This window comes from Streptomyces sp. NPDC013187, from assembly GCF_042899705.1.
GTDB lineage: Bacteria > Actinomycetota > Actinomycetes > Streptomycetales > Streptomycetaceae > Streptomyces > Streptomyces hawaiiensis_A.
On record NZ_JBIBAF010000005.1, the window covers coordinates 42,187 to 98,771 of the forward strand.

Below are 56,585 nucleotides of genomic sequence, written 5' to 3' on the forward strand. Positions count from 1 at the left end.
CGCGGGACCCGACCAACCACACCGGCGCCCTGTCGCGGGACCCGACCAACCACACCGGCGCCCTGTCGCGGGACCCGACCAACCACACCGGCGCCCTGTCGCGGGACCCGACCAACCACACCGGCGCCGTGTCGCGGGACCCGACCCACACACACCGGCCGTCTGTCCGGGATCCGACCGGCCGTTCCGAGACACCTCCCCGATCCGCACACCAGCCTCCTATGACCACTTGATGCCCACAAGGCGTCCGAATGCGACCGCCGTGCGACCGTGCCCTGCCGATGCGCGACTCCCGCTGACCGATCACGGTCCTACCCTCGACCAGAACTCGCGTATCCCTGCGGCCTGTTGAGGGCATGACGTCTCCAGCGCCCGCGCAACCTCGAGGAGGGGCACGTGTTTGAGCCCGCGTACCAGGCGGACGTGGTCGTCGTGGGGGCCGGGGTCGCCGGACTCTCGGCCGCGCACCGGCTGACCAGCGCAGGAGTGACGACCATGGTCCTGGAGGCCGCCCACGGGGTCGGCGGCCGCATGGCGACGGAGAAGGTCGACGGCTTCCGGCTCGACAGGATCGGCCAGTTGCTGTCCACGGCGTATCCGGAACTACGACTGACACCCGGTCTCGACGGGCTGGTGCTGCGGCCCTTCGCGCCCGGTGTCCTGTTGCACGGCGACGGACGCCACCACCGTGCCGGCGTACAGCCGGGCGCAGGGGGCGCAAGGGGCGCACTGCACGCGGTTCGCGCGCTGGCGAGTGCCCCCCGCTCGCCGTCCGCGCCCAGGCAGACCCGGAGGCCGGTGGCCGTGCCCGGCCGGCAGGTCTCGGTCCCCCGCAGCCGGCCCGGTGCTCCGCTGGGCACGGCCGTCGACCAGGCCCGGCTCGGCGCCGCCCTGACCCGGCTCGCGGGCACACCGGCCGAACGGCTGCTGGCCCGCCCGGAGTTGCCCGCCGGGGAGGCCCTGGCGGCGCGTGGCCTGCCCGCCCGTACGATCGACGGCTTTCTGCGTCCGCTGCTCGCCGCCCTGCTGTGCGACCCGGGTCTGACGACGTCCAGCCGGTGTGCGGACCTCGCGCTGCGCGCCTTCGCGCGGGGCCGGTTGTGCCTGCCGGAGGGCGGTGCGGAGGCCTTGCCGGAGCAGCTGGCACGCACGCTGCCGCCGGGCACGGTGCACACCGGCGTGCGTGTCACCTCCGTGTCGACGACCTCGGTGACCACGGCGGAGCACGGTGAGATCCGGTGCCGGGCGGTTCTGGTGGCGACGGGCGCGCGAGCCGCCGCCGAGCTGCTGCCCGGTCTGCGGGTGCCGGAGTTCCATCCGGTGACGGTGGTGCACCACACGACGGACGAACCTCCGGCGACGGGGGCGTCGTTGCTGCTCGACGCGGATCTCGGCGGTCCGGTCGCGCACACGGCGGTGGTCAGTGACATCGATCCGTCCCGGGCGCCGGCCGGGCGGGCGTTGGTCTCCTCCACGGTGCTGGGGCGGCCGCCGGGTGATGTCGACACGGCGGTGCGGATGCATCTGGCGCGGTTGTACGGGGTGTCGACGGCCCGGTGGGAGACGCTGGCCGTGCACCGGACGGCGGAGGCGGTGCCGGCGATGCGGCCGCCGCATGATCTGCGGCGGCCGGTGCGGCTGCTTGCGGGCCTGTACGTGTGTGGGGATCACCGGGACACCAGTACCGTTCAGGGCGCTTTGCACTCTGGGCATCGGGTGTCCGCGGCGATCTTGGCGGACTTGGGGGCGGGGCGGTCGATGCACGTGGCCGATCCTGTGCCGACCGTGCCACGGGCTGCCTAGGTGGTTCGTCGGGTGCGGGCCTGCGGAGGCTGGTCGCGCCCGCGCGGCGGAGCCGCACATCGATTCAGCCCCGCGCCCCCGGGAACCTCACCCAAGGGCCGCTACTTTGTCACGGTACGTCCGCACCGGAGCCGCGTCCTTGTAAGGCTCCAAACGGCGCTCGAAGTCCCTGACATACTCCACCGCCCGCACCGAACGCATCTCCGCCGCCTGGCCCGCCGCCTCCGCGGCGAGCTGGCAGGCCTGGTCGAGTTCGCCGAGGCCCAGGCGGGCGGTGGCGAGGACCACCCGGCAGAAGAGGCGGCTGCGGGCGAAGGAGGGGGCCCGCAGCTGGAGTGAACGCTCGGCGTGCTGGGCGGCGGCACGGAACTGCTGCAGGTCGCGGTGGCAGTGGCCGAACTCGTCGGCGAGCTGGGCCTCGTCGAAGAACTTCGCCCAGTGCGGCACGTCGTCGCCGGGCCTGGCCGTCTCCAGCGCGCGTTCGGCCCTGACCAGCGCTGCGGTGCAGGCCCGGACCTCGCCGAGCACCCCGTGCCCGCGCGCCTCGGAGGCGTGCAGCAGGGCCTGGACGACGGGCGGTCCGGAGGTGCCGACGCCCTGCTGGGCCACGCGGGCGAGCTGGACGGCCTCCCGCCCGTGCCCGAGGTAGACGGCCTGGCGGCTCATGGTGACCAGCACGTAGGCCCCGTACGTGCGGTCCCCGGCCGCCTGGGCGAGCCGCAGCGCCTGCACGAAGTAGCGCTGGGCGAGTCCGTGCGCGGCGATGTCGTACGAGGTCCAGCCGGCGAGCCGGGTCAGGTCGGCGGCGGCGGCGAAGAGGCGGCGTCCGGTCTGCTCGCCGTAGGTGCCGCGCAGCATGGGCTCGCACTCGTGCTCCAGGTAGCGCACGAGGGCCTGACGGGCGTGGCCGCCGCCGTAGGCGTCGTCGAGGGTGCGGAACAGCTCGCCGACCGAGCGCAGGGCGGCGATGTCGCCGGCGGTGACCTTCTGGCCGGGCCCCCGTTCGGCCTGGCCGCGCTGGCGGGGCAGGGACGGGGCGCCCTGCTCGGTCATGGCCGTGGGGCGGAGCGTGGGGCGGCCCTGCGCCGGGACGCGGGACACGGGCGTCTCGCCCCGGGCGACCTTCTCGTCGGCCCGGCCGATCAGCCAGTCCCGGCTGGGCACGACGAGCCCCGCCGGGGTGAAGGCGATCTTGCGGAGCTCGGCGTGGCTGCCGGAGTCCTTGCGCCACAGCCCGCTGACGATGTCGACGGCCTCCTCGGGGGTGGCGGCGAACTCCAGCCCGGCGTAGACGGGGGCGCAGGCGTCCAGGCCGAGGTCCTGGGCGGTGAGGCGTCGGCCCAGGCGCCGGGTGAAGACCTCGGCGATCAGGGCCGGGGTGGTGCCCCTGGGCTGCTGGCCGCGCAGCCACCGGGTGACGGATGTCTTGTCGTATCTCAGATCAAGCCCGTGTTCGAGACCGAGCTGGTCCACGCGACGGGCGAGTCCCGCGTTGGAGAACCCCGCTTCTGCGATGAGCGCGGCGAGCTGTCGGTTGGGGGTGCGCTGCGCGGGTCGTTCCGTCATGGTGCGGTGCGGTCTCCTGCCTTCCGGTGTTGGTGATGTGCCGGATTGCCTGTGAGCAGGCCTTTTGGCTTGCTGGACGGCGCGAATGTAGCGGAGAGTAAGCACCCCATCACACATTTTCACGGACATTCATCCGATCGTGTGAGGATTGCCCCCGGGACTGACGTGTCCGGGCCGGACGTACAGTGGCTTGGGCGCGTTACGTGCCTGACACACCCGTTCGAGGGAGGCGCTTGCCGTGAGTGAGTTGCGGTTCGTCCGCATGGGGTTCGGTGACCAGGCCGTCGAGTACCAGGAGGCGTGGGACGAGCAGCGCCGGGTGCACGCGGCGCGCTTCGCCGACGAGATCCCCGACACCGTACTGCTCCTGGAGCACCCCCCGGTCTACACGGCAGGGCGGCGTACGGCGGACAACGAGCGGCCCCTCGACGGCACACCCGTCATCGACGTGGACCGCGGCGGCAAGATCACCTGGCACGGCCCGGGCCAGCTGGTGGGCTACCCCATTCAGAAGCTTCCGCGCCCGGTGGACGTCGTGGCGCACGTGCGCCGCCTGGAAGAGGCCCTGATCCGCGTCTGCGCGGACTTCGGCCTGGAGACGAGCCGCGTCGAGGGCCGCAGCGGCGTGTGGATCCTGGGCGACCCGGTCGAGCAGCGCCCCGCGCCCGGCGGGCTGTCGCTGGACTTCGACCCCCGGCTGCACGACGAGGAGTTCGACCCACGCATGAACGGCCCGGAGTACGCGCCCTCCAACGCGGGCCAGCGCCGGGAGGACCGCAAGATCGCCGCGATCGGCATCCGCGTGGCCAAGGGCGTCACCATGCACGGTTTCGCGCTCAACGTGAACCCCGACAACAAGTGGTTCGACCGGATCATCCCGTGCGGCATCCGTGACGCGGGCGTCGCCTCGCTGGCCGGCGAGCTCGGCAGGGACGTGACGATCGAGGAGGTCCTGCCGGTCGTCGAGCGCCGTCTGCGGGAGGTCCTGGAGAACGCGGAGCTGAAGCCGCGGGAGATCGAGAAGACGCCGGCGGCATAAATCGGCCCGTGGCGGAGCTAGAGGGGTAGCGCCCACACAGGCATTCAAATCAACGGGCGTACCCTTGAGGACGCCGAAGAATCAATCGCTAGGGAGCCGGTCGTGTCCGCAGTCGCACCCGACGGACGCAAGATGCTGCGCCTGGAGGTCCGCAACAGCCAGACCCCCATCGAGCGCAAGCCCGAGTGGATCAAGACCCGGGCGAAAATGGGTCCCGAGTACACCGCGATGCAGAAGCTCGTGAAGAGCGAGGGCCTGCACACGGTCTGCCAGGAAGCCGGCTGCCCGAACATCTACGAGTGCTGGGAGGACCGGGAGGCCACCTTCCTCATCGGCGGCGACCAGTGCACCCGGCGCTGCGACTTCTGCCAGATCGACACCGGCAAGCCCGAGGCGCTCGACCGTGACGAGCCCCGCCGCGTCGGCGAGTCCGTGGTCACGATGGACCTGAACTACGCCACGATCACCGGCGTCGCCCGCGACGACCTGGAGGACGGCGGCGCCTGGCTGTACGCCGAGACCGTGCGCCAGATCCACCAGCAGACCGAAGGGCGCGAGGCCGGACGTACGAAGGTCGAGCTGCTGGCTCCCGACTTCAACGCGGTCCCCGAGCAGCTGGCGGAGGTCTTCTCCTCCCGGCCCGAGGTCTTCGCCCACAACGTCGAGACGGTCCCGCGGATCTTCAAGCGCATCCGCCCCGGCTTCCGCTACGAGCGCTCCCTGAAGGTCATCACCGAGGCGCGCGACTACGGCCTGGTCACCAAGTCGAACCTCATCCTCGGCATGGGCGAGACCCGCGAGGAGGTCAGCGACGCGCTGAAGCAGCTGCACGAGGCGGGCTGCGAGCTGGTCACCATCACGCAGTACCTGCGGCCCTCGGTGCGCCACCACCCCGTCGAGCGCTGGGTGAAGCCGCACGAGTTCGTGGAGCTGAAGGAGGAGGCCGAGCAGATCGGCTTCTCCGGCGTGATGTCCGGGCCGCTGGTGCGTTCCTCGTACCGCGCCGGGCGGCTCTACCAGATGGCCATGGAGCAGCGTCATTCGGCCGCTCCGCGGCAGGGGGACGGGCACATCGCGGCGCAGGCCGTCTGACGAACCGTCACCGACCCTGCCCACCGCGGGGCGGGACAAGCGTGTGAATTCGCGCACAAGAGACTACTCGGCAGTAGCGTCCGATTCGACGCGGTCCTGACCGTCCTCGCAGATGAGGGCACATGTCAGGACCGCGTCGGCGTTCCACCGCTCCCCGCCGGCCCTTCATGGGTGTTTGACCGGCCGGTCACGCGCTGGTAACACCAATCAGTAACGCTGGACTCACAGCACGTACACCCGTACCCGAGGGGGGACCTCACCCATGCAGGCCGCGCCGCCCGTCCGCGCCACCGCGATCCCGTCCTTCACGACCGCCCTGCGTGCCGTCGAGTCGCTGCTGATGAGCAGCGGTCAGCGCACGGCCCGCCGCAACGCCTGGACCTCCGTGCTGGAGGACCGCCGTCGCGCCAAGGACCGGGTCGAGACGCAGCGCGTCATCGAGCAGTCCCTGTCCGTCCGCTCCGTTCGCCCCTGACCCCGGGCCCTCCCCCAGGGGCACCCGCGGGCACTGCCGTCGGCGGGGCTTGTGGGGCCACGTAGACTTCGTTGCATGGCGAGGAAGGAACCTGCAGCGGACGCTGCTAATGCCGGGCGACTGAAGCAGATCGCCCTGACCTACAAGATGACCCGCAAGGCCGACAAGAAGATCGGTCTTGTACTCGCGGCAGTCGGAATCGTCACCTTCGGTGTCTTCCTCGCGATCGGTTTCTTGATCGGTCACCCCATCTATCTCGGCATCCTGGGCCTCCTGCTCGCCTTCCTCGCGTCGGCGATCGTGTTCGGGCGCCGGGCCGAGCGGGCCGCCTTCGGGCAGATGGAGGGACAGCCCGGTGCCGCGGCGGCGGTGCTCGACAACATCGGCCGGGGCTGGACGACGACCCCCGCGGTGGCGATGAACCGCAACCAGGACGTGGTGCACCGCGCGGTCGGCAAGGCCGGCATCGTCCTGGTCGCCGAGGGCAACCCGAACCGGGTGAAGACCCTGCTGGCCGCCGAGAAGCGGAAGATGAACCGCATCGTCGCGGACGTCCCGGTGCACGACCTGGTCGTGGGCACGGGCGAGGGCCAGATCGAGCTGAAGAAGCTGCGGACGACCATGCTGAAGCTCCCGCGCGTGCTGACCGGCCCGCAGGTCACGGCCACCAACGACCGGCTGCGCGCGCTCGGTGACCTGATGAGCAACATGCCGTTGCCGAAGGGTCCGATGCCGAAGGGGATGCGCCTGCCGAAGGGCGGGCCGAAGACTCGCTGACACCCGCACACGACATGCACGAGGGGCGCCCGGATCACACCGGGCGCCCCTCGTTCATGTCGGACGGTCGTTCACGTCGGACGGTCGTTCACGTCGGTCGGTCGTTCATGTCGGTCGGTCGTTCATGTCGGTCGGTCGTTCACGTCGGACGGTCGTTCATGTCGGTCGGTTCGCGCTGCGGGTCAGATGCGGACCTCGACCGTGCCGGCCAGCCGGTCGTGCAGGCCCCGGCCGTCGCGGTCCCAGATCAGCGCGGGGATCGCCAGGAAGAGCAGGACCGTGCGCAGGGCGGCGCGCCACGGGCTGACCCGGCCGGTGTCCAGGGCGAGCACCCGCAGGCCGAGGAGACGCTTGCCGGGGGTGAAGCCGACCGTGCCGACCGTGAGAACCATGAGCGCGAACATGATGAGCGGCGCCCAGATCTGGGCCGCCTCGTTGTAGCTCTGCGTGATGAGACCGTATGCGATCAGCAGACACAGGCCCCAGTCGACCGCGAGGGCGACCAGCCGGCGGCCCGGGCGGGCGATCGAACCGGGTCCCTCCTCGGGCAGACCGAGCTGCTCGCCCCGGTATCCGAAGTCGACACCGGCCTCTTCCGCGGCCGCGCGGGGCCCGGAAAGCCACGATCCGAGTGCTTGCCTGTTGTCCACCCGTCCACGGTACTGCGCCCGTAAATGACCAGGGCACGGCGGGGTGTGTCCGGGCTACCGTGGAGGGTGAGCCGGTTAACTTGTGCGAAACAAATGAGTCACGCCCGAGAAACCACCCGTCCCTAGGGTCGAGGTCAGCGTGTGCCACCCGCACTGGCAGCACGAACGAACTACCACCCCGGCGGGACGGTCGGGAGTAGGAGGAGCTGGATGTTCCAGAACGCCGACGAGGCCAAGAAGTTCATCGCGGACGAGGACGTCAAGTTCATCGACGTCCGCTTCTGCGACCTGCCGGGCGTGATGCAGCACTTCACGATCCCCGCATCGGCCTTCGACCCGGCCGAGGAGCTGGCCTTCGACGGCTCCTCGATCCGCGGCTTCCAGGCCATCCACGAGTCCGACATGGCGCTGCGCGCGGACCTGTCGACCGCCCGGGTCGACCCGTTCCGCCGCGACAAGACGGTCAACATCAACTTCTTCATCCACGACCCGATCACGGGTGAGCAGTACTCCCGTGACCCGCGCAACGTGGCGAAGAAGGCCGAGGCCTACCTCGCGTCGACCGGCATCGCCGACACGGCGTACTTCGGTCCCGAGGCCGAGTTCTACGTCTTCGACTCCGTCCGCTTCGCGACCAGCGCGAACGAGTCCTTCTACCACATCGACTCCGAGGCCGGCGCCTGGAACACCGGCGCCCTCGAGAACAACCGTGGTTACAAGGTCCGCTACAAGGGTGGCTACTTCCCGGTCCCGCCGGTCGACCACTTCGCCGACCTGCGTGCCCAGATCTCCCTGGAGCTGGACCGTGCCGGTCTGCAGGTGGAGCGCCAGCACCACGAGGTGGGCACCGCCGGCCAGGCCGAGATCAACTACAAGTTCAACACGCTGCTCGCCGCGGCCGACGACCTTCAGCTCTTCAAGTACATCGTGAAGAACGTGGCGTGGCAGAACGGCAAGACCGCGACCTTCATGCCGAAGCCGATCTTCGGTGACAACGGCTCGGGCATGCACGTCCACCAGTCGCTGTGGACCGGCGGCCAGCCGCTGTTCTACGACGAGGCCGGTTACGCGGGCCTGTCGGACACCGCCCGCTACTACATCGGCGGCATCCTCAAGCACGCCCCGTCGCTGCTGGCCTTCACCAACCCGACGGTGAACTCGTACCACCGCCTGGTGCCGGGCTTCGAGGCGCCGGTGAACCTGGTGTACTCGCAGCGCAACCGCTCCGCGGCGATGCGTATCCCGATCACGGGCTCGAACCCGAAGGCCAAGCGCGTCGAGTTCCGCGCGCCCGACTCCTCCGGCAACCCGTACCTGGCCTTCTCGGCGCTGCTGCTGGCCGGCCTGGACGGCATCAAGAACAAGATCGAGCCGGCCGAGCCGATCGACAAGGACCTCTACGAGCTGGCCCCCGAGGAGCACGCGGGCGTCCCGCAGGTCCCGACCTCGCTCCCGGCCGTCCTCGACTCCCTCGAGGCCGACCACGAGTTCCTCCTCCAGGGCGACGTGTTCACGCCGGACCTGATCGAGACGTGGATCGACTACAAGCGCACGAACGAGATCGCGCCGCTGCAGCTGCGTCCGCACCCGCACGAGTTCGAGCTGTACTTCGACGTGTGATCGACGCCTGATCGAGGCATGAACGCCCGCGCCCCCGCTGTCCTTCCGACGGCGGGGGCGCGGGCGTGTGTTCTATTCTTGGGGGCAGGACCACACGGGGGGTGGATGGGAATGCCCGAGCACGAACAGGACGACCAGGAGCGCGAGTTCGACCTCAGATGGGCGGACCGGGCCGAGCACAAGGAGCCGTCGGCGCGGGCCCGGATGCTCGCCGCGCGCTGGAAGCACGACCCGCCCGGGCCGGTGCCGTTCCGTCCCGACCCGGAGCACGTCGGCTCCCGCCGCCGCTCCTCCTGGGTCTCGACCGCCGTGGTGCTGGGCTGCGTGGCGGCGGTGATCGTGCTGCTGGGGTACATCAACTTCCGGGCGCCGTACTAGGTCAAGACCGCCGGGACGAGCTCGCGTCACGGCGTAGGTCCCTGACCTCGGGGAGGGGCTCGAAGCCGGCCGCCCTGTAGGTGGCGACGGCGGCGACGTTGGAGCTCGGGGTGCACACGAGCGCGCTCGACGAGCCCAGCTCACGCAGGGCGGCAGCCGCGGCGACGGTGATCGCCTTGCCGTGGCCCTGCCCGCGATGGTCCCGGTGCACGCCCATCGGCTCGAGCACCCCGGGCTTCCCCGGACCCGCCGACCACACCGTCACCGTCGCCACCGCGTCGCCCCGGCCGTCGTACGCGACCAGACACCGGGCGTCGGCGTACGGCACTCCGGCCGCCATCGCGTGCCAGTGGTCCTCCGTGAACGTGGACCTGTCGAACGATGCCCGCTGTACGGCGGCCCGCACGTACGCCTGCTCAGGCCCGATCACCTCGATCCGCACGGCTGGCTCCTCCACCGGCTCGGTCAGGTCGCGGCTCAGCGGCGTCCAGGGTGCGTCGATGCTCCAGCCCTCCTGGCACAGCAGCTCGTGGACCGGCGAGCCGACGGGCGCCTCCACGTACGCCTCGCCCTCCTTCAGCACGCCGCGCTCCGGCTCGGTCAGGTCCGCCACCAGATGTCGCGCCAGCTCCTCGTCCCGGCGGACGTCCGGTGCCATCGTCAGCCGCAGCAGTTCGGGGCCGTCCAGCAGCCCGACGGCGAGTATCCGTCCGGCACGGCTCCAAGTCCGTACCGCCGCGGCCGTCGCCCCCGCGCCGAACCGCCAGAACCAGCCCACGTCTCCCGGATGCAGCTGCATCGGTGCGTCGTCGTCCTGCCACTCCCGCAGCACGCCCACAGCTTTGCCCAACCCGCCGGTCCCGGGTCTGCCCACCTCGATCGCCATGGCCCCGATGACACACCATCGCTCCGGCGGTACGCACTCGGATTCGGCGGCTGTTAGCGTCCGGCCCCGTGGACGATCGTGTGTACGTGGGCAACGCCGGTGCGGACGCCGCGCTGGACCGGGGGTGGATCCTCGGGCACTTCAAGGACGTCGGGGATCCGCGGCACAGTGAGGACGTGGAGATCAAGTGGGGTGTGCATCCGCCGGGGGACGAGCGGGCGCAGTGGGTGCGGGGTGAGGCGCGTACCGCGCTGCTCGTGCTGATCAGCGGGCGGTTCCGGGTGAAGCTGCCGGGGCGCAGTGTGCTGCTGGAGCGGCAGGGGGACTACGTCGTGTGGGGGCGCGGCGTCGATCACGCGTGGGTGGCCGAGGAGGAGTCGGTCGTGCTGACGGTGCGGTGGCCGTCCGTGCCCGGCTACGCGGTGAGCGCCGGCGGCTGACGGCTTTGCCGGTCCTGGGGGTGATCACGACCCCTTCATGGCAGGGCCCGGGTGCAGACTGGCGGTGGGACGAGTGCTTGAATCCTCCCCTCCCTGAAGGGAGGGGATTCCTGGCTCAGGCTGCCTCCGGGAGCAGCGCTCCCGGGGGTCTTCCGCCATCGGCACCAGCCGGGTTGAGACCAGCCCGGACGAGCATCACGCGTGCGGAGTTCTTGTCCCGTGGGGACACGGCACCGCACGCGGCGCAGGTGTAGGTGCGCTCACCCAGTGGCAGTGCATGCTTGGCTCTCGTCATGCAGCTGGCACAGTCCATCGTGGTGTGCGCGGGGTGGACCAGGCGGACATCCCGCCCGTGCTTGCGGCCCATCTCCAGCAGAGCGACCTTGGTAGCGCCGACGGCGGCGTCCCCGGCCTTGCGGGCCATGGTGGTCCTGGCGAGGAATTTCGGGCGGAAGTCCTCCACCGCTATGGCGTCGTGGTCACGGACCACCTTCTTGGCCCACTTACGGCCGGTGTCCTGGCGCTGTCGGGCGGTCTTCTTGTACGCCTTGGCCCGCAGCTTCTTCGCCTCGCAGTAGCCCTTTGACGCGGGCCGGCCCTTCTTCGGCCTGCGGCGGGCCATCATCCGGTCATAGCGGGTCAGCTTCGTGCTTGCCTTCCAGCCGTGTTCGGGGTGCGGCAGGTCGTGGGCGTCGGATGTGGTGGTCGCGGTCTGTTTCACGCCCCAGTCGACACCGAGCACCCGGCCGGTAGGCGGTAGCGGCTGGACCTCGGCGGGCACGACGAAGGAGCCGTACCAGTGGCCCAGGCTGTCCCGGTACACACGCACCGAGGACGGCTCCGCCGCAAGCTCCCGCGACCACACCACCCCCACCACGACCCCGCCCGCCAGATGCAACCGGCCGTCCTTCAGGCTGAATCCACGCTTGGTGTAGTTCAGGGTCGGCAGAGCCTCACGCTTCTTCTTGTGCGTGGGCATCCCCGCCCGGCGCGCCATGGGCAGGCGCTCTTTGATGTCCTTTTGGGCTCTTGCGCGGGACCGGCCGAAGTCGCGGATGGCCTGCTGCTGGACAACCGAGGAGCCCTCCCGCAGCCACGCCGTCGTTCGCCGGGCCTCGGTCAGCATCCGATCGAGCTGCGCCGGGCCACACGTCTGCTTCTCCCCCGTCGCCCGGTTGTGCGCATGCACGGCCCTGGACTTGGCGACACACTCATTCCACAGCCACCGGCACCGGTCCCACTCCGCCACCAACATCAGGCGAGCGGCGGACGACACACGCAGTCGGTAGGTGTAGCGGGCATGCCCGGCCGCCTCCGCAGCCGCCCCCACGTGCACCATCCCGCCCCCTTCCCGCAACGACAAGACATACCGAACCCTGCCAAGGACCATACGTACGATCACCGCACACGCGTCCCCGATCCCGCAGCCACCACCCCGACCAGCGACAACCGGCACACAAGTTCGCATCACCACCGAAGAACCGGTCAGCGATCCAGGCGCTCCGCGCCCTGAACCGGATACGGCTACGCCCCGCGTCACAGCACCCGGATGCGACTCCTCCCCGGCGTGAACGCCCTTCATCGGCCGGGGCCGCGTGAGTGAATGGCCACATGAGTGAGCTGATCCCTTTCCACCACGTCGTCGGCGGCGAACGGCTCAGCGGGCTGGCCACCGGCGGTGGCCGGCCGGCCCGGGCGACGGTCGTGCTGCTGCACGGCGCGGGCAACGGCAGCAAGGAGCGGCTGGTGCCGTGGCTGGCGGAGTTCGCCGCACACGGCTGTCACGCCCTGGCCTTCGACTTCTCGGGGCACGGGGAGAGCACGGGCCTGTTGCGGGAGCTGAGCCTGCGCCGCCGTTTCGAGCAGGCCGTGTCCGTCATCGACACCCGCGCGCGGGCGGGTGCGCCGCTGGTGCTGGTCGGGTTCAGCATGAGCGGCCAGACGGTGGCGGACCTGGTGGGGCACTACGGGGACCGGGTGGCGGCCCTGGGGCTGTGCGCACCGGCGGTGTACGGGGCCGAGGCGTGGGACGTGCCGTTCGGCGGCGGTGACGGGCGGTTCAGCGAGATCATCCGCAGGCCCGGGAGCTGGCGCGCGGCCCCGGCGCTCGACGTCCTGCGGGCGTTCGAGGGACGGGCGGTGCTCGTGGTGCCGGGCACGGACGAGGTGATCCCGTCCGCCGTGACGGAGGCGTTCTCCGAGGCGCTGGCCCGGCGGGCCCAGTTCACCCACTGGGAACTCCCGGACGCCGAGCACCGGTTGGGACTGTGGTTCCGCGACCACCCCGACGACCGGCGGGAGTTCGTCACCGCCGTCCTGTCCGGGCTGGGCGAGCAGGGCTGGACGGCGACCCGCGCATGGGTGGCCAAGCAGCTCCCGCAGGGTCGCACCGTCGACACGTCGTCCTTCCTGACCGGTGGCTGGAGCGCCCAGATGCGGCGGCTGACCCTCGACGACGGCACCGAACTGGCGCTGCGGACCTTCGTGAAACCCTTCTTCCGGCGGCACGCGCCCGGGTTGCTGGCCCGCGAGGCGGAGATCCTCACGCTGCTGGCGGAGCAGGAGGGCGTACCGGCCGCCGAGCTGATCGGCGTCGACGCGACGGGCGAGCACTGCGACCATCCGTCCCTGCTGATGTCCGTCCTGCCGGGACGCGTCCGGGTCGACGAGCGGGACCTCGACGCCCGGGTGGAGCTGCTCGCCGCCCAGCTGGCACGGATCCACCGGATCGTCCCCCGGGAACGTCCGCGGGCGTACCAGGCCTGGACGTCGCCGGCGGCGGTGCCACCGGGGTGGGAACGGGCCGTGGAGGTCATCCGCCGCACTCCCCCGCCCTACGACGGCTGCTTCCTGCACCGGGACTTCCACCCCGGGAACGTGCTGTTCACGGGTTCGGGGGACGGTCTGCGGATCAGTGGTGTCGTCGACTGGGTGGAGACCTCGTGGGGCCCGGCCGACCTCGACGTCGCTCACTGCTCGACGGCACTCGCGCTGCTGCACGGGCCGGAGCGCGGCCTCGGGTTCCGGGAGCGCTACGAGGCACAGGGCGGGCGGCGCCTGGCCGAGGGCCCGGACCATCTGTACTGGCGGCTGCTCGACGCGCTGGCCTACGTACCCGACGCGGCGAAGCTCGCGGGGCCGTGGCGGGAGCTGGGGCGGTCCGATCTGACGCCGGAGGTGCTGGGCGGGCGGCTGGAGGCGTATATGGAGGGACTGCTGAGGCGGTACGCCTGAGGTGTGCGACGGGGTGATGTCGGTGCCGTCCGCGATGATGCCGCCGGGTGGAAGGACGCGACGAGTGGAGGACGGCATGGGCGCGCAGCGGTACATCGGCGTGGCGGAGCGGCGGGCCAGGCTCGCGCTGCGGCAGCGGCTGGCCGGGCAGGCACGGGCGGGGACGCCCGAGGAGGTCGCCGATGCGCTGGTCGCGCTGCACGGCACCGACCCGGCGACGGTGTACCTGGCCGTGGGAGCGCGGCTCGCCGACCCCGCGAGGACGGTGGAGGAGACCGAGCGGGCCCTGTACGAGGACCGTCGTCTGGTGCGGATGCACGGCATGCGGCACACGGTGTTCGTGTTTCCCGCCGACCTGACCGCCGTCGTGCACGCCTCGACGGGACTGGCCGTCGCCGCCCGGGAGAGGGCCTCGCTGCTCAAGCACATGGCGGCGGCCGGTGCGCCGGACGCGGCCTGGCTGAAGGAGGTCGAGGAGTCGACGCTGGCGGCGCTCGCCCGGCGCGGGCAGGCGACGGCCGCCGAACTCACCGAGGACGAGCCGCGGCTGCGGGAGCAGTTCGTGTATGCGGCCGGGAAGAGCTACGAGGGGCTGCACACGGTCTCGACCCGGCTGCTGAGGGTGCTGGGCGTGGAGGGGAAGGTCGTCCGCGGCCGACCGCTCGGCTCCTGGACGTCGAGCCGGTTCCGCTGGGCCGTGGCACCCGAGCATCCCGAGCTGGACACGGCCGGGGCGCAGGCCGAGCTGCTGCGGCGGTGGCTCGCCGCGTGCGGCCCGGCGACGGAGGCCGATCTGAAGTGGTGGACCGGGTGGCGTGTGACGGAGGTCCGCAGGGCATTGGCCGCGGTCGGGGCGGAGGCGGTGTCGCTGGACGAGGGCACGGGGTACGTGACCGAGGGCGACACCGACCCGGTTGCCGGGCCCGAGGAGCCCTGGGCCGCGCTGCTGCCCGGCCTCGATCCGACGGCGATGGGGTGGCAGCAGCGCGACTGGTACCTGGCGCCGCAGCTGCGGCCCCGGCTGTTCGACGGCAGCGGCAACGTCGGACCGACGGTGTGGTGGAACGGGCGAGTGGTCGGCGGCTGGGCCCAGCGGCCGGACGGGGAGATCGTCTGGCGCGTCCTCGATGAGGAGGGCGTCGGCCGGGACGCCCTCGCGGCGATCGAGTCGGAGGCGGAGCGGCTGAGCGGGTGGCTGGACACGGCGAGGATCACGCCACGCTTCCGCACGCCGTTGGAGAAGGAGCTGACGGCGGGTTGAGACAGGCAGCCCGGGCGGCCCGCCCGGAGGGCACCCAGGGCTGCCTGCCTCCGTTCGGTAGGTGCACCCGGCGCCCGTCCGAACCCGCCGGTGTCCACGGCACCCGGCCGGGCGGCATGAACGAGCGCCGGGCGCCCCGTCGTTCGGGGTGTCCGGCGCTCGGATCGGAGCGGGTCAGCGGGCGTACCGCATGAAGGCCCGCACCATGTGGCACGTCGTGTCCGACGGCGGGTGGACGCCGATCAGCTCCGCCGTGTCGCGGATCGTCTCGTTGCGGGCCTGGTTCGGCATGTGGACGCCCGAGTCGAGCAGGGCGATGGCCAGGCGCATCGCCTTGAGACGGCGGTTGTGCGTCACGTACCACTGGCGGGGGCGGCCCGGCGGCAGCGGCCGCTTCTCCACGGGCGCGTACGGCAGGTCGAGCGGAACGGGACGCTTCGCGGTGGACTGGGTGGGCAGCGGCTTCGACTTCAGGGCGGCAGCGGGCACAGGCATCCTCCTGTCGCGGTCGGGCGGCTCACCGAAGACGTCGTCATCCCCGGCGCCACCCTCGAACACTGCTTACAGTTTACCGCCCGGCACTGACAACAGGGAGTCCGCAGAACCCGTCAAAAGCCCTGGTGAACACGGGAATTGGCACCGCGTCACAGCAGGGCCGCGAGGTACGCGAGGGGCACCAGGAATTCGAACAAGATGGGCGGATCTCGCTGCGCGCCACGATCGCCGAGCGGCGCGCCGAGCGGCGCGTACCGTGTGCGCATGGAGATCTGGATCAATCCCGCGTGTTCGAAGTGCCGCAGCGCCCTGACGCTGCTCGACGCCGAGGGCGCCGACTACACCGTCCGCCGCTACCTGGAGGACGTGCCGAGCGAGGACGAGATCCGGGGCGTGCTCGAACGCCTCGGTCTCGAACCCTGGGACATCACCCGCACCCAGGAGGCCGACGCCAAGGAGCTCGGACTCAAGGAGTGGCCGCGGGACGCCGCCTCGCGCGGCCGCTGGATCACGGCTCTCGCGCAGCACCCGAAGCTGATCCAGCGCCCCATCATCACCGCGGACGACGGAACGGCGGTGGTCGGCCGCACCGACGAGGCCGTGCGGGACGCCCTGTCGCGCTGACCAGCCACGTCCTCCCGTGTGGCGCAGGTCACTTGAGTGACTCCTGTAAACCGCTGAGTAACCTCGTTCGGTATCTCGTACATAGCGGCGTACGCTCCCCTACCTCTTCAGGAGGCGCGCATGTCGCGCAGGAGAACTCTCGGCACGAAGAAGAAGATCGCGCTACTGGTGAGCGCGGCGACGGTGGCGGGAGGCGGGGCCTTCGTCATGGCGAGCACGTCGAACGCCGCTCCGACTCCCAAGTCGGCGTCGGAGTCGACGGTCTGCCTGGGTCTCGCCACCGCCCTCGGCAACAACCAGAAGTTCATCGCGGACCAGCGGGCCAACCCGGACGCGCAGTCCGAGGCGCGGATCGCCAACCGCGAGGCGGTCGTCGCGGAGATCGAGCGGAAGCAGGAGGCGTCGGGGTGCGCCGTCGGGGAGTCGGCTCAGGACTCCCAGACCGCGCAGCCGTCGCAGCCCGCCCAGCCGACCCAGCCGCCCGTGGCTTCGGCCCAGCCGTCGCAGCCCGCCGAGCCGTCGCAGCCCGCCGAGTCCGCCCCCGCGGGAGACGTCGGGGACGGTGCCGCTGCCTCCGGGCAGCAGGTGTGCAACGGCTCCACGGTCACCCTCTCCGGCGAGGGCGGTGCGCCCGCCGCGTCCAGCAACCAGTTCCCGGCCGGCACGAAGCTGAAGGTCACCAACCTGGACAACGACAAGTCCACGACGGTGGAGGTCACTTCGGTCTCCGGCAGCTGTGCGCTCCTCAACAACGCGGCCTTCGAACAGGTCCGTGAGCCCGGCAAGTTCCTGATCCGCCGGGCCCTGATCGAGAAGGTGGGGTGAGGCCCTACGGCCGAGTGAATCGATGAGGCGGCGGCCACCCCCTCGGCCCCGCCCCTCGTACGTGTCACCGGTCCTGCTGCCCCCGGCCGGGGGCAGCAGGACCGGCGCGTGCGGGCCGTGCGGCGCCGGTCACCGGCTTGACGGAGGGGAGCCGGTGACCGTCGCCGCAGCCGCGAAACACCCTCACGGCGTGAAGCGCGGCACAGTGCCACCAGGTAACACGGGGTTCACATTCGAGCAATGGCCGGGAAATCGCCTGTTGCCAGGCTGCCGGGCAGCAGACGCGGCGCACCGGTGCCGCTGCGCCGCAAGCACCCGCGATATGCGCCCAGACACACCCGAGGATGTGGCCCGTGACCTTCAAGGCTGAGTACATCTGGATCGACGGCACCGAGCCGACGGCCAAACTGCGTTCCAAGACCAAGATCATCACGGGTTCTCCCGCCGGTCTCGACGCGCTGCCGATCTGGGGCTTCGACGGGTCTTCGACCAACCAGGCCGAGGGCCACTCCTCGGACTGTGTCCTCAAGCCGGTCTTCAGCTGCCCCGACCCGATCCGCGGCGGCGACGACATCCTGGTGCTGTGCGAGGTCCTGAACATCGACCTCACACCGCACCCCAGCAACACCCGCGCGGCGCTGGCCGAGGTCGCGGAGAAGTTCGCGGCGCAGGAGCCGATCTTCGGCATCGAGCAGGAGTACACGTTCTTCAAGGACGGCTACCCGCTCGGCTTCCCCAAGGGCGGCTTCCCGGCCCCGCAGGGCGGCTACTACTGCGGTGTCGGCGCGGACGAGATCTTCGGCCGTGAGGTCGTCGAGGCGCACCTGGACAACTGCCTGAAGGCCGGTCTCGCCATCTCCGGCATCAACGCCGAGGTCATGCCCGGCCAGTGGGAGTTCCAGGTCGGTCCGGTCTCCCCGCTGGAGGTCTCCGACCACCTGTGGGTGGCCCGCTGGCTGCTCTACCGCACCGCCGAGGACTTCGACATCGCCGCCACCCTCGACCCCAAGCCGGTCAAGGGCGACTGGAACGGCGCCGGTGCGCACACCAACTTCTCCACCAAGGCGATGCGCGAGGGCTACGACGCGATCATCACCGCGGCCGAGTCGCTCGGCGAGGGCTCCAAGCCGCTCGACCACGTCAAGAACTACGGCGCCGGCATCGACGACCGCCTCACCGGCCTGCACGAGACCGCCCCGTGGAACGAGTACTCCTACGGCGTCTCCAACCGCGGCGCCTCGGTCCGTATCCCCTGGCAGGTCGAGAAGGACGGCAAGGGCTACATCGAGGACCGCCGTCCGAACGCCAACGTCGACCCGTACGTGGTGACGCGCCTGCTCGTCGACACCTGCTGCTCGGCGCTGGAGAAGGCCGGCCAGGTCTGACCCGACCCGTGCATGTCGCGCAGGGGCGCCCACCGTTCGCGGTGGGCGCCCCCGTTCGTCTGCCGCGCCGTCGTGGCTCTTCGCGCAGTTCCCCGCCCCCCTGACGGGGCACGGTTGGCCATTCGTCTGCCGCGCCGTCGTGGCTTGTCGCGCAGTTCCCCGCGCCCCTGAGGGGGGGCGCTCGTGTCCAAGCAGTGAGAGGAGGGTCCCGGTGGCGGATCAGCTCTGCTTCAATGGGGTCATGACCGGCTACCAGAAGTGCACCGCGACGGGTCGTCATGACCTCGAGCCCTTCTGGCCGTCCCGCCAGGACCACGACTTCGACCGGGTGTGTTGCCGCGCGATGAACGCGCCGGCCCTCTAAAGCCGTACACCCCGGCCTTCGGCCAGCGCGCACCGCGTACGTCCCTCGGCGAGCCCGACCACGAATCGCGGCCGTCGACCTCCCCGACGAACTCCTCGCGCGAAAGAGCTGACCTCTCATGGCGACCACTCGTTCCCTGTCCACCGCCGCCCCCCTCGCCACCCCCGCGCCGCACGGCCCCCGGCATCGGCTGCGTGCCGTCGACCGGGACGAGGTGGTCACGGTCGCGGACCTGCTGCCGCCGGGTGCCACCTGGCTGCCGGCACCGCAGCACACCCTGCCCACGCTGCCGGGGCAGCCGCCCATGATCGGCTACCTGGTGCTCGTCCCGGCCGACCAGCAGCCGCCGTTCCCGGTGGCGGTCCCCGACCTGCCGCAGGCCGCCCGCCCGGAGCCCGTCGCCGAGCCGGGCGCCGAGCCGGTGATCCGGGTCGACACCGTGCAGCGCACCGCCCGGGTGGCCGGGCGGTCGCTCGACCTCACCTACCTGGAATTCGAGCTGCTGGCACACCTGGTGGCGCACCCGGGCCGGGTCCACACCCGCGACCAGCTGGTCGGCACGGTGTGGGGCTACGGGCACGTCGGTGACGGCCGCACGGTCGATGTCCACATCGCCCGCCTGCGCCGCAAGCTGGGCGTGGAGCACCGCGACACGATCCGCACGGTGCGCCGCGTGGGCTACAAGTACGTGCCCCCGACGGGACACTGACGCCCGCGGAGAGCCAGGGCGCTCCGTCTCCGCTGACGGCAGATCCCCGTTCCGTCCCCGCCGACGGGACACTGACGCCCGCGGACGGCCAGGGGTGCTCCGTCTCTGCTGACGGCAGATCCCCGTTCCGTCCCCTCGCCCGACCGGGCAGAGTCACCGGAATGAGGCTTCTGATGCTGGGTGGTACGGAGTTCGTGGGACGGGCCGTCGTGGAGGCGGCGCTGGGGCGGGGCTGGGAGGTGACCGTTTTCCACCGGGGGCGGCACGAGGCCCCGCCGGGCGTCCGGTCGCTGCTCGGCGACCGCACGGCACCCGGCGGTCTGGGCGCGCTTGCCGACGACCCGGGTGAGTGGGACGTCGTCGTGGACACCTGGTCGGCGGCGCCCCGCGCGGTGCTGGACACGGCGCGGCTGCTGCGGGGCCGCGCCGGCCGGTACGTGTACGTGTCGAGCTGCTCGGTGTACGCGTGGGCCCCGCCCGCCGGGTACGCAGAGGACGCGCCCCTGGTGGAGGGGGCGTCGGCCGACGCGGAGCAGACCGACTACGCCCGGGACAAGAGGGGCGGCGAGCTGGCCGCCGTCGAGTCCTTCGGCACGGACCGCTCGCTGCTCGTCCGGGCCGGGCTGCTCCTCGGTCCGTACGAGAACGTCGGCCGTCTCCCGTGGTGGCTGACCCGGACGGCCCGCGGCGGCCCGGTTCTGGCGCCGGGGCCGCGGGACCTCCCCCTGCAGTACGTCGACGTCCGAGACCTGTCGGAGTGGATCCTCGGCGCGGTGGAGCAGGGGCTGAGCGGGCCGTACAACCTGATGAGTCGGCAGGGGCACGCGACGATGGGGACGTTCCTCGACGCGTGCGCGCGGGTCACGGGCGGTGCGGCCGAGCTCCGCTGGACCGAGCCCGGGGTGATCCTGGAGGCGGGCATCGAGCCGTGGACCCAGCTGCCGGTGTGGGTGCCGCCGGGCAGCGACCTGCACGACGCCCTGCACAGCGCGGACGTCTCCCGGGCGGTCGGGGCCGGCCTGGCCTGCCGGCCCGTCGAGGAGACCGTGGCCGACACCTGGGACTGGCTGCGCGGCATCGGCGGTGTCGCGCCCCAGCGCCCCGACCGGACGCGCAAGGGCCTCGACCCGGAGGTGGAGGCGAAGGTGCTGGCGGCCGGAACCGGCGCGTGAACCTCCGCGCGTCGTCCCGGAGGTGTACGTAGCACCACCCCCGGGCCGGGTGTCCGGCCCCGTGACCGGGCACGTCCGCTCGGCGAGACTGACGCCATGACCATGGACACGAAGAACGGCACCGGGCGGACGACAGGGCGGGGCATCGGGCCGGCAGCGGTGCGGGGGCTCGCGCTGTCCCTCGTCTCGCTGCCGGGGGCGGTGCTGTGTTTCTGCCTGTCCCTGGTCTCGATCGCACTCATCCCGATCGGGGTCGGGATCGTCACCACGCCGTACGTGCTGACCGGGGTACGGGCGTTCGCGAACGCGCGGCGGGTGCTCGCGGCGGAGTGGGGCGGGGTGCGGATCCCTCCGGCGTACCGGCCGCTGCCGAAGGACGCCAACCCCTGGTCTCGCACCTTCGGGATGCTGCGCGACCCGGCGACCTGGCGGGACCTGCGGTGGCTGCCCGTCGACATGACGGCGGGGTTCGTCACCGCGCTGCTGCCGGCGGTGCTGCTGCTCTACCCGCTGGAGGGGTTCGCGCTCGCGGCCGGGCTGTGGCGGGTGTTGGACGGCGCAGACGGGTACTGGTACGGCTTCGTGCGGGTCCACGACCAGACGTCCGCGTTCGGTGCGGCGGCCCTGGGTCTGGTGCTGCTGTTCCTCGCACACTTCTGGACTCCCCGTCTGCTGGGCGTCCACTTCCGGCTCACCCGTGCCGTGCTCGGCGGGAACCAGGGGGAACTGGCCGAGCGGGTGCGGGTGCTGACCGAGACGCGGCGCGACGCCGTCGACGCCTCCGCGGCCGAACTGCGGCGCATCGAGCGGGACCTGCACGACGGGGCGCAGGCCCGGCTGGTCGCCGTCGGCATGGACCTGGGCACCATCGAGGCGCTCCTCGACAAGGACCCGGCCCAGGCGAAGAAGCTGATCGCGCAGGCCCGCGCCTCCTCGGTCGAGGCCCTGACCGAGCTGCGCGAGCTGGTGCGCGGCATCCATCCGCCGGTCCTCGCCGAACGCGGCCTGGGCGACGCCGTGCGGGCACTCGCGCTGCGGCTGCCGGTGGCCACCGAGGTGAGCGTGGATCTGCCCGGGCGGGCCGAGGCGCCCGTGGAGTCGGCCGCGTACTTCGCCGTGAGCGAGGTGCTCGCCAACGCCGTGAAGCACTCGGGCGCCGACCGGATCTGGGTGGACCTGCACCGGGCGGACGGCATGCTGCGGGCGACCGTCACGGACAACGGCAAGGGCGGCGCGGTGATCGGGGCCGGTTCGGGGCTGGCCGGGGTCGAGCGGCGGCTGGGTACATTCGACGGCGTCCTGGCCGTCAGCAGTCCCGCGGGCGGCCCCACCATGGTCACCGTGGAGATCCCTTGCGCGTAGTCCTGGCCGAAGACCTCTTCCTGCTGCGCGACGGACTCGTCCGGCTGCTGCAGGCGCACGGCTTCGAGATCGCGGCGGCCGTCGAGTCCGGGCCCGAACTGGCCGCCGCGCTGGCCGAGCTGGACCCGGACGTCGCCGTCGTCGACGTACGCCTGCCGCCCACGCACACCGACGAGGGCCTGCAGTGCGCGCTCGACGCCCGCAGGAAGCGGCCCGGGCTGCCGGTGCTGGTGCTCTCCCAGCACGTGGAGCAGCTGTACGCGCGTGAGCTGCTCGCCGACGGTGGGGGTACCTCCCGCGCGAGCGGAGCCGAGCGTGGGGGAGGCGGGGTCGGCTATCTGCTGAAGGACCGGGTGTTCGACGCCGAGCAGTTCGTGGACGCCGTACGGCGGGTCGCCGCCGGGGGCACGGCGATGGACCCGCAGGTCATCCAGCAGCTGCTGGCCCGCCGTTCGGGCGACGACCGGCCGCTGGCGCGGCTGACGCCCCGGGAGCGGGAGGTGCTGGAGCTGATGGCGCAGGGCCGGTCCAACGCGGCGATCGCCGGGAAACTGGTCGTGACGGAACGGGCGATCGCCAAGCACACCGCCAACATCTTCGCCAAACTGGGGCTTGAGGTCTCGGACGACGACAACCGGCGCGTGCTGGCGGTTCTCGCGTATCTCGACCACGGGCGATGAAACCGGACGGGCCGCCTCACCCACCGTGGATGATCCACAACTCCCGGTGCCGAAGGGGCTGTTGAGGACACAGAGTCCTCACGAATCTCGCATCAATTTCCGAGACCTCTGAACACCCCTGGGACGCCCTCCGTATGGAAGGGAGCCGCTTCACTCCTGTCGGGCGCCTCGATGCCCCCGAAAAAGGAAGTCAGAGGAGTTCCATGGGACGCAACACAAGAAAACGCCGTACGCCGCTGGCCACCAAGGCCATTGCCGCATCGGCGGCCCTAGCGCTCGGTGGGGGCGGGCTGATCTGGGCAAACTTCTACGCCTCGGCGCACGAGGAGAACTCGGCGAACCAGACGAAGTCCGCGGGCGCGCAGATCGCCACGATCCAGTGCCCGGACGTCGGACAGAAGCTGACCGATGTGCCGGACGGCGCTCGCCAGGGGGTGGACAAGGAGCTGGCCAACCTCGACAAGCAGATCAGCGAGGCCTACACCCGTCTCGCCTCCACGCGTCAGGCCCAGGCCGGTGACGCGGGCTTCGTCGACAACGCCATCCTCGGCCCGCTGAAGTCGAAGCGCGTCGCGGTCATCGACCGGATCGGCATCAACATCCGGCGGGTGGGCGGACAGGCCCCGGGCAACCTCGAGCAGCTGGCCGCCTGCAAGGGCATGGCCGCCGAGGCCAACACCAACGACGGCCAGGCCGGCGGTGGTCAGAACAACGACGGCCAGAACAACGACGGCCAGGACCAGGGCGGTCAGGACCAGGGCGGTCAGGACCAGGGTCAGGACAACGGCGGCCAGGACAACGGGCAGGACCAGGGCGGCAACGGCGGCCAGGCCGACAACGGCCCCGTGGCGGACGACTTCATCAACATCCAGGACGTCCAGCCCAACTCCCGCAACCTGCCGAACGGCCTCGCCGCGAACGGCGACGGCGGTTCCACGGGCACGTTCACCACGAACTGCGGCACCAACGAGAACGAGAACCGCAACTCGGACAACGTGATCGTGGCGCCGGGTGTCTCCAACGGTGCGCAGCACCAGCACGACTACGTCGGCAACCAGAGCAACGACGCCTTCGCGAGCGACGAGGACCTGGCGAACGCCGAGACCACCTGTCAGAACCAGGGCGACAAGTCCTCGTACTTCTGGCCGGTCCTGCGGATCCAGGACGGTTCGGACGACATCGACGCGAATCAGCCCGGCGGTGGCCAGGACGGCAACGTCGGCAAGATCGTCGAGCCCGCCGAGGCGCAGCTGAAGTTCGTCGGCAACCGCACCAGCGACGTCGTCGCGATGCCGAAGGCCCTGCGCATCATCACCGGTGACGCCAAGTCCCTCACCAACGGCCTGAACAACGCCAACACCTCCTGGAGCTGCACCGGCTTCGAGGACCGTCAGGTGACGGACAAGTACCCGCTCTGCCCCGAGGGCAGCTCCGTGGTCCGGACGTCCAACTTCCAGAGCTGCTGGGACGGCCAGAACATCGACAGCGCCAACCACCGCACCCACGTCGACTTCGTCGAGGCGGACGGCAGCTGCTCGAACGGCTTCAAGGCCATCCCCCAGCTCCAGGTCCGGCTGGTCTACGACGTCCAGGCGCCGCAGATCAACAACGGCCAGGTGCAGAACGCCTTCGCGGTGGACTCCTTCCCGGAGCAGCTGCACAAGGCGATCACCGACCACAACGACTTCATCAACTTCTTCGACGAGAACGTGATGAACGAGATGGTCCAGTGCATCAACAACGGCGAGGACTGCCAGTAGTCCTGGTCCGAGAACAGCCGAAAGCCGGCGGTGGGAATTCCCACCGCCGGCTTTCGGCTGTTTCCTCTTCGCCCGCGCGCTCAGCCGTGGTGGCCGCTGCCGCCGCCGTGACCGCCCTTGTTGTGGCTGCCGCCGGGGTTCATGTGCTCGGAGCCCTCTTCCATGGTGCCGCCGAGGGTGCCCTGGAGTGCCGTGACCGTCTTCTGCTGGCCGACGGCGACCCACTTGCGGCCGACGAGGTAGTAGCCGCCGTAGTCCTTGGCGCTGTTGAGCCATTCACGCTGGCCGCGGTCGGTGGAGAAGGTCGCCAGGACGTACTTGTCCTTGCCCTTCTTGCACAGCGCCTGGCGGATGGTGTCCGCGTCGGTCTGCATGTTCGGCTTGCAGTCGGCCTCGGCGGCGATGTGCTCCAGGCTGCCGGTCACCTCTTTCGGAACGGCCGCCTCGTCCTTGCCGCCGGATCCGCCGCAGCCGGTCAGCGCCAGTATCGCCACCGCGCCGCTCAGCGCGAGCATCGGTCGGGTCACCCTCATCTGTTCCTCCGGTCCTCATCGGCACGGTCCTGCCACGGCACGATCCGGACGCATGCCGCACGGAGCCCCGGCAAGAGGCTCTCGCCTTCGATACGGCTGCGGCGCCCGCCGTGCTCAAAATCCCGCTGCCCCGGTGTGCACGCGTGTGCGAGGGTGTCCGGGTGGATCAGGACTGGGAAGACCGTGTGGCCGCCCTCTGGGACCGTTTCGACGACTACGCCGAGACGGAGGAGGACGAGGCCCGCTTCCGCGCCGACGTCGACGCCCTCGTCGCCGAGCTGCCTCAGGGCAGTCCGCACGGCCCCTTCGAGCAGGCCTGCGCCTGGGACTCCACGGGCCGCTCCGACAAGGCGGTCTCTCTCTACCGGGAGGCGCTGGGGCTCGGCCTCGCCGACGTGAGCCCCTACAAGGCCCGCCGGACGAAGATCCAGCTGGCCAGCTCCCTGCGGAACATCGGCCGGGCCGAGGAGGGCGTCGCCCTGCTGACACCCGAACTGGTCGCGCCGTCCGACGAGCTGGACGACGCCGTACGCGCCTGTCTCGCCCTGTGCCTGTCGAACCTCGGCCGCGACCGGGAGGCCCTGGCGCTGGCCCTGGGCGCCCTGGCCCCGCATCTGCCGCGCTACCAGCGGTCGATGGCGAACTACGCCCGGCTGCTCGTGGAGCCCGGGGCGCACCCGGGGGCGTGACGCTGGGCAGCCAGGTGACCAACCAACGATTCGCTCGTTCTGCTGAACGTGCAGTCACAGGATGTCGCCCAGCGCCCCGCACCCCCCTCCCCCGCCGGCCCGGTGGTCGACGTCGAGCAGGCCGAGGCCGCCCTCGTCGAGCACTACCCGCGGCTCGTTCGGCTGGCCTACCTGGTCCTGCCACCCGGGCTGGGCCGCAGCCGCCGCGTCCTGACCGCCCACGCCCTCACCCAGCGGGCCCTGCCCCGCAACCGCACGCCGTCCCCGGTGATCCCGGCGCAGTCCACGGGGCGGGACGGCGACCCCGGCTACGCCCTGGTCCGTCTCCAGGTACTGCGCACGGCGCTGGAGGCGGGACTGCCGCTGAAGGCGAAGGCATGGCCCAAGAGGGCCCAGCTGCCTCCGCTGCTGCCGCACGTGTGGGGCCTGAAGCTGTTCCCTCGCTCCGGCGGCGCCGACGAACTCGCCCTCGACCAGCGGCTGTCCACCCTGTCCGGCCCGGCCCGGGCCGCCTACGCGCTGCGCGGCCTGGAGCGGCTCACGGACGACGGGGTGTGCGAGGTCCTCGCGGCTGCGGGCGTCGCCGACCCGGCGGGCGCGGTGCTGGAGGCCGGCGGGATCCCCGCCCAGTACGGGCTGCTCGACTCCCCCGAGTTCGACCCCTGCTCGCTCCAGGCGCGCCCCACCGACCTGATGCGCCGCCGCCAGCATCTGAAGGCCGCGCTGGCCGCCGGTGCCGCCCTGCTGGTGTGCGGGGCCCTGCTCGGTCTGCCCGGTGAGGGCTGGGGCCCAGAGGGTGCCGCGGCACCTCCGTATGCGCGGAACCCGGCCGCGCAGGCCGCCCTGGACCCGGCGAAGCTGACCCGGGTCCCGCCCACCGCGTGGCGCAGTTCGGCGCGCACCGACTTCTCCGTGTGGCCGGCCCGCGGCGACCGCACCGGCGACCATGCCCTGCTGCGCCGCGCCCTGGCCGTGTGGGCCCGCCCCGGCGAGACGGTCCAGGTGTCGGCGACCCCCGGCACCCTCTCCGGCGGCCCCGCCGGACCGCCCCAGCTGCTGTACGCGGGGACGGTCGACGCGGCGCGGGTGGTGATCCTCTACGACGGTCTGCGCATCGTCCGGTACGCCGAGCCGAAGGACGGCACGCAGGGCGCCGCCCTCGACTTCGCCCGGGTGGACGGGGCCGGCCGGGCCGAGGCGGGCGCGGTGGTCCTGGGCCGGTCCGACGGCAACGTCCGCTACCTGACGGCCCCCTGGGTGCGGAAGGCAGGCGAGCGGGACCTGATGAAGCCGGGCTCCGGCGCGATGAACCTCACGCTCACCGGCGGTGTGGCCGCGCCGCTGGCCAGCCCGGCCCTGCGGTCCGGCCCCTGCACCTCGTGGAACGTGCTGCAGGTGACCGACGGCGGCAGGACCCGGCTGCTGACCGACCTCGGCGAACTGGTGCCGGCCAGGCTCACCGCCGGACGGCCGGGCTCCCCCGGCGAGGTGTCCGGGGCCGCGGCGCTGCACACCTGGCAGCCGTTCGCCTGCTCGCTGGGCACGATGCGCTCGGCGGGGGTGCGGAGCGTCAACGCCTGGGCGTTCAACGAACAGCTCCTGCCCGACGCGAGCGGCTCGGCGGCATGGGTGTGCACACGGGCCGAGACCTGGCGGGGCGGCGGGGCACGGGTGCTGGCGCAGTTCCACACGCCGGGCGGGGCGTACGGCGCGGCGGCGGCGCAGGCAGAGAACGTCCCCGCCTGCGGGGCGCGTGATCCGCATGTGCTGGCCGGGGTGCTGTGGAAGTCGAAGGCCGGCGACTGGTACCTGCTGGCCGCCGGCAGCCGGAAGACGGCGTCGATCCGGGCGACGGGCGCGGTCAAGGGGGAGGCTCGGAGCAGTCTGCTGACCGTGCCGGCCGAGCAGGGGGCCAAGGCTCAGCTCAAGGGGACCCTGAAGGACGGGCGTTCGCTCCGCGGGCTGCGCTGACCGGGGGCGTACCCGGGGCCCGTGTGGTGAGGTCGGCGGAACACGGTGATCGATCCGGCCCGTTCGAGGCCGGAATCGATCGGTAAGGTGTTCGCATGACTACCGGGGTTCGCCGCAGATTGGGAGTCGAGGAGCGGCGGCAGCAGTTGATCGGCGTCGCCCTCGAACTGTTCAGCCGCCGCTCGCCCGACGAGGTCTCCATCGACGAGATAGCGACGGCCGCGGGCATCTCACGCCCGTTGGTCTACCACTACTTCCCCGGCAAACTCAGCCTGTACGAGGCCGCGTTGCAGCGCGCCTCGGACGATCTGGCGGCCCGTTTCGTGGAGCCGCACGAGGGCCCGCTGGGGGCGCGGCTGCTGCGCGTGATGCACCGCTACTTCGACTTCGTGGACGAGCACGGGCCCGGTTTCTCCGCCCTGATGCGTGGCGGTCCGGCCGTCGGCTCCTCGACGACCAACGCGCTCGTCGACTCCGTACGGCAGGCCGCGTATGTCCAGATCCTTTCGCACCTGGGCGTGGCCGATCCGCCCGCGCGCCTCGAACTGGTCGTCCGTTCCTGGATCTCGCTCGCCGAGTCGACGGCGCTGATCTGGCTGGACGGCCGGCGCATCCCGCGCGAGGAGCTGGAGCCGCAGCTCGTCAACGACTTCGCCGCGCTCGCCGCGGTGAGCGCCGCCTACGACGAGGAGATGGCGGAGCTGCTGCGCGGCGCCCTCGAGGACGAGCCGGCCGACGGCCCGTTCGCGCATCTGGTCGGCCGGCTCATCGCGCTGGCGGGCTGAGCGGTCGGTCTCAGCTCTCGTACTTCGCGTACGACGGGTCGAGGTCGCGGACCTCGGCGGAGGCGTGCAGCGCGAGCCCGGCGGCGGGCTTCACATGGGTCCGCAGCAACTCCAGCGCGGCCTCGGTGAGCCGGGCCTTGGTCTCGTCGGTGCGGCCGGCGAGCAGCGCGATGTGGACGTGGACGTGTGCGTGGCCCTCGGTCTCGGGGCCGACCACGATGTCCTCGGTCGGACGGAACCGGGTCTTGCACGCGGGCGGCTTGGCGGCCGCGATCTCGACCGTCGCCTCGTGCAGCGCCTTCGCGAATCCGGGCCGGTCGAAGCCGTCCGCGAGGTCGGCGGAATAGTCGACGGTGATCTGCGGCATCAGCACTCCTGTTCCAGGTCGGTGTGCCCACCCTAGCCGCGTGCGGGGTGGGGCGGGCCGCCGGTCGCGGTCCGCCCCACCCCACCGGGTGCGTTACCCCGCGGTCCGGGTGAAGACCGCGACCGTGCGCGCCGGCACGGCGAAGGTGCCGGACGCCTGCGCGTAGGCGGAGGACTTCGCGGTGGCGTCCGCGCCCGCCGCCTGCACCGGGTGCAGCCGGTAGCCGGTCCCGGCGAGTGCGGGGATGTGCTGCTCCTGCCGCTCGGGGGTGGCGTTGAAGACGACGACGAGGTCACCGAGCCGCATGGTGATCACGCCGGGCGTCTCGTCCTTGCCGGACAGCGGGAAGGAGAGCCGGGACTGCACCTGCGCGGCCGTGCCGAGGGAGAAGTCCTTCTCGGTGCTCCGGATCCGCAGCAGGTCGCGGTACGCGGCCGAGGTGCCCTCGATCTGCTCGCAGCCCACCTTGACGGTACTCAGCAGGGGCTTGGCGTACGGCCACTTGTCGGTGTTGTCGGCCGCCATGGGCAGTCCGCGGCCGAAGCCGTTGCCGTCCTCGCACCTCCAGTGGACGGCGTTGAACCAGTCTCCGCTGTCGTAGGAGTTGCGGTCCAGGGACTTGGAGCGCAGCAGGTCGGTGCCCGCCTGGGAGAGGGCCGGGCCCTGGGAGAGGGTGGCCGTGGCCATGGCGAGGACCTGCATCCGGGCACGGTCGGACGCGCTCGTCGTGGCGGGCAGCTTGAAGGCCAGGGCGTCGAACAGGGACTCGTTGTCGTGCGCGTCGGCGTAGGCGAGGGCGTCGCCCGGGGCGTCGGCGTATCCGGCGGGGGCGCCGTTGTAGTCGACGTCGGAGCCCTTCACCTCCTTGCCGCCGGTGTCGGTGAACCGGTAGCCGGCGAGGTTGCCGGAGAGGCCGACCTTGATGAGGTCCTGGTAGTGCAGGAGCCGGGCCTTCTGCGCGGCGGGCGTGCCGTTGTTCTCGGAGGAGTTGGGGTCGGTGTACAGGCCGGAGGCGAAGCCCTGGACGCCGGGGTCCTCGTCGAAGGGGCCGCCGCCGCGCACGGCGTCACGGGCCCGGTCGGAGAAGGTGGCGATGCCGGTGCCGGCCATGTTCTTCTGCGTGGCCTGGACGAACCGGGCGTCGTCGGCGACCTCGCCGAAGTTCCAGCCCTCGCCGTAGAGGATGATCTTCTTGCCGTCGACGCCGTCCTCGGCGGGGGTCAGCTCGTCGAGGGCCTTGCGGACGGCGATGATGTTGGCCTTCGGGTGGTGGCCCATGAGGTCGAAGCGGAAGCCGTCGACCTTGTACTCCCTGGCCCAGGTGACGATCGAGTCGACGACCAGCTTGCCCATCATGGCGTTCTCGGTCGCGGTGTTGGCGCAGCAGGTGCTGTTGGCGACCGAGCCGTCGGCCAGGAGGCGCTGGTAGTAGCCGGGCACGATCCGGTCCAGGACGGAGGTGTCCGCCTGGCCGCTCGCGGCGGTGTGGTTGTAGACGACGTCCATGACGACCCGCAGCCCGTCGTCGTTGAGGGACTTCACCATCTTCCGGAACTCGACCGTGCGGGCGGTGCCGTCCGGGTCGGTGGCGTAGGAGCCCTCGGGGACCGTGTAGTGGTACGGGTCGTAGCCCCAGTTGTAGGCGTCCTTCGCGGCGATCTTCCCGACGCACTCCTGCTGCTTGTCGGAGTCGGCGGGGAAGGAGGCCAGGTCGCAGTCGGTCCTCGCCTGGTCGGCCTTCCTCTCCGGGATGGTGGCGATGTCGAAGGCGGGCAGCAGGTGGACGTACGAGGTGCCCGCCTTCGCCAGCTCGCGCAGGTGCTTGGAGCCGTCGCTCGCCTTGTCGGTGAAGGCGAGGTAGGTACCGGGGTGCTTCGCCGTCCGGTCCTCCACGGAGAAGTCCCGGATGTGCAGCTCCTGGATCTGCGCGTCCCGCAGCGGCACGGCCTTCGGCTTGGTGTACGCCGACCAGCCGGCGGGCTTGAGCGCCTTGTCGTCCAGGTCGACGACGAGGCTGCGCTTCGAGTCGGCGGTCAGGGCGAGGGCGTAGGGGTCGGTGACCTTGTTGGTGACGACCTTGCGGACGCTGGGCGCCCAGACCGTCACGACGTACCGGTAGGGCTTGCCCTTCCAGGACGCCGGGCCGGTGACGGACCAGACGCCGGTGGCGCTGTCGCGGCGCATGGCGACGGTTCTGCCGTCGAGTTCCAGGGCGACGGACTGCGCGGTCGGCGCCCATACGGACAGGGTGGGGCGGCTCTTGTCGAACGTCGGCCCCAGGTCGGCCTTGGTGGCGCCGGGGTACAGGTCGTCGAGCACTCCGGCGGTCTGCACGCCGGTCGCCGCGAGTACTGCTCCGTTGGCCGCACGCTGGGTGGCGACGACCTGGCCGCGCAGGGCCTCGCGGACCCGGTCGCGGTCGCGCGGGTCGACGGTCCAGGCGTCGTACTCCTTCAGGTGCGGGAACTTCGCCTTCTGGGCGTCGGTCAGCTCCCCCTTCGACAGGCGCAACCACTTGGCGTCGCCGGTCAGGGCGCCGTCCTCGGCCTTGATCGAGCCGTCACGGGAGTACAGCAGCTGGGTGGAGGCGGCGGCGTCGGAGCCGTTCCAGGCGAGGGTGTTCCGGTCGATCCAGACGGCCTTGGAGGTCGTCAGGTCGAGGGCGGCCGCGCTGCCCGCGGGCTGCGGGAGCAGGTACTTCTCCTGGCCGTTCACCAGCCACACCTCGTGGCCGTTCGCCTTGAGGTCGAGCGACTGGTCGGTGGGCAGGTCCTTCTCGTCGCCCTTGTGGAGGATGTAGCTGAGACTGGTGGCTCCGTCGGTGAGCGGTACCTCGAAGACTGCGCCATAGGTATCAGTCTTGACCGGCTTGAGGGGGTTCGACCAGTCGGTGGGGTTCGCTGCGCCGGTCCAGACGTGCAGCCCCCAGCCGTCGTGGTTCCCGTCGGCCCGGTGGTAGTGCAGGACGGCCTTGGTCTTGTCGGGCGCCGGGTGGGCGGGCCGCTCGGTGGTGACGGTGTCCTTGCCCTGCTCGATCCAGATCTCGCCGGTCTTGGTGACGTCGATCGTGCGGTCTGCGGCGATGTCCTTGGTGCCGTCCTTGTCGATGACGAGGAAGCCGACGTTCGAGGCACCGGGCTTGAGCTTGACCCAGGCGAAGGCGCCGTAGGCGTCCCGGCCGGTGAAGGGGTGGCTCTTCGGCCACTCGGTGGCCTCGCCCTCGGCGAGGTCGCCCCAGGCGTACAGGCCCCAGTCGGTGTAGTCGCCGTCCGTGCGCTTGTAGTGGACGATCGCGTAGTCGCGGGAGGAGGCGGTGGGCGGCTCGGGGGCGGGCGGAGTGCCGGTGGTGGAGGCGGCCAGGGCGCTCGCGGTACGGCCGGTGGTGTCGACGACGACGGCCTTGTAGCGCAGGGCCGTGCCGGGGGCGACGTTCTTCCCGATGGTGTGGGTGACCTTGTACGGGGCGTGGTCGGCGGAGCCGAGGACCTGCCACTTTCCGTTGCCGGTCTGGGCGGCGAAGACGACCCGGTTGAGCTGCCCGCCGTCGACGTCGGCGGTGACTTCGACCGTGCCGGTGGCGCCGGGCGCCGGGGCCTTGACGGTGAGCGTGGGCGCGGTGGCGGGCTTGGCGAGCCTTCCGGCCGCCTTCAGGACGATCGCCGAACCGGCCGGGACGGTGACGGTGAGCTTCTTGCCGCTGTCGCTCGTGAGAGCGGCGTCGGTGCCGTACACGCCCTTGAAGGTCATGCCGGCCGAGCCCGTCGGGAAGGTCGCGGTCTTCTTCTCTTCGGCGTTGTTGAAGGCGACGACGTACTCGGTGCCGGTCTTGGCGTCCGTGCGGGAGAAGGCGTAGACGCCCGGGCCGTCGGCCGCGTACCGCTCCTGCTGGACGCCGTCGGTGAGGGCCGGGTTGGCCTTGCGGAGCTTGGCGAGGGCACTGATCTGCCGGTAGAGGGGCGCCTTCGTGTCGTAGGCGTCCTCGGCGTGGGTGCGGTCGGTGCCGATGCGGTCGTCGTCGAGGTAGTCGGCGGTACGTGAGGCGAACATGCTCTGCCGGGCGTCCTTGTCGCCGCCCGGGCCGGTGAAGCCCTGCTCGTCGCCGTAGTAGACGACGGGGTTGCCGCGGCTGAGGAACATCAGCTCGTTGGCGAGCTCGTCCTTGGCGAGGATCTCGGCGTCGGTGGCCTTGGGGTTGTCCTGCTTGAGGAACGACCCAATGCGGCCCATGTCGTGGTTGCCGAGGAAGGTGACCTGCTCGTACGCGTTGGCCTTGGCGGTCGTGTACTTGTAGTCGTCGCCGAAGACGGCCGCGAGTCTCTGAGCGCTGCCGCCCTGGGAGGCGTACTGGCGGGCGGCCTCCTGGAAGGGGAAGTCGAGCGTGGCGTCGAGGCGGCCCTGGGTGACGTACGGGGCGGTGACGTTCGTGTCGGCCGAGTAGACCTCGCCGAACATGAAGAAGTCGTCCCGGCCGCGCTTGGCGGCGTACGCGTCGAGGGCGGTGGCCCACTGCGTCCAGAACTCCATGTCGACGTGCTTCACGGTGTCGATCCGGAAGCCGTCGACGTCGAAGTCCCGCACCCACCGCTGGTAGATCTTCTCCATGCCGTGGACGACCTCGGGCCGCTCGGTCCACAGGTCGTCGAGCCCGGAGAAGTCGCCGTGGGTGGAGCTCTCACCGGCGAAGGTGGAGTCGCCGCGGTTGTGATACATCGTCGGGTCGTTGAGCCACGACGGCACCTTGTTCTTCTTGGTGACCACCGGGGTGCGCGGGAAGGAGTCCCGGTCGACCGCCGGGAAGTCGCGCCGCCCGTCGGCGTAGTCGGCGTCGTCGAAGGGCACACCGTCCTTGGTCAGGTACGGGAAGGCGCCCTTGGAGAGGTAGTCGTAGGACTTCTCCTCGTAGTCGACGACGTCGGCGGTGTGGTTGGTGATGACGTCGAAGAAGACCTTCATGCCCTTGTCGTGGGCCTTGTCGATGAGGGTCTCGAGGTCCTTGTTGGTGCCGAAGTGCGGGTCGACCTGGGTGAAGTCCGTGATCCAGTAACCGTGGTAGCCGGCCGAGGCGTTCACCCCGGTGCCCTGCACGGGCTGGTTCTTGAAGAGGGGGGCCATCCAGAGGGCGGTGGTGCCCAGGCCCTTGATGTAGTCGAGCTTCTTGGTCAGACCCTTGAGGTCGCCGCCCTGGTAGAAGCCCTTGTCGGTGGGGTCGTAGCCGGTCGACAGGCGTGAACCGGTCAGGCCGCCCTTGTCGTTGCGCGGGTCGCCGTTGGCGAAACGGTCCGGCAGGACGAAGTAGAACTGTTCACGGGTGGCGTCGTGCCGGGCGGGCTGGGCGGCCAGCTTGGCGTCGGAGGGGGGCGGAGGCGGTGTGTCGGCCCGCGCCGTGAGGGGCTGGACGAGCGCTGCGGCCAGCGCGGTCACGGTGACCGCAGCGACCCGTCCGGCATGGGTGGTTCGGCGCCTCGACGGCGTCGGCCATCTCGGTATCACAGATGGGCTCCTTGCGATTACGGCTCTTCGGGTCCGACCCCGCGTGACCGTATCGCCGCCGCAACACTTACAGCAAGAGGCTTGAAACCATCGGAAAGAACTTTCAGTCCGCCGCTCAGCAGCTCGACTTGCCCGCGTGGATCGCCAGAGCCCTGTCCGAGCCGAGGGTGGCGGTGAACCGGCCTTCGGAGTCGACCGTCACGCTGGTGTTGCGCTGCACGTCGCAGTACGTCCCCGCGGGCAGCGAGGTCTGGTAGGTCCGGCTCACCGGGCCCGACTCGTGGTTGATGGCCACGAAGCCCTTGTTTCCCCGGCCGAAGGCGATGGCGTCGCCTCCGTTGTCCCACCAGTTCGTGACGGCCTCGCCCCGGGTGGCGTTGCGGAAGGCCACCATGGACTTGATCTCGGGCCAGTTGTGCTGGCACTTCCAGCCGTCCTGCCAGCAGGCGTTCACCGCGCCCCCGGCGGGCGGTCCCGCGTCCGCGTCGGAGAACTCGTACCCGGAGTTGATGTCGGGGGCGCCGTAGGGCCAGGCCAGCATGAAGACGTTGGCCAGGGTGTAGGTGGCGTTGTCCTTGTAGCTGAGGGTCGAGCCGTTGCGCTCGGTGTCGTGGTTGTCGACGAAGACACCGGAGACGCCGCTGCTCATGTAGCCCCAGCCCTCGCCGTAGTTCTTCAGATAGGCGAGGTTCTCGTTGTTGAAGACCCGCTTGAGGTCGTAGGCGTAGCGGAACTCCTGGACGTCGCCGTGGCCCGTGTACTCGGTGGGCTGGACGGCCTCTCCGCTGCCGTAGATGACCTCCTGCTTCCAGTACACCGACGGGTTCGACAGCCGCGACTTGATGTTCGCCAGGTCGGCCGCGTCCATGTGCTTGGCCGCGTCGATGCGGAAGCCGTCGACGCCGAGGGAGAGCAGGTCGTTCATGTAGCCGGCGATCGCGCCGCGGACGTAGTTCTCGCCCGTGTCGAGGTCGGAGAGGCCGACCAGTTCGCAGTGCTGGACGTTCCAGCGGTCCTGGTAGTTGCCGATCCGGCTGGTGCAGTCGTCGAAGTCGTACGACGAGTACAGACCGGGATAGGTGTACTTGCCGTACGACGAGCCGCCGGTGCCGGTGCCGCCGCCGGCCGCCATGTGGTTGACGACCGTGTCCACGACGACCTTCACACCGGCCGCGTGACAGGTGTTCACCATGTTCCGGAAGGCCGTCCGGTCACCGAGCCGGCCGGCGATCTTGTAGCTGACCGGCTGGTACGAGGTCCACCACTGCGGGCCCTGTATGTGCTCGGCGGGCGGGGAGACCTGCACGGAGCCGTATCCTGCGGGCCCGAGAGCGGTGGTGCACTCGCGGGCGACCGCGGCGAAGTTCCACTCGAACAGGACGGCGGTGACGTCCTTGGTGCCAGGTGGGGATGCCTGTGCGCCAGTCGGGTTCATGACAACCGACGCGGCGAGCGCGACGGCGGTGGCGAGGTATCTGCGTGCCATGTGGGGTTTCCTTCTTCGTTGAAGGTTCTTGCAGCAAGGTTCAGAAACCTTGCGGTGACGCAGATAGTAGAGGCCCGCCGCCCGAAAGGGCAGCGGGCCGTACCGAATTCAACGGAAGATCAGGCGCGGGCCTCGGGGATCGCGGTGGTCCACCACACCGTGGTGTCGGCCGGCACCTTCGCCTCGTCGTCGACCTGCACGATCTCGCCGCTCGCCACCAGCACCCGGCCGTACGCCGGCATCGCCACCGACTCCCCGGTGGTGTTGGCGACGCACACGAACTCCCCGCGCCGGAAGGCCAGCACGCCCTCGGGCGCCCGCAGCCACTCCACGGACGTGCCGGCGCCGAGGTCGGGCTGCTCGCGGCGCACGGCGAGCGCGGCCCGGTACAGCTCCAGGGTCGAACCGGGCTCGCCGGTCTGCGCCTCGACGCTCAGCTCGCCCCAGCCCTCCGGCTGCGGCAGCCAGCTCCCGCCGTCGCCGAAACCGTACGACGATCCCGTCCGGGTCCACGGGATCGGCACCCGGCAGCCGTCGCGGAAGCCGTCCTGACCGGCCCCCCGGAAGTAGGCCGGGTCCTGACGCACCTCGTCCGGCAGGTCGACGACGTCGGGCAGGCCGAGCTCCTCGCCCTGGTAGACGTAAGCCGAGCCGGGCAGCGCCAGCATCAGCAGGCTCGCGGCCCGGGCCCTGCGCAGGCCCAGCTCGCGGTCGCCGGCCAGGCGGATCTGGGTGCCGAGGCCGGGCGGGTTGGCGAAGCGGGTGGCGTGCCGGGTCACGTCGTGGTTGGACAGCACCCAGGTGGCGGGGGCGCCGACCGGGCGCATGGCCTCCAGGGTGCGGTCGATGACCTCGCGCATCTCCTCGGCGTCCCAGTGGGTGCTGAGGTACTGGAAGTTGAAGGCCTGGTGCAGCTCGTCGGGGCGGACGTAGTTCGCGGTGCGCTCGATGGTCGGGGTCCAGGCCTCCGCCACGAAGATGCGCTCGCCCGCATACTCGTCGAGGATCAGCCGCCACTGCCGGTAGATCTCGTGCACGCCGTCCTGGTCGAAGAACGGCATGACATCGTTGCCCAGCAGTTTCACCTGGTCGTGGGTTCCAAGGTCGGGCAGCCCCTCGGCCTTCACCAGGCCGTGGGCGACGTCGACCCGGAAGCCGTCGACGCCCATGTCCAGCCAGAAGCGCAGGATGGAGCGGAACTCGTCGCCGACGGCCGGGTGCTCCCAGTTGAAGTCGGGCTGCTCGGGGGCGAAGAGGTGCAGGTACCACTCGCCGGGCGTGCCGTCGGGCTCGGTGACGCGGGTCCACGCCGGGCCGCCGAAGATCGACTCCCAGTCGTTGGGCGGCAGTTCGCCGTTCTCGCCCTTGCCGGGGCGGAAGTGGTAGCGGTCCCGCAGCGAGGAGCCCGGGCCCTCGGCGACGGCCCGCTTGAACCACTCGTGCTGGTCGGAGGAGTGGTTCGGGACGAGGTCGACGATGATCCTGAGGCCCAGCCGGTGGGCGTCGCGGATCAGCGCGTCGGCGTCCAGCAGATTGCCGAACATGGGGTCGACGGCCCGGTAGTCGGCGACGTCGTAGCCGGCGTCGGCTTGGGGCGAGGCGTAGAAGGGGCTGAGCCACACGGCGTCCACGCCGAGGTCGCGCAGGTACGGCAGACGGGTGCGGACACCCTCCAGGTCGCCCATGCCGTCACCGTTGCTGTCGGCGAAGCTGCGCGGGTACACCTGGTAGATCACCGCGTCCCGCCACCAGTCGCGGCGCTTGGCCACGGCGACGGCGGACGCGGGGGTGGGGGCAGGTGCAGCTGAGTGCTGGCTCATGTCGTCCTTGATGCGTAACTGGGGTGTGGTCATGTGAGGTGTGAGTGGGATGACGAGGTGGCCGCGGCACAGCGGGGTCGGATGGGCACCGCGGCCACCTCGGGCTTCTGGAGTACGGTTCGGCAACGCCCTGGGGGGCGCGGGGAACTGCGCGAGCGACCACGGCGGCGCCGCGGCCGAGCGACGACCTGCCGCGGCTCCACCAGCGGAGCGTGCGTCACCCCTTGGTGCCACCGGCCGTCAGTCCGGTCACCAGGTTCTTCTGCACCAGGTAGAAGAACAGGGCAGCCGGTATCGCGATCAGCACAGCCGTCGCGGCCATCAGGTTGCGCTGCGCGTCGTGCTCGCTCACGAACGTCTGCAGACCGACGGCGAACGTGTAGTTGCCGTCGCTCAGCATGAACGTGGAGGCGAACGCGACCTCACCGAAGGCCGTGAGGAAGCTGTAGAAGGCCGCGACAGCGAGCCCGGGCTTGGCGAGCGGCAGGATGAGCCGCGCGAACGTGCCGAAGGGGGTCAGCCCGTCGACGCGCCCGGCCTCGTCGATCTCGAACGGGATGGTGTCGAAATAGCCCTTCATCAGCCAGGCGCAGTACGGCACGATCGTGGTGCAGTTGACAAGGATGAGACCAAGGTAGCTGTCGATGAGCTGCAGATCCGAGAGGATCTGGTACATCGGCACGATCAGTACCGCGATCGGGAACATCTGGGTGACCAGCAGCACCCACATCAGCTTGCGGTAGCCGGGGAAGCGCATGCGGGAGACGGCGTAGCCGGTGGACGCGGCGACGATGACACCGATGAACGTCGTGCCGAGCACTACGACCAGCGTGCTCTTCAGCCAGTCGAAGAAGCTGGTGTCCTGCAGGACGAACGCGTAGTTGTCGAACGTCATCTTGCCCCAGATGCGCCCGGGGTGGAGGTAGTCGTCCTTGTCCGGTCCGAGGGACAGGAAGAACAGCCAGGCGACCGGGAAGAGGGCGGTCAGGCTCGCGACGATCAGCACGGCGTGCGAGGCCAGGGAGGCGCCGATGCCGCGTTCGCCGCGGCCGCGGACCTTGCCGGGGGCGTTCGCGGGGCGCCGCTCGCCGGCCGGGGCGGAGGTCTCGACGGTGGTCGTACTCATGGGGGACTCCTGCCTCAGATCGCGAGCTGCTGCTCGTTGCGGTTCAGCCAGCGGCGGTAGAAGGAGGTGAAGACGATCAGGATGGACAGGAGCAGGATTCCGTAGGCGGCGGACTGGGCGTAGTCGCGCGGCTGCTGACCGAAGCCCAGCTGGTAGGCCCACGTGACGAGGATCTGGGCGTCGGGTGCGGTGTTGCCGAACAACAGGAAGATGATGGCGAACTGGTTGAAGGTCCAGATGACGCCGAGGAGTACGACCGTCGTGCTGACGGACCGCAGACCGGGCAGGGTGACGTAGCGGAACCGCTGCCAGGCGTTGGCGCCGTCCATCTCGGAGGCCTCGTACAGGCTCGCGTCGATCGACTGCAGGCCGCCGAGGAGCGAGACCATCATGAACGGCACACCGCACCAGGTGTTGACCATGATCGCGGCGAACCGCTGCCAGAAGGTGTCCTCCAGCCACAGCGGTGTCGGCAGGCCGAGGCCTTCCAGGGCGGTGTTGATGACGCCGCCGTCCGCGAGCATGAACCGCCAGCCGAAGACGGTGACGAAGGTCGGCACCGCCCAGGGCAGGACGAGGATCATCCGGTAGAGGGTGCGGCCGCGCAGCTTCTGGTTGAGCAGCAGGGCGAGGCCGAGACCGATGCCGTAGTGCAGGGCGACACAGGCCGCCGTCCAGAAGACCGTCCACAGGAAGTGCGACCAGAAGCGGTCGTACGCCGTCGGGCCCCAGAGGATGTCGGCGTAGTTGTCCAGGCCGATGAACCGGTACGTGGCGTCGATGTGGTTGACGCCGATCGTGCGGGCGGTGTTGAGGCTGGTGGCGTCGGTGAGGGTGAGGTACAGGCCGTACACCAGCGGGTACACCACGAGGACGCCGAGCACGACGGCCACCGGGGCGATCATCGCGTAGGCGTACCAGTGCTTGTGGAAGCCGTTCTTCAGCCGCTGGGCCGGCCCGGGTCGCGGTTCCCGCTCACCGCGCCGCTTGCCGGTCGCTCGGTCGATGGCGACGGTCATGGTTCGACACCTTCTGGAGGTTCAAGGAGGTCTAGGGGGCTGCCCGGGCTCAGGCGCGGGCCGGTGGCCGCCGGATCCCGTCCCTCATGGCAGGGGATCCGGCGGCCACCCGGCGGTCACTTGGAGAAGTCGGGCACCAGCTTGGCGATGGCGGTCTCGGCGTTGCCGAGGCCCTTGTCGAGGGACTCCTTACCGCCGGCGATCTTGATCAGCTCGTCGTCGAGCGGACCCCACAGGGAGCTGTACTCCGGCAGCGCCGGGCGCGGCTGGGCGCTGGACAGCACGCTCTGGTAGCCGGCGATGCCGGGATCGGCCTTGACCTTGTCGGTGTAGGCGTCCTCGCGGGTGGGGAGCGTGGAGTTCTTCAGCGCGATGGTCTCCTGCGCCTTGGCCGAGGTCATGAACTTCACGAACTTCAGCGAGGCCTCCTGGTGGGCCTTGTCCGAGCCCGCGTACACGGAGAGGTTGTGGCCGCCGGTCGGGGCGCCCGCCTTGCCGGTGGAGCCGGCCGGAACGGTGGCGATGCCGAGGTTGCTCTTGTCCTTGAAGGCCGAGCCCTTGTAGAAGTTCGTGATCTCCCACGGGCCCTGGACGATCGAGGCGACCTTGCCGTTGACGAACGCGTCCTGGATGTGGGCGTAGGCGTCGGCGGTGGTGTCGGCCTTGTGCAGGCCCTTGCCGGAGAAGAGGCCCTGCCAGGTGCCGTAGGCCTTCTTGGCCTCGGGCGAGGTGACGGTGATCTTCTTGGCGTCGGCGTCGACGGTGTCGGTGCCCTCGCCGTAGAGGAAGGACTGGGCGTAGTAGGCCTGGGTGGAGCCCCAGTAGCCGTCGACGCCGGTCTTGCCCTTGATCGTGGCGGCGGCCTTCTTCAGGTCGTCCCAGGACTTGGGCGCCTCGACTCCGGCCTTCTTGAACAGGGCCTTGTTGTAGACGAAGGCGAGGGTGTCCGTGGTGAAGGGGACGCCGTAGGTCTTGCCCTCGTACTTGGCCTGCTCGATCAGGCTGGGCTGGAACTTGTCCTGCTCGGCGAGGGCCTCGGTGCCGTCCAGCGGCGCGAAGAAGCCCTTCTTGGCGAAGGCGGGGGTCCAGCCGACCTCGGAACGCAGCACGTCCGGGGCACCCTTGGAACCGGCGGCGGTGTCGAACTTGACCTGCGCCTGGTCGAAGGGGACGTTGACGTACTTGACCTTGATGTCCTTGTTGGCAGCCTCGAACTGCTTCACCAGGGCCTGGTACGTCGGCGCCTCGTTGGTGGCGTTGGAGGTGTCCCACCAGGTGATGGTGACCGGGCCGTCGGCCTCGTCGCCACTGTCGCTACCGCCGCAGGCCGTCGCCGCCAGGGCGAGGGACGCCACCAGCGCGGTGGCCGCTATGCCACGCCGCATGAGTTCTCCTTGAAGGTGAAAGCCCGTTGTGCTGCCGACTGCGCCGATGGGGGCGCCCCCACGCCTCTTCGCAGTGGGGGTGGCCGGGCGTCGGTGAGATTAGCCGCGCTGCAACGACTTGCGAAAGACCTTGCAGCAAAAAGTTGCAAGGGGTGCGGATGGTTATCCCGCCGTGACCTCGTCTCGATCGCACGGGGGCCTTGATTTCCGCATGCCCGGCGGGCAGTCGGACGGTTGTGCAAGACTCTGCAAGCACTTGCCATCCGTGTCCGCCGGGGGAATCATCCGTTGCGGATCGGACGCCGACCAGGAATCTCGAGGGACCGCGATGACCAAGCCACCCGCAGCGGGCCGCGCGACGGCGCGCACCAGGCGTCCCGTCGGTGTGCAAGGCGAACACCGGCCGCTACAGTCCGGTGCTGTGACCACACGGCTTGCCGACATCGCGTTGCAGGCGGGGGTGAGCGAAGCGACCGTCAGCCGCGTCCTCAACGGGAAGCCGGGCGTCGCCGCCACCACCCGCCAGTCCGTGCTGGCCGCTCTCGACGTACTGGGCTACGAACGCCCGGTGCGCCTGCGCCAGCGCAGCGAGGGGCTGGTCGGGCTGATCACCCCGGAGCTGGAGAACCCGATCTTCCCGGCCCTGGCGCAGGTCATCGGCCAGGCGCTGACGCGGCAGGGCTACACGCCGGTGCTGGCCACCCAGACCCCGGGCGGCTCGACCGAGGACGAGCTGACCGAGATGCTCGTCGACCGGGGGGTCGCCGGCATCATCTACGTCTCCGGACTGCACGCCGACACCACCGCCGACATGCAGCGCTACGACCGGCTGCGCGCCCAGGGCGTGCCCTACGTGCTGGTCGACGGTTTCTCGCCGAAGGTGCAGGCGCCGTTCATCTCCCCCGACGACCGGGCGGCGATGAGCCTCGCGGTCACGCACCTGGTGTCCCTCGGGCACACCAGGATCGGCCTGGCCCTCGGGCCCAAGCGGTTCGTGCCGGTGCAGCGCAAGATCGAGGGGTTCGTGCGCACGATGCAGGACCAGTTGGGGCTGCGCGCCGAGACCGTCGAGTCGGAGCTGGTGCAGCACTCCCTGTACACCCTTGAGGGTGGTCAGGCGGCGGCCACGGCGTTGATCGACCGGAACTGCACGGCCGTGGTGTGCGCCAGCGACATGATGGCGCTGGGCGCGATCCGGGCGGCCCGGCAGCTCGGTCTGGACGTGCCGAAGGACGTCTCCGTGGTGGGCTTCGACGACTCCCCGCTGATCGCCTTCACCGACCCGCCCCTCACCACGATCCGCAAGCCGGTCCCGGCCATGGGCCAGGCGGCCGTGCGCACCCTGCTCGAGGAGATCGGCGGGACGCCCGCGCCGCACAGCGAGTTCGTGTTCATGCCGGAACTGGTGGTGCGCGGTTCGACCGCTTCGGCCCCCGGGGAACGCGGTCGTTCCTGAGGTACGCGGCCTGATGCCGACGTAGGACATGCGGCCCGGGCGGGGCCGCGGGATGATCGGTGGAGAAGTCCTTTTCTGGCAGACTCTGCGCCTATGGGTGAAACGACCGTAACGAAGCCGGAGGGCCTGGAAGCGGCCCTCCCGGAGCCCGTTGCGGCCGATCCGGGGCGTAGTCGCCCGCTGCGCCGGCTGCGCACCCCGCACCGGCCCCGGTTCTGGTTCGAGATCCTGCTGATCGCGGTGAGTTACTGGACGTACTCGCTCGTCCGCAACGCCGTGCCCGAGCAGAAGGCCGAGGCGCTGCACAACGCCGACTGGATCTGGCGGGCCGAGCACCATCTCGGCATCGCCGTGGAGGAGTCGGTCAACCAAGCGGCGGACTCGGTCCATTGGCTCATCGTCGGGATGAACTACTACTACGCGACGCTGCACTTCATCGTCACGCTGGGTGTGCTGGTGTGGCTGTACCGTCGCCATCCCGGACGGTACGCGGCGACCCGTCTGGTGCTGTTCGCGACCACCGCCGTCGCCCTGGTCGGCTACTACCTGTATCCGCTGGCGCCCCCGCGGCTGATGAACGGCGGCGACTTCATCGACACGGTCATGGTCCACCAGACCTGGGGTTCGATGGCGTCGGGCGATCTGAAACACATGTCCAACCAGTACGCCGCGATGCCGTCGATGCACATCGGCTGGTCCGTGTGGTGCGGGTTGACGATCTTCGCCCTGGCGTCGGTCCCCTGGGTGCGGCTGCTGGGCCTGCTGTACCCGGCGCTGACGCTGGTGGTCATCGTCGCGACGGCCAACCACTTCTGGCTTGATGCGGTCGGCGGCCTGCTGTGCCTGGCCTTCGGGTTCACGGTCGCGCGGCTCTGGTACGGGAGGCAGCCGTACGCGCTGCCGAGGGTGGCGCCAAAGCGCAGGCGCGGCGGGTCACGGTCCTCGGCTGCGGTACGGCCCCAGGGCGTCCGGAGTGGGCGTCCCTAGCGCTCGGCGACGCCGTAGAACAGTTCCTCCACCACACCGCGCGCCCGGCGTGCCGTGCGGCGGTACGCGTCCAGCATGTCGCCCGCGTGGCCCGGGCCGTGGCCCAGGTACCTGCCCACGGCGGCCAGTTCCCGGGGTTCGGTCGGGAACGTGTCGCCGGCCCGGCCGCGGACCAGCATCACCGCGTTGCGGACGCGGGTCGCGAGGACCCAGGCCTCGTCGAGGATCGCCGCGTCCTGGTCCGTGATGAGCCCGGCGGTGCGGGCGGCGGCCAGGGCCTCGCGGGTGCGGGTGGTGCGCAGGGCCGGCTGCGTCGAGCCGTGCCGCAGTTGCATGAGCTGCACGGTCCACTCCACGTCGGACAGGCCGCCCGGCCCGAGCTTGGCGTGCAGCTTGGGGTCGGCGCCGCGCGGCAGCCGCTCGGACTCCATGCGGGCCTTGAGGCGTCGGATCTCGCGCACGGCCTCGTCGGAGAGCCCGTCCGCCGGGTAGCGCAGCGGGTCGATCAGCTCGATGAAGCGACGGCCCAGGTCCTCGTCGCCGGCGACGGGCTCGGCCCGCAGCAGCGCGTGCGACTCCCAGGTCAGGGCCCACCGGCGGTAGTACGCCTCGTACGAGGTGAGGGTGCGGACCAGCGGGCCCGACTTGCCCTCCGGACGCAGGTCGGCGTCGATGAGCAGGGGCGGGTCGGCGCTGGGGATCTGCAGGAGGCGGCGCATCTCGGAGACGACCTTGTTGGCCGCCTGGGAGGCTTCCCGCTCGTCGACGCCGTCGCGCGGTTCGTGTACGAACAGCACGTCCGCGTCGGAGCCGTAGCCCAGCTCGTGGCCGCCGAACCGGCCCATGCCGATGATCGCGAACCGGGTGGGCAGCTCGTCGCCCCAGCCGTCGCGCACGACCGCGCGGAGCGTGCCGGCCAGGGTCGCGGCGGTCAGGTCCGACACCGCGCCGCCGACCCGGTCCACCAGGGCGCCCTGGTCGGCCTCGGCGGGCTGCTCCTCGGTGCCGTAGGAGCCGACGATGTCGGCGGCGGCCGTGCGGAACAGCTCGCGGCGGCGCACCCCGCGGGCCGCCGTGACGGCCTGGGCGGCGCCGTCGGCCCGGCGCACGGCGGCGAGTATCTCCTGCTCCAGATGGGCGCGCGATCGGGGTTCCAGACCGCCGCCGTCCCCGTCGCCGAGCAGCGCGACCGCCTCCGGGGCGCGCATCAGCAGGTCGGGCGCGAGCCGGCCGGCGGACAGCACCCGGGCGAGGTTCTGCGCGGCGGCGCCCTCGTCCCGCAGCAGCCGCAGGTACCAGGGGGTCTTGCCGAGCGCGTCCGAGACCTTGCGGAAGCCCAGCAGGCCCGCGTCCGGGTCGGCGGAGTCGGCGAACCAGCCGAGCAGCACGGGGAGCAGGGTGCGCTGGATGGCGGCCTTGCGGGTGACGCCGGAGGCCAGCGCCTCCAGGTGGCGCAGGGCGGAGGCGGGGTCGGCGTAGCCGAGGGCGACCATGCGTTCCCGGGCCGCCTCGGTGCTCAGCCGGGCCTCGCCGGTCGCGAGCTGGGCGACCGCGTCGAGCAGCGGCCGGTAGAAGAGCTTTTCGTGCAGACGGCGTACGACACCCGCGTGCCGCCGCCACTCGCGGTGCAGGTCGGCGACCGGGTCCGTGCGCAGGCCGAGGGAGCGGCCGATGCGGCGCAGCTCGGCCTCGTCCTCGGGGACGAGGTGGGTGCGGCGCAGCCGGAACAGCTGGATGCGGTGCTCCATGGAGCGCAGGAAGCGGTAGGCCTCGTCGAGCTGGGCCGCGTCGGACCGGCCGACGTAGCCGCCGGCGGCGAGGGCCGCGAGCGCGTCCAGGGTCGTGCCGCTGCGCAGGGAGGTGTCGGCCCGGCCGTGCACCAGCTGGAGCAGCTGCACGGCGAACTCGACGTCCCTGAGGCCGCCCGGCCCCAGCTTCAGCTGGCGGTCGACCTCGCCGACGGGGATGTTCTCCACGACCCGGCGGCGCATCTTCTGCACGTCGGGCACGAAGTTCTCGCGCTCGGCGGCCTTCCAGACCAGGGGCTGGACGGCGGCCACGTACTCCGCGCCGAGGTCGAGGTCGCCGGCCACCGGGCGGGCCTTGAGCAGCGCCTGGAACTCCCAGGTCTTCGCCCAGCGCTGGTAGTAGGCGAGGTGGCTGGACACGGTCCGCACGAGGGGGCCGTTGCGGCCCTCGGGCCGGAGGTTGGCGTCGACCGGCCAGATGGAGCCCTCGACGGTGGTCTCGGAGCAGATCCGCATCATGTGCGAGGCGAGCCGGGTCGCGGCGCGTACGGCCTTGGTCTCGTCGGCTCCCTCGGTGGCCTCCCCGACGAAGATGACGTCCACGTCCGAGACGTAGTTCAGCTCGTGGCCGCCGCACTTGCCCATGGCGATCACCGCGAGGCGGCACAGGGCGGCGTCGTCGGGCGCGGCCGCCTCGGCGATCCCGAGGGCGGCACGCAGCGTGGCGGTGGCGAGGTCGGCCAGCTCTGCGGCCGATTCGGCGACGCCGGTCGTGCCGCAGACGTCCCGGGCGGCGATGGACAGCAGGCAGCGCCGGTAGGCGACGCGCAGGGAGACCGGGTCGGTGGCCTCGGCGAGGCCGGCCTCGAACTCCTCCACCCCGGGGTGCAGGTCGTACGCCTCGTACATGACGAGTGCCTGCCAGTCGTCCGGGTGCCGGGTGAGGTGGTCGGCCAGGGCCGTGGAGGCGCCGAGGACACCGAGGAGGCGGTCGCGCAGCGGCTTGGAGGAGATCAGCGTGTCGAGCAGTTCCCGGCGGGCGCCGGGGCCGTGCTGGGCCTCCAGCAGCCGGACGAGTCCGAGCAGGGCGAGATCGGGGTCGGCGGTGGCGCCCAGCGCCTCCAGCAGGACCGGGTCGTCGCGCAGGGGCGCGAGCTCGGGGCTGTCCAGGAGCCGTTCGGCGGCGGACGCGTCGGTGAAGCCGTGCCGCAGCAGCCGTGTGAAGGTGCTGCTCCTGCGCCCCGGCACCGCCGTCATCCGGGCCTCCCTCGCACTGTTCCTCGGACATGGGTCGGATCAAGGTCGTACCGCTTTGAGCCTAACCGCACAGGCCGGGGGAAGCGCCGGGGAGTTCGGCAGGCGGACGGGGTGCGCGCGTGGCCAGGCGGACCGGCCGTGCGGGTGAGGCGCGGTACGGCCGTTGGTGGCGTTCCGCGGGACGTGAAGACCATTTCCGCCACGGCACGGGTCCGGTGGCCGTCCACTCGGTGGCGCCGCCCGGCGTTTTCGGCTTCGGTGAGGGGAGCCGTTCAGCCGGCTTCAGGCCGGACCCGGTGAGCGGCTCTCATGAGGCCGGACGAAGGAGTCATGCCGTGGACATCACCCTCGAAGTCATCCCGCTGCCCGTGTCCGACGTCGACCGGGCCCGGGACTTCTACCGGGACAAGGTCGGCTTCCACGTGGACATCGACCAGGAGGTCATGCCCGGGATGCGGATCGTCCAGCTGACTCCTCCGGGTTCCGGCTGCTCGATCGCCCTGGGCGAGTCGATCTGGCAGATGACGCCCGGCCCGACCCCGGCTCCGGGCTCCTACCAGGGCCTGCAGCTGTGCGTCGCCGACATCAAGGCGGCCCACGCGGAGCTGGTCGGCCGCGGCCTCGACGTATCGGAGCCGGTGCAGTACTCCCCGGACGACGGCGCCACGTTCATGCACTTCCAGGACCCGGACGGCAACGGGTGGGCGGTGCAGGAGTACCGGCGCCGGGCCACGGAGCCGCTGCACCAGCTGCTGGCCGACCTGAAGCGGAAGCAGGCCTGAAGCGGAGGCGGGCCTGAAGCGGAGGCGGGCTTGAAGCGGAGGCAGGGCTGAGGCCGAGGCAGGGCTGAAGCGGAGGCGGGCTTGAAGCGGAGGCAGGGCTGAGGCCGAGGCAGGGCTGAAGCGGAAGCAGGCCTGAAGCGGAGGCGGGCTTGAAGCGGAGGCAAGGCTGAGGCCTAGGCAGGTCCGAAGCGGAGGCAGGGCTGAAGCGGAAGCGGGCCTGGGGCTGAAGCGGAAGCGGGCCTGAGGCCGAGGCAGGCGGGCCTGAGGGCTCGGAGAACCCGGTCAGGAATCGAGAAGCGCGTCTCGTGGGGCGCGCTTAGCGTCGTTGTCATGACTTCCATCGCATCCGTCACCCTCGAGGTGGCCGACCTCGCCGCCGCCGACCGCTTCTACTCCGCCGCCTTCGGTCTGGGCGAGCGGCTGCGCCTGCGGGCGTCGGAGGCACCGACCTCCGGCTTCCGTGGGTTCACGCTGTCGCTCGTGGTCCCCCAGCCGGCCGACGTGGACGCGCTCGTCGAGGCGGCCGTGCGGGCCGGGGCGACGACACTGAAGCCCGCCGCCAAGTCGCTGTGGGGCTACGGCGGCGTCGTGCAGGCCCCGGACGGGACGATCTGGCAGCTCGCCTCGTCGTCGAAGAAGAACACCGGCCCGGCGACCGGGCGGGTCGACGACTTCGTGCTGCTGCTCGGCGTGGAGGACGTGAAGGCCAGCAAGCAGTTCTACGTCGATCACGGCCTGGCCGTGGGCAAGAGCTTCGGCTCCAAGTACGTCGAGTTCGCCGCCGACGGCCCCGTCAAGCTGGCCCTGTACAAGCGCCGCGGCCTCGCCAAGGTCGCCGGCGTCTCCCCCGACGGCACCGGCTCCCACCGCCTCACGATCACCGCCGACGCCGGGCCCTTCACCGACCCGGACGGTTTCGCCTGGACGACGGCGTCGGAGAACGCGTCGGTGTGAGCGGTGCCGGCGTGTTCTCCGACGTCGGCCGACGGGCCTACAGCGCCGGAAGGTTCTTCCGCAGCTCGAACGCCGTGACCTCCGAGCGGTACTCCGCCCCACTCCCGCCGTTCGCGGTGCAGGAAGAAGTGCACGAAGTGGAGCCGGACGGGAGCGATCTCGCGCGATAGACGTCGATGCCGCGCCGGCTGCTGCCGCGGGGTCGTTAGTGGTGGTGATTGGTCACCTTGGGGCCGCCCCTCGACAGCCGACAGACGGCCCGGCTCTGGGAACGGCACATTACAGCCTGCGCAGCGCGCGCTACTGTCCTAAGGGCTGTCCCGCAAGTGATCTTGATTGCGACATCTCGGATTGTGGTTGGTGTGATCACGACACCGGAGCCGTGCTGGAGTCCGTGCACCGTGGTGAGCCCGCGCGCCTTCGGCAACCGGCTCACGCCGACCTGGGTGGTCAGCCGGTGAAGGACTCGGGGCCGAAACGGCCCCACGCCAGGAAGAGGGCCAGGGCGAGGTAGACCAGGTCGCCCGCGATCGTGACTCTCTCGCCACGGCGGAGGCGCATGGTCAGCGCGCCGGCGAACAGCAGCACCAGTCCGGTGGCGGCCAGCGGTACCAGGACCGGTGCGATGTCGAGTGCGGCGGGCAGTATCAGGCCCGCCGCGGCCAGGAGCTCGATGGCGCCGATGATTTTGAGGGCACCGGGGCTGAAGTCCTCGACCCATCGGGTGGCGGTGCCGCCCATGGCGGCCAGCTTCTCCTTGGGCACGAACATTTTGGAGCTGCCGGTCAGGCAGACGGCGGCCATCAGTCCGGCGATGATCCAGAGTGCGAGGTTCACAGCAGCTCCTTGATCGAGGATTACCTGCTTCCCCTGGGACGAGACAGCGCCCCCGCATGTGACATCTCCGAACATCCGATTTCGGGGAGACGTGGATCACACGCGTCCGTGTCACAGGGCGTTGGGCTGTCTCGTCCCAGGGGGTGTAGCCACCGACGAGCACGGAGGAGCACACCATGGACGCGCGACTGAACTACTTCGCCAGCCCGACCGCCGCAAAAGCCCTCAAGCACCTCATGTCGGCAGGCAAGACGCTCAAGGACTCGCCACTGGCGGCCGCGACACAGGAACTCGTGGCCCTGCGCGTGAGCCAGATCAACGGCTGCGCCGTCTGCATCGACATGCACACCAAGGAGGCCGCCGCGGCCGGCGAGAACCCGGTGCGGCTGAACCTCGTGACGGCGTGGCGGGAGGCCACGGTCTTCACAGAGGCCGAGCGTGCCGCGCTGGAGCTGGCGGAGCAGGGGACCCGGGTCGCGGACGCGGCCGGCGGGGTCAGCGACGAGGTCTGGGCGCGTGCCGCGAAGCACTTCGACGAGGAGCAGCTCACCGCCCTGGTGGTCCTGGTCTCTTTCATGAACACGGCGAACCGGCTGAACATCATCGCCCAGCAGCCGGCCGGCGACTACGAGGTCGGGCAGTTCCACTGATTTGGCCATCGATGAGCCGCCCGGGGCACTGTCACCCCGGGCGCGGGGGTGTTGCACAGCCCCGTTGACGGACCGCAAGATCACCAGAACTGGCCCGCGCCGGGAGATACGGCCGGGCGGGAAGACCTCAAGGGGGATGCGGCGTGAACAAGGTCGACGAGTTCGAGGAGCTGCGGCCACTGCTTTTCTCGATCGCTTACCGGATTCTGGGCAGCGTGAGCGAGGCCGAGGACGCGGTGCAGGAGACATGGCTGCGCTTCGATGGCTCGACGACCCTTCCCACGTCGGTCAAGGCGTTTCTGTCCGCCACGGTGACACGGATCTCGATCGACGTGCTGCGCTCCGCGCGGGTGCGGCGGGAGGAGTACGTGGGCCCGTGGTTCCCCGAGCCACTGCTGAGTGATCCGTATCAGGATCCGGCGCGCTCGGCGGAGCTGGCCGACTCGGTGTCGATGGCGGCGCTGCTGCTTCTGGAGCGGCTGAGCCCGCTGGAGCGGTCGGTGTTCGTGCTGCGGGAGGTGTTCGGTTTCGGGTTCGACGACGTCGCCTCGGCGGTGGGGCGTTCGGAGGCGGCGTGCCGGCAGCTGCTGGTACGGGCGCGGCGGCACATGGAGGCCGGGCGGCCGCGGTTCGAAGCGGACCGTCAGGAGCGGCAGGAGCTGGCGACGCGGTTCTTCGACGCCCTCCGCGAAGGCGATGTCGCCGGCCTGCGGGATCTGCTGGCCGCCGACGTGCAGATGGTCGGGGACGGCGGCGGCAAGGCCCCGCAGCTGGCCAGGGCCGTCATCGGCGCCGAGAACGTGGCCCGGCTGCTGGCCTCCGTTTTCCCGCTGCTGGCCCGGATCGACGTGACGTTCGAGCCGCACGAGGTCAACGGCCAGCCCGGCGCCATTTTCCGGGACAGGGACAGCAAGGTCCTCCATGCCCTGGCCCTCGACGTGCTCGACGGGCAGATCCAGACCATCCGCTCGGTGATCAACCCCGACAAGCTCGGCCACCTCGGACCGGTGGCCGACGCCTGGGCCATCGACGGCGAGGTGAAACAAGCCCGCCGGCAGATGAAGTGACCCCGGGACCGGCCGTGGGCCGGCTCGTTCGCCTATCCGGTGACGTCGAGGTTGTGCAGGCGGGCGATGCCGCGCATCGCGTGGTGCACGCCGTCGCCGCGGAGACGGCAGTCACGCAAGATCTTCCAGGTCTTCATGCGGGCGTGAGGGATGACCAGTCCCGTTCCGCGGTAGCCGCCGTCGGCGATCGTCACGGTCTTCCCGACGGCGTCCTTCGCGCCGGAATCGAGCAGAATCGTGAGCGACGGGTCGCGAGCCACCACCAAAGCAGATTTGGCGCTCGGCAGCAGCTGCCCCCAGACCCTCACAGTCCTCCCTGGAACAGAAGTGAATCCGACGACGGGAACCCGGTAGCCAACACAAAGCGCTGCCACAACACCATCCATGCCAAGATCCGCTGCCTGGGCGAGCGGGCCGTGGCCACCCTCAAGGGCTGGCGTCTCCTGCGGAAGCCCCGCTCCAGCACCAACCGAATCACCGACGTGGTGAGGGCCGTGCTGTTCACCTGCCTCGACGGCGCGGACGCGGTTTGGCGTACCGCTTTCAACGACCGCGTGAGGAAGCCTGCTCTCGTGGCCGCTGGGGTCGCGCCGAAGCCAGGAGAGCCGTCACCAGCCTGCCTGCGAACACGGCATGCTGCTGGACGCCGGCGAGAGCATAAAGGCCCTGAGCCACGACCTCGGACACAACGATCCGGGATTCACGCTCCGGGTCTAAACGCACCTCATGCCGAGTAGCGACACACGGGCCCGAAAAGCCGTGGACAGTCTCTACGAGGGCGCCGATGCGGCGCCGGACGGCCCGGAGTCAGTGAGACGCGGCGAGGCCGACGGTCCGTGACCGCCAGCCTCACTCACTCGATCAGCGGGAAACGTGCTCTGACCTGCCCCTACAGCGCCGGCAGATTCTTCCGCAGCTCGAACGCGGTCACCTCGGACCGGTACTCCTCCCACTCCTGCCGCTTGTTGCGCAGGAAGAAGTCGAAGACGTGCTCGCCGAGGGTCTCGGCGACGAGGTCGCTGCGTTCCATCAGGGTCAGGGCCTCGCCGAGGTTCTGCGGGAGCGGCTCGATGCCCATCGCGCGGCGCTCCGCGTCGGAGAGGGCCCAGACGTCGTCCTCGGCGCCCGGCGGGAGCTCGTAGCCCTCCTCGATGCCCTTGAGGCCGGCGGCCAGCAGCAGCGCGTAGGCGAGGTAGGGGTTGGCACCGGAGTCGAGGGAGCGGACCTCGACCCGGGCCGAGCCCGTCTTGCCGGGCTTGTACATGGGGACGCGGACCAGCGCCGAGCGGTTGTTGTGGCCCCAGCAGATGTACGAGGGGGCCTCGCCGCCCGCGCCCGCGGTGCGCTCCGCGCCGCCCCAGATGCGCTTGTAGGAGTTGACCCATTGGTTGGTGACCGCGGAGATCTCCGCCGCGTGCCGCAGCAGGCCCGCGATGAAGGAGCGGCCGACCTTGGAGAGCTGGTACTCCGAGCCCGACTCGTAGAACGCGTTGCGGTCGCCCTCGAAGAGGGAGAGGTGGGTGTGCATGCCGGAGCCCGGGTGCTCCGAGAACGGCTTCGGCATGAACGTCGCGTGCACGCCCTGCTCCAGGGCCACCTGCTTCATGACGAGGCGGAACGTCATGACGTTGTCGGCCGTGGACAGCGCGTCGGCGTAGCGGAGGTCGATCTCCTGCTGGCCCGGCGCGCCCTCGTGGTGGGAGAACTCCACCGAGATGCCCATCGACTCCAGCATGGTGATGGCCTGGCGGCGGAAGTCCATGCCGACGTTGGTCGGGGTGTGGTCGAAGTAACCGGAGTTGTCGGCCGGAGTGGGGCGGGAGCCGTCCAGCGGGCGGTCCTTCAGCAGGAAGAACTCGATCTCCGGGTGGGTGTAGAAGGTGAAGCCCAGGTCGGAGGTGCGGGCGAGGGCGCGCTTGAGCACGTAGCGCGGGTCGGCGAAGGACGGGGAGCCGTCCGGCATGAGGATGTCGCAGAACATGCGGGCCGTGCCCGGGGCCTCCGCCCGCCAGGGCAGGATCTGGAAGGTCGACGGGTCCGGCTTGGCGATCATGTCGGACTCGTAGACCCGGGCGAAGCCCTCGATCGCGGAGCCGTCGAAGCCGATGCCCTCGTCGAAGGCCTGCTCCAGTTCGGCCGGGGCCACGGCGACGGACTTGAGGAAGCCCAGCACGTCCGTGAACCACAGGCGTACGAACCGGATGTCGCGCTCCTCCAACGTCCGGAGCACGAACTCCTGCTGCTTGTCCATCTTCCGCTTCCCCATCCTTGCTGGTCAGGCCGCCTTCTCTTCCGTACCACGGGAGGCGGTCGGGCACCTGAGCATCCCACCACACCACCATTTCGTACGCGTTGCGGACCATGATCGCCCGGCTGATCCGGGGTCGAACGCCTCGCGTACGGCAGGTGAACTGCTCTTCCGCCCATAGTGCCTGCTCGCACCGGCATCCGTAACGGCCGGTTCCCTTCGTCGCTCCTCGCGCTTAATTTGCATCTCATATGCAACTTTAAATAGCGTGCGCGCAGCCGAGCCTTGAGGAGGCCTGATGCTGTCCGAACAGTCCGCCGCCACCGTCCGTGCCACGCTCCCCGCCGTCGGGGCCGCCCTCGGCACGATCACCGAGCGCTTCTACGCCGGGCTGTTCGCGGCCCACCCGGAGCTGCTGCGGGACCTGTTCAACCGGGGCAACCAGGCCTCCGGCACCCAGCGACAGGCGCTGGCCGGTTCCGTCGCCGCCTTCGCGACGCACCTGCTGGACCGTCCGGAGCAGCGGCCCGACGCGATGCTGCGGCGCATCGCCCACAAGCACGCCTCACTCGGTGTCACGCCGGAGCAGTACGGAATCGTCCACGAGCACCTGTTCGCCGCCATCTCCGAGGTGCTCGGCGACGCCGTCACGCCCGAGGTCGCCGCCGCCTGGGACGAGGTCTACTGGCTGATGGCGAACGCCCTGATCGCCGTGGAACGGCGGCTGCGCGAGGAGCGCGGCGGACACACCTGGCGGTCCTGGGAGGTCGTCGAACGGGTCGCCGAGACCGACGACGTCGCCACGTTCCGGCTGCGGCCGGCCGACGGCGGTCCGGTGCGGGACTTCCTCGCGGGCCAGTACGTCTCCGTCCGCGTCGCCCTCGTGGACGGCGCCCGGCAGATACGGCAGTACAGCCTGTCCGGGGCGCCCGGCCCCGGCCTGCGGCAGATCAGCGTGAAGCGCGTGCGCGAGGCCGGCGCTCCCGACGGCGAGGTCTCGAACCACCTGCACGCGCGCGTGCGGGTGGGTGACCTCCTGGAGCTGTCCGAGCCGTACGGCGACCTGGTCCTGGACGGCGGCCCCGACACGCCGCTGCTGCTGGCCTCGGCGGGCATCGGCGTGACCCCGATGGCGGCGATGCTGGCGCACCTCGCCGACTCGGGGCACCGCGGCCCGGTCACCGTCGTGCACGCCGACCGCTCCCCCGCCGGCCACGCCCTGCGCGACGACCACCAGGCCTACGCCGCCAAACTGCCCGACGTGGCAGTCCACCTCTGGTACGAGCAGGACGCTCCCTCGGGCACGCACTCCGGGCTGGTCGACCTCACCGGCATGACGCTCGCCCCGGGCACGCGCGCGTACCTGTGCGGTCCGCTCCCGTTCATGCGGGCGGTGCGGACCCAGCTGCTCGCCAAGGGCGTGGCCCCCGCGGACATCCACTACGAGGTGTTCGGCCCGGACCTGTGGCTCGGGGCCGAGGCCTAGGGCCTGGGGTCGGCGCCCCGCGAGATACCCAGCAGCAGCGTCCCGGTCGGCTCCGCGACGATGTCCTCCACCGTGAGCGGGTCCAGTGAGGTGAAGAACGCCTCCTGGGCCCGGCGCAGGGCGCCGCGCAGGCGGCAGGCGGCGTTGAGGGGGCAGGGCGTGGGGCCCTCGCAGTCGACCACGTCACCGCTGCCCTCGAAGGCGCGGACCACGGCGCCGACCGAGGCCGTACGGCCCTGCTCGGTGAGGGTGAGGCCGCCGCCCCGGCCGCGGCGGGCCTGAAGCAGGCCCATGTGCTGGAGCTCGGCGACGACCTTCGCCAGGTGGGTGTACGGCACGTCCATACCGCCCGCGACGTCCCGGGTCGTCGGACTCGATCCGCCCGCCACGGCGAGCCGCATCAGCACCCGCAGGGCGAGGTCGGTGGAGCGCAGCAGCCGCATGCGGGCAGCGTAGGTAATGGGAATCTACGGTTCAAATTATCGGGAATCCGCGAGCGGATCCTCGGGCCGGAGCCCGGCCGGGACCGGTGAAGCTGTCGGGCGGCTGTCGGTGCCGTATCGATTCGGCCCATTCCGGCGGCTGCTCTACGAGGCGTCCCGTCTCCCCCACTACGATCACTCCACCCGACCGTCACTTTTCCCACGAAGGACACCTCATGGGCTCCGCCAACAAGAGCAACACGGCACGCAAGGCGCGAATAGAGGAGATGCGGCGCGCCGAGCAGGCCCGTGAGCGCCGCAACCGGCTCCTCACCATCGCGGCCAGTGTGGTGGTCGTGGCCGGACTCGTGGTCGGCGGCGTCGTGCTGGTGCGGTCCCAGGACGACAAGGGCAGTGACGTCGCGGCGAGCGACTCCTCGGGCAAGGGCAAGTTCGTGACGGGCGAGGACGGCGTGCGGACGTGGGAGGGGAAGCTGTCCCGCAACCACGTCACCAAGGCCGTGAAGTACGCCTCCGAACCGCCGGTCGGCGGCGATCACAACCCGGTCTGGATGAACTGCAACGGCGACGTCTACACCGAGCCGCTGAAGAACACCAACGCCGTGCACTCGCTGGAGCACGGCGCGGTGTGGGTGACGTACAACGCCGACGCGAAGAAGGCCGATGTCGACGCGCTCGCGGCGAAGGTGAAGAAGACGCCGTACACCCTGATGAGCCCGATGGACGACCAGAAGGACCCGATCATGCTCTCGGCGTGGGGTCACCAGCGCACGGTGACGGGCGCGAGCGACCCGAACGTGGACAAGTTCTTCGAGAAGTTCGTCCAGGGCGAGCAGACCCCCGAGCCGGGGGCCGCCTGCACGAACGGGCTGTCCAAGTGAGGCATGCCGGCCTGATCGCCGGTGCCGCGACGGCGGCGCTCGTCGCCGCCGGTGCGATCACCTACGCCGTCGCCGGGGACGACGGCGGCGGCAGGACGCCGTCCGCCGAGTCCGCGGACGCCGGGTTCGCGCGGGACATGGCCGTGCACCACCAGCAGGCCGTGGAGATGTCGTACATCGTGCGCGACCGCACGAAGGACGAGGAGGTCCGGCGGCTCGCGTACGACATCGCGCAGACGCAGGCCAACCAGCGCGGCATGATGCTGGGCTGGCTGGATCTGTGGGCTCTGCCCAAGGTGTCCTCCGAGCCGCCGATGACCTGGATGGACATGGGCGGCATGGCCTCCGGCAAGGACGGCGCCCTGATGCCGGGCATGGCGACCAACTCCGAGATGAAGAAGCTCGGCGAGCTCAGCGGGAAGCAGGCGGAGGTCTTCTACCTCCAGCTGATGACGGACCATCACAAGGGCGGCGTCCACATGGCCGAGGGCTGTGTGGCCAGGTGCCAGGTCGGCGTGGAG

The 56,585-nt window shown here is 70.8% G+C and carries 49 protein-coding genes and 3 pseudogenes (1 of these 52 running past the window's edge); 33 read left to right on the forward strand and 19 right to left on the reverse strand.

What is annotated here, in order from left to right; genetic code table 11:
- Both ACFY5B_RS11375 and ACFY5B_RS11380 read left to right on the forward strand, forming a co-directional pair.
- A partial coding sequence (locus ACFY5B_RS11375) for a hypothetical protein (protein WP_389967802.1) occupies positions 1-233 on the forward strand: 233 nt, incomplete at its 5' end.
- Between the two features lie 163 nt (positions 234-396).
- On the forward strand, positions 397-1,803 hold the full coding sequence (locus ACFY5B_RS11380; protein WP_389967804.1) for an NAD(P)/FAD-dependent oxidoreductase: 1,407 nt from the start codon (positions 397-399) through the stop codon (positions 1,801-1,803).
- Between the two features lie 87 nt (positions 1,804-1,890).
- Here the strand turns inward: ACFY5B_RS11380 and ACFY5B_RS11385 are convergent, their stop codons facing one another.
- The gene (locus ACFY5B_RS11385; protein WP_389967806.1) at positions 1,891-3,369 is read right to left on the reverse strand and encodes a regulator; all 1,479 of its coding nucleotides are present in this window, start codon (positions 3,367-3,369) and stop codon (positions 1,891-1,893) included.
- Positions 3,370-3,607: 238 nt separating this feature from the next.
- On the opposite strand from ACFY5B_RS11385, the gene lipB reads away from it, so the two are divergent.
- The 4 genes from lipB (at position 3,608) to ACFY5B_RS11405 (ending at position 6,752) form a co-directional block, all read left to right on the forward strand.
- On the forward strand, positions 3,608-4,408 hold the full coding sequence (gene lipB, locus ACFY5B_RS11390) for a lipoyl(octanoyl) transferase LipB (RefSeq protein WP_389967808.1): 801 nt from the start codon (positions 3,608-3,610) through the stop codon (positions 4,406-4,408).
- Positions 4,409-4,510: 102 nt separating this feature from the next.
- A complete protein-coding gene (gene lipA / locus ACFY5B_RS11395) occupies positions 4,511-5,500 on the forward strand; it encodes a lipoyl synthase (RefSeq protein WP_344457331.1) in 990 nt (329 codons plus the stop codon).
- Between the two features lie 262 nt (positions 5,501-5,762).
- Positions 5,763-5,975 (forward strand): hypothetical protein, encoded by a 213-nt coding sequence (locus ACFY5B_RS11400; protein ID WP_053671998.1) that lies wholly within the window; start codon positions 5,763-5,765, stop codon positions 5,973-5,975.
- Between the two features lie 75 nt (positions 5,976-6,050).
- A complete protein-coding gene (locus ACFY5B_RS11405; RefSeq protein ID WP_389967810.1) occupies positions 6,051-6,752 on the forward strand; it encodes a DUF4191 domain-containing protein in 702 nt (233 codons plus the stop codon).
- A gap of 182 nt (positions 6,753-6,934) precedes the next feature.
- On the opposite strand, the gene ACFY5B_RS11410 is transcribed toward ACFY5B_RS11405, so the two are convergent.
- The gene (locus tag ACFY5B_RS11410; RefSeq protein WP_389967812.1) at positions 6,935-7,402 is read right to left on the reverse strand and encodes an RDD family protein; all 468 of its coding nucleotides are present in this window, start codon (positions 7,400-7,402) and stop codon (positions 6,935-6,937) included.
- A gap of 210 nt (positions 7,403-7,612) precedes the next feature.
- Here ACFY5B_RS11410 and glnA (ACFY5B_RS11415) point away from each other — a divergent pair, with 210 nt between their 5' ends.
- Entirely contained in the window at positions 7,613-9,022 is a 1,410-nt protein-coding gene (gene glnA, locus ACFY5B_RS11415; protein WP_351629454.1) for a type I glutamate--ammonia ligase, read from the forward strand.
- A 111-nt stretch (positions 9,023-9,133) separates the two neighbouring features.
- Complete coding sequence (locus tag ACFY5B_RS11420; protein ID WP_389967814.1) at positions 9,134-9,400, forward strand: hypothetical protein; 267 nt, start codon at positions 9,134-9,136, stop codon at positions 9,398-9,400.
- A 1-nt stretch (position 9,401) separates the two neighbouring features.
- Here the strand turns inward: ACFY5B_RS11420 and ACFY5B_RS11425 are convergent, their stop codons facing one another.
- Positions 9,402-10,286 (reverse strand): GNAT family N-acetyltransferase, encoded by an 885-nt coding sequence (locus ACFY5B_RS11425; protein WP_389967816.1) that lies wholly within the window; start codon positions 10,284-10,286, stop codon positions 9,402-9,404.
- Positions 10,287-10,354: 68 nt separating this feature from the next.
- Between ACFY5B_RS11425 and ACFY5B_RS11430 the strand changes: the two genes are divergently transcribed.
- Positions 10,355-10,726, forward strand: a complete 372-nt coding sequence (locus ACFY5B_RS11430) for a signal peptidase I (RefSeq protein WP_389967818.1) — start codon at positions 10,355-10,357, stop codon at positions 10,724-10,726.
- 115 nt (positions 10,727-10,841) lie between these two features.
- On the opposite strand, the gene ACFY5B_RS11435 is transcribed toward ACFY5B_RS11430, so the two are convergent.
- Complete coding sequence (locus ACFY5B_RS11435; RefSeq protein ID WP_389967820.1) at positions 10,842-12,065, reverse strand: RNA-guided endonuclease InsQ/TnpB family protein; 1,224 nt, start codon at positions 12,063-12,065, stop codon at positions 10,842-10,844.
- 272 nt (positions 12,066-12,337) lie between these two features.
- Between ACFY5B_RS11435 and ACFY5B_RS11440 the strand changes: the two genes are divergently transcribed.
- The gene (locus ACFY5B_RS11440) at positions 12,338-13,960 is read left to right on the forward strand and encodes an alpha/beta fold hydrolase (protein WP_389967822.1); all 1,623 of its coding nucleotides are present in this window, start codon (positions 12,338-12,340) and stop codon (positions 13,958-13,960) included.
- Between the two features lie 76 nt (positions 13,961-14,036).
- A complete protein-coding gene (locus ACFY5B_RS11445) occupies positions 14,037-15,221 on the forward strand; it encodes a winged helix DNA-binding domain-containing protein (RefSeq protein ID WP_389967824.1) in 1,185 nt (394 codons plus the stop codon).
- Between the two features lie 174 nt (positions 15,222-15,395).
- Here ACFY5B_RS11445 and ACFY5B_RS11450 read toward each other — a convergent pair whose 3' ends face one another.
- On the reverse strand, positions 15,396-15,710 hold the full coding sequence (locus tag ACFY5B_RS11450; protein WP_344457778.1) for a hypothetical protein: 315 nt from the start codon (positions 15,708-15,710) through the stop codon (positions 15,396-15,398).
- Between the two features lie 270 nt (positions 15,711-15,980).
- Between ACFY5B_RS11450 and ACFY5B_RS11455 the strand changes: the two genes are divergently transcribed.
- The 9 genes from ACFY5B_RS11455 (at position 15,981) to ACFY5B_RS11495 (ending at position 24,597) form a co-directional block, all read left to right on the forward strand.
- Entirely contained in the window at positions 15,981-16,340 is a 360-nt protein-coding gene (locus ACFY5B_RS11455) for an arsenate reductase family protein (protein WP_389967826.1), read from the forward strand.
- A gap of 120 nt (positions 16,341-16,460) precedes the next feature.
- Positions 16,461-17,165: a hypothetical protein gene (locus ACFY5B_RS11460; protein WP_389967828.1), complete on the forward strand. Its 705-nt coding sequence runs from the start codon at positions 16,461-16,463 to the stop codon at positions 17,163-17,165.
- A 353-nt stretch (positions 17,166-17,518) separates the two neighbouring features.
- Complete coding sequence (gene glnII, locus ACFY5B_RS11465) at positions 17,519-18,550, forward strand: glutamine synthetase (RefSeq protein ID WP_389967830.1); 1,032 nt, start codon at positions 17,519-17,521, stop codon at positions 18,548-18,550.
- Positions 18,551-18,791: 241 nt separating this feature from the next.
- Positions 18,792-18,914, forward strand: coding sequence for a hypothetical protein (locus ACFY5B_RS11470; RefSeq protein WP_281262772.1), 123 nt, complete (start codon positions 18,792-18,794; stop codon positions 18,912-18,914).
- A 118-nt stretch (positions 18,915-19,032) separates the two neighbouring features.
- Positions 19,033-19,623 carry a winged helix-turn-helix domain-containing protein gene (locus ACFY5B_RS11475; protein WP_389967832.1) on the forward strand — a complete coding sequence of 197 codons (591 nt, stop codon included), beginning with the start codon at positions 19,033-19,035 and terminating at the stop codon, positions 19,621-19,623.
- Positions 19,624-19,796: 173 nt separating this feature from the next.
- Positions 19,797-20,795: an NAD-dependent epimerase/dehydratase family protein gene (locus tag ACFY5B_RS11480; RefSeq protein WP_389967834.1), complete on the forward strand. Its 999-nt coding sequence runs from the start codon at positions 19,797-19,799 to the stop codon at positions 20,793-20,795.
- A 96-nt stretch (positions 20,796-20,891) separates the two neighbouring features.
- The gene (locus ACFY5B_RS11485; RefSeq protein ID WP_389967836.1) at positions 20,892-22,157 is read left to right on the forward strand and encodes a sensor histidine kinase; all 1,266 of its coding nucleotides are present in this window, start codon (positions 20,892-20,894) and stop codon (positions 22,155-22,157) included.
- Positions 22,148-22,837, forward strand: coding sequence for a LuxR C-terminal-related transcriptional regulator (locus tag ACFY5B_RS11490; protein WP_389967838.1), 690 nt, complete (start codon positions 22,148-22,150; stop codon positions 22,835-22,837). Before ACFY5B_RS11485 ends, ACFY5B_RS11490 begins: the two co-directional genes overlap by 10 nt.
- A gap of 203 nt (positions 22,838-23,040) precedes the next feature.
- Complete coding sequence (locus tag ACFY5B_RS11495; protein ID WP_389967840.1) at positions 23,041-24,597, forward strand: DUF1996 domain-containing protein; 1,557 nt, start codon at positions 23,041-23,043, stop codon at positions 24,595-24,597.
- A gap of 80 nt (positions 24,598-24,677) precedes the next feature.
- On the opposite strand, the gene ACFY5B_RS11500 is transcribed toward ACFY5B_RS11495, so the two are convergent.
- Positions 24,678-25,130 carry a hypothetical protein gene (locus ACFY5B_RS11500; RefSeq protein WP_389967842.1) on the reverse strand — a complete coding sequence of 151 codons (453 nt, stop codon included), beginning with the start codon at positions 25,128-25,130 and terminating at the stop codon, positions 24,678-24,680.
- A 161-nt stretch (positions 25,131-25,291) separates the two neighbouring features.
- On the opposite strand from ACFY5B_RS11500, the gene ACFY5B_RS11505 reads away from it, so the two are divergent.
- The 3 genes from ACFY5B_RS11505 (at position 25,292) to ACFY5B_RS11515 (ending at position 28,575) form a co-directional block, all read left to right on the forward strand.
- Positions 25,292-25,819: a tetratricopeptide repeat protein gene (locus tag ACFY5B_RS11505; RefSeq protein WP_389967844.1), complete on the forward strand. Its 528-nt coding sequence runs from the start codon at positions 25,292-25,294 to the stop codon at positions 25,817-25,819.
- A 48-nt stretch (positions 25,820-25,867) separates the two neighbouring features.
- Complete coding sequence (locus tag ACFY5B_RS11510) at positions 25,868-27,790, forward strand: hypothetical protein (RefSeq protein WP_389967846.1); 1,923 nt, start codon at positions 25,868-25,870, stop codon at positions 27,788-27,790.
- A 95-nt stretch (positions 27,791-27,885) separates the two neighbouring features.
- A complete protein-coding gene (locus tag ACFY5B_RS11515; protein WP_344457380.1) occupies positions 27,886-28,575 on the forward strand; it encodes a TetR/AcrR family transcriptional regulator in 690 nt (229 codons plus the stop codon).
- Positions 28,576-28,585: 10 nt separating this feature from the next.
- Here the strand turns inward: ACFY5B_RS11515 and ACFY5B_RS11520 are convergent, their stop codons facing one another.
- The 7 genes from ACFY5B_RS11520 to ACFY5B_RS11550 all read right to left on the reverse strand — a co-directional run bounded on the left by ACFY5B_RS11520 (position 28,586) and on the right by ACFY5B_RS11550 (position 41,268).
- Positions 28,586-28,942 (reverse strand): 5-carboxymethyl-2-hydroxymuconate Delta-isomerase, encoded by a 357-nt coding sequence (locus ACFY5B_RS11520; RefSeq protein ID WP_344457382.1) that lies wholly within the window; start codon positions 28,940-28,942, stop codon positions 28,586-28,588.
- Positions 28,943-29,035: 93 nt separating this feature from the next.
- Positions 29,036-34,432 carry a pullulanase-type alpha-1,6-glucosidase gene (pulA, locus tag ACFY5B_RS11525; protein WP_389967848.1) on the reverse strand — a complete coding sequence of 1,799 codons (5,397 nt, stop codon included), beginning with the start codon at positions 34,430-34,432 and terminating at the stop codon, positions 29,036-29,038.
- Positions 34,433-34,547: 115 nt separating this feature from the next.
- A complete protein-coding gene (locus ACFY5B_RS11530; protein ID WP_389967850.1) occupies positions 34,548-35,918 on the reverse strand; it encodes an alpha-amylase family protein in 1,371 nt (456 codons plus the stop codon).
- 119 nt (positions 35,919-36,037) lie between these two features.
- Positions 36,038-37,738: a glycoside hydrolase family 13 protein gene (locus ACFY5B_RS11535; protein WP_389967852.1), complete on the reverse strand. Its 1,701-nt coding sequence runs from the start codon at positions 37,736-37,738 to the stop codon at positions 36,038-36,040.
- Between the two features lie 217 nt (positions 37,739-37,955).
- Entirely contained in the window at positions 37,956-38,864 is a 909-nt protein-coding gene (locus ACFY5B_RS11540) for a sugar ABC transporter permease (protein WP_389967854.1), read from the reverse strand.
- A gap of 14 nt (positions 38,865-38,878) precedes the next feature.
- Positions 38,879-39,883, reverse strand: coding sequence for a carbohydrate ABC transporter permease (locus tag ACFY5B_RS11545; protein ID WP_389967856.1), 1,005 nt, complete (start codon positions 39,881-39,883; stop codon positions 38,879-38,881).
- Positions 39,884-39,999: 116 nt separating this feature from the next.
- Positions 40,000-41,268, reverse strand: coding sequence for an extracellular solute-binding protein (locus tag ACFY5B_RS11550; protein ID WP_389967858.1), 1,269 nt, complete (start codon positions 41,266-41,268; stop codon positions 40,000-40,002).
- A gap of 421 nt (positions 41,269-41,689) precedes the next feature.
- On the opposite strand from ACFY5B_RS11550, the gene ACFY5B_RS11555 reads away from it, so the two are divergent.
- Both ACFY5B_RS11555 and ACFY5B_RS11560 read left to right on the forward strand, forming a co-directional pair.
- A complete protein-coding gene (locus ACFY5B_RS11555) occupies positions 41,690-42,724 on the forward strand; it encodes a LacI family DNA-binding transcriptional regulator (protein WP_361869387.1) in 1,035 nt (344 codons plus the stop codon).
- A 93-nt stretch (positions 42,725-42,817) separates the two neighbouring features.
- Positions 42,818-43,711: a phosphatase PAP2 family protein gene (locus ACFY5B_RS11560; RefSeq protein ID WP_389967860.1), complete on the forward strand. Its 894-nt coding sequence runs from the start codon at positions 42,818-42,820 to the stop codon at positions 43,709-43,711.
- Here ACFY5B_RS11560 and ACFY5B_RS11565 read toward each other — a convergent pair.
- Entirely contained in the window at positions 43,708-46,716 is a 3,009-nt protein-coding gene (locus ACFY5B_RS11565; RefSeq protein ID WP_389967862.1) for a bifunctional [glutamine synthetase] adenylyltransferase/[glutamine synthetase]-adenylyl-L-tyrosine phosphorylase, read from the reverse strand. The two genes, ACFY5B_RS11560 and ACFY5B_RS11565, sit on opposite strands and share 4 nt — an antisense overlap.
- A 335-nt stretch (positions 46,717-47,051) precedes the next feature.
- On the opposite strand from ACFY5B_RS11565, the gene ACFY5B_RS11570 reads away from it, so the two are divergent.
- Both ACFY5B_RS11570 and ACFY5B_RS11575 read left to right on the forward strand, forming a co-directional pair.
- A complete protein-coding gene (locus ACFY5B_RS11570; protein WP_389967864.1) occupies positions 47,052-47,498 on the forward strand; it encodes a VOC family protein in 447 nt (148 codons plus the stop codon).
- A 330-nt stretch (positions 47,499-47,828) separates the two neighbouring features.
- On the forward strand, positions 47,829-48,452 hold the full coding sequence (locus ACFY5B_RS11575; protein WP_389967866.1) for a glyoxalase: 624 nt from the start codon (positions 47,829-47,831) through the stop codon (positions 48,450-48,452).
- Between the two features lie 37 nt (positions 48,453-48,489).
- On the opposite strand, the pseudogene ACFY5B_RS11580 reads toward ACFY5B_RS11575, so the two are convergent.
- Both ACFY5B_RS11580 and ACFY5B_RS11585 read right to left on the reverse strand, forming a co-directional pair.
- A pseudogene (locus ACFY5B_RS11580) lies at positions 48,490-48,592 on the reverse strand (glutamine synthetase); the annotation flags it as partial.
- A gap of 310 nt (positions 48,593-48,902) precedes the next feature.
- A complete protein-coding gene (locus ACFY5B_RS11585) occupies positions 48,903-49,289 on the reverse strand; it encodes a DoxX family protein (RefSeq protein ID WP_389967868.1) in 387 nt (128 codons plus the stop codon).
- A gap of 176 nt (positions 49,290-49,465) precedes the next feature.
- Here ACFY5B_RS11585 and ACFY5B_RS11590 point away from each other — a divergent pair, with 176 nt between their 5' ends.
- Both ACFY5B_RS11590 and ACFY5B_RS11595 read left to right on the forward strand, forming a co-directional pair.
- Complete coding sequence (locus ACFY5B_RS11590) at positions 49,466-49,939, forward strand: carboxymuconolactone decarboxylase family protein (RefSeq protein ID WP_389967870.1); 474 nt, start codon at positions 49,466-49,468, stop codon at positions 49,937-49,939.
- Positions 49,940-50,082: 143 nt separating this feature from the next.
- Entirely contained in the window at positions 50,083-51,006 is a 924-nt protein-coding gene (locus ACFY5B_RS11595) for an RNA polymerase sigma-70 factor (protein ID WP_389967872.1), read from the forward strand.
- Positions 51,007-51,038: 32 nt separating this feature from the next.
- Here ACFY5B_RS11595 and ACFY5B_RS11600 read toward each other — a convergent pair.
- Positions 51,039-51,233, reverse strand: a pseudogene (locus ACFY5B_RS11600) (IS5/IS1182 family transposase); the annotation flags it as partial.
- Positions 51,234-51,368: 135 nt separating this feature from the next.
- Between ACFY5B_RS11600 and ACFY5B_RS11605 the strand changes: the two are divergent.
- Positions 51,369-51,506 (forward strand): annotated as a pseudogene (locus ACFY5B_RS11605) (IS5/IS1182 family transposase); the annotation flags it as partial.
- Positions 51,507-51,895: 389 nt separating this feature from the next.
- On the opposite strand, the gene glnA (ACFY5B_RS11610) reads toward ACFY5B_RS11605, so the two are convergent.
- Positions 51,896-53,257: a type I glutamate--ammonia ligase gene (gene glnA / locus ACFY5B_RS11610; RefSeq protein WP_033312643.1), complete on the reverse strand. Its 1,362-nt coding sequence runs from the start codon at positions 53,255-53,257 to the stop codon at positions 51,896-51,898.
- A gap of 295 nt (positions 53,258-53,552) precedes the next feature.
- Here glnA (ACFY5B_RS11610) and ACFY5B_RS11615 point away from each other — a divergent pair, with 295 nt between their 5' ends.
- Positions 53,553-54,740: a globin domain-containing protein gene (locus ACFY5B_RS11615; protein ID WP_389967874.1), complete on the forward strand. Its 1,188-nt coding sequence runs from the start codon at positions 53,553-53,555 to the stop codon at positions 54,738-54,740.
- Here the strand turns inward: ACFY5B_RS11615 and ACFY5B_RS11620 are convergent.
- The gene (locus tag ACFY5B_RS11620; protein WP_389967876.1) at positions 54,737-55,183 is read right to left on the reverse strand and encodes an RrF2 family transcriptional regulator; all 447 of its coding nucleotides are present in this window, start codon (positions 55,181-55,183) and stop codon (positions 54,737-54,739) included. The two genes, ACFY5B_RS11615 and ACFY5B_RS11620, sit on opposite strands and share 4 nt — an antisense overlap.
- Positions 55,184-55,398: 215 nt before the next feature.
- Here ACFY5B_RS11620 and ACFY5B_RS11625 point away from each other — a divergent pair, with 215 nt between their 5' ends.
- Positions 55,399-56,064 carry a DUF3105 domain-containing protein gene (locus ACFY5B_RS11625; RefSeq protein WP_389967878.1) on the forward strand — a complete coding sequence of 222 codons (666 nt, stop codon included), beginning with the start codon at positions 55,399-55,401 and terminating at the stop codon, positions 56,062-56,064.
- Positions 56,061-56,585, forward strand: partial view of a DUF305 domain-containing protein gene (locus ACFY5B_RS11630; RefSeq protein ID WP_389967880.1) — the 5' portion only. It continues 96 nt past the right edge of the window; 525 of the gene's 621 nt are visible here — the first part of the coding sequence; the start codon lies at positions 56,061-56,063; the stop codon falls past the right edge of the window. The genes ACFY5B_RS11625 and ACFY5B_RS11630 overlap by 4 nt, the downstream gene beginning before the upstream one ends.

Excerpts from the sequence above, each read along its gene's own strand:
- ACFY5B_RS11575 (WP_389967866.1), top strand. The coding sequence starts at position 47,829 with ATGACTTCCATCGCATCCGTCACCCTCGAGGTGGCCGACCTCGCCGCC.
- ACFY5B_RS11480 (WP_389967834.1), top strand. The coding sequence starts at position 19,797 with ATGCTGGGTGGTACGGAGTTCGTGGGACGGGCCGTCGTGGAGGCGGCG.
- ACFY5B_RS11565 (WP_389967862.1), bottom strand. The coding sequence starts at position 46,716 with ATGACGGCGGTGCCGGGGCGCAGGAGCAGCACCTTCACACGGCTGCTG.
- ACFY5B_RS11535 (WP_389967852.1), bottom strand. The coding sequence starts at position 37,738 with ATGAGCCAGCACTCAGCTGCACCTGCCCCCACCCCCGCGTCCGCCGTC.
- ACFY5B_RS11405 (WP_389967810.1), top strand. The coding sequence starts at position 6,051 with ATGGCGAGGAAGGAACCTGCAGCGGACGCTGCTAATGCCGGGCGACTG.
- ACFY5B_RS11440 (WP_389967822.1), top strand. The coding sequence starts at position 12,338 with ATGAGTGAGCTGATCCCTTTCCACCACGTCGTCGGCGGCGAACGGCTC.
- ACFY5B_RS11435 (WP_389967820.1), bottom strand. The coding sequence starts at position 12,065 with ATGGTGCACGTGGGGGCGGCTGCGGAGGCGGCCGGGCATGCCCGCTAC.
- ACFY5B_RS11520 (WP_344457382.1), bottom strand. The coding sequence starts at position 28,942 with ATGCCGCAGATCACCGTCGACTATTCCGCCGACCTCGCGGACGGCTTC.
- ACFY5B_RS11560 (WP_389967860.1), top strand. The coding sequence starts at position 42,818 with ATGGGTGAAACGACCGTAACGAAGCCGGAGGGCCTGGAAGCGGCCCTC.
- ACFY5B_RS11540 (WP_389967854.1), bottom strand. The coding sequence starts at position 38,864 with ATGAGTACGACCACCGTCGAGACCTCCGCCCCGGCCGGCGAGCGGCGC.
- ACFY5B_RS11385 (WP_389967806.1), bottom strand. The coding sequence starts at position 3,369 with ATGACGGAACGACCCGCGCAGCGCACCCCCAACCGACAGCTCGCCGCG.
- ACFY5B_RS11625 (WP_389967878.1), top strand. The coding sequence starts at position 55,399 with ATGGGCTCCGCCAACAAGAGCAACACGGCACGCAAGGCGCGAATAGAG.
- ACFY5B_RS11495 (WP_389967840.1), top strand. The coding sequence starts at position 23,041 with ATGGGACGCAACACAAGAAAACGCCGTACGCCGCTGGCCACCAAGGCC.
- ACFY5B_RS11530 (WP_389967850.1), bottom strand. The coding sequence starts at position 35,918 with ATGGCACGCAGATACCTCGCCACCGCCGTCGCGCTCGCCGCGTCGGTT.
- ACFY5B_RS11545 (WP_389967856.1), bottom strand. The coding sequence starts at position 39,883 with ATGACCGTCGCCATCGACCGAGCGACCGGCAAGCGGCGCGGTGAGCGG.
- ACFY5B_RS11475 (WP_389967832.1), top strand. The coding sequence starts at position 19,033 with ATGGCGACCACTCGTTCCCTGTCCACCGCCGCCCCCCTCGCCACCCCC.
- glnA (WP_351629454.1), top strand. The coding sequence starts at position 7,613 with ATGTTCCAGAACGCCGACGAGGCCAAGAAGTTCATCGCGGACGAGGAC.
- ACFY5B_RS11485 (WP_389967836.1), top strand. The coding sequence starts at position 20,892 with ATGACCATGGACACGAAGAACGGCACCGGGCGGACGACAGGGCGGGGC.
- ACFY5B_RS11455 (WP_389967826.1), top strand. The coding sequence starts at position 15,981 with ATGGAGATCTGGATCAATCCCGCGTGTTCGAAGTGCCGCAGCGCCCTG.
- ACFY5B_RS11550 (WP_389967858.1), bottom strand. The coding sequence starts at position 41,268 with ATGCGGCGTGGCATAGCGGCCACCGCGCTGGTGGCGTCCCTCGCCCTG.
- ACFY5B_RS11500 (WP_389967842.1), bottom strand. The coding sequence starts at position 25,130 with ATGAGGGTGACCCGACCGATGCTCGCGCTGAGCGGCGCGGTGGCGATA.
- glnA (WP_033312643.1), bottom strand. The coding sequence starts at position 53,257 with ATGGACAAGCAGCAGGAGTTCGTGCTCCGGACGTTGGAGGAGCGCGAC.
- ACFY5B_RS11615 (WP_389967874.1), top strand. The coding sequence starts at position 53,553 with ATGCTGTCCGAACAGTCCGCCGCCACCGTCCGTGCCACGCTCCCCGCC.
- ACFY5B_RS11445 (WP_389967824.1), top strand. The coding sequence starts at position 14,037 with ATGGGCGCGCAGCGGTACATCGGCGTGGCGGAGCGGCGGGCCAGGCTC.
- ACFY5B_RS11515 (WP_344457380.1), top strand. The coding sequence starts at position 27,886 with ATGACTACCGGGGTTCGCCGCAGATTGGGAGTCGAGGAGCGGCGGCAG.
- ACFY5B_RS11420 (WP_389967814.1), top strand. The coding sequence starts at position 9,134 with ATGCCCGAGCACGAACAGGACGACCAGGAGCGCGAGTTCGACCTCAGA.
- ACFY5B_RS11620 (WP_389967876.1), bottom strand. The coding sequence starts at position 55,183 with ATGCGGCTGCTGCGCTCCACCGACCTCGCCCTGCGGGTGCTGATGCGG.
- ACFY5B_RS11460 (WP_389967828.1), top strand. The coding sequence starts at position 16,461 with ATGTCGCGCAGGAGAACTCTCGGCACGAAGAAGAAGATCGCGCTACTG.
- ACFY5B_RS11400 (WP_053671998.1), top strand. The coding sequence starts at position 5,763 with ATGCAGGCCGCGCCGCCCGTCCGCGCCACCGCGATCCCGTCCTTCACG.
- ACFY5B_RS11470 (WP_281262772.1), top strand. The coding sequence starts at position 18,792 with ATGACCGGCTACCAGAAGTGCACCGCGACGGGTCGTCATGACCTCGAG.
- ACFY5B_RS11425 (WP_389967816.1), bottom strand. The coding sequence starts at position 10,286 with ATGGCGATCGAGGTGGGCAGACCCGGGACCGGCGGGTTGGGCAAAGCT.
- ACFY5B_RS11590 (WP_389967870.1), top strand. The coding sequence starts at position 49,466 with ATGGACGCGCGACTGAACTACTTCGCCAGCCCGACCGCCGCAAAAGCC.